Source organism: Psychrobacter sp. CoH-33_TS_01, assembly GCF_058189395.1.
The window spans coordinates 57,672-115,342 of the sequence record NZ_JBVGQI010000008.1; the positions used below are offsets into that span (position 1 = coordinate 57,672).

Consider the following 57,671-nt stretch of genomic DNA (forward strand, 5'->3'; position numbering starts at 1 on the left):
TCGATGGCCCTAAGATAGCGGCGATGATGATAGCTAACAACAAGCTAGGATAAGACATCAAAATGTCATTCACCAGCATCACGGCTTTGCCCCAAACTTTCGGCCAAAATGCAGCGCTAAGCCCTAAGCTCACGCCTGTAATCATAGCCAGTGAGGTGGCACTGAGACCAATAAATAAAGAGTAGCGAGAGCCGTACATGACCCGCGATAACGTATCGCGACCGGCATCATCTGTGCCCAAAAAGAACATAGAATCGCCACCGCTAAAGAAAGCTGGGGGCAGCTGCTCTTTGCCGGTAAACAGCTCGTATGGGTCATAAGGAGCAATGGTAGGGGCTAGAATGGCCACGATGACCATCAACAGTAAAACGATAAACCCCAGCACCGCGCCTTTATTGCGGCAAAAGGTGGATAAAAATAGCTGCCAAGACGACGGTGGCTTGGGGGCTACCAGCGCGGCATCAGTAGGAAGGACAGAAGGCTTCATGGAATATTCCTGTAGTGAATTAGACCTTGTTTTACGCCGCTAGTTTGAGGGGCTACAAGGTCATCACAAGCACTATGGCTAATTATGAAAAACGCTAAGTAGGTATTGCAGATACACGTATCATGTATCCGAGGGGCGCAGTGCCCCAACATTAAGCTAGGCGGAATGACGAATTCTAGGATTAATAAGCCCATATAAAATGTCGATCATTAGGCTGACTAAAATCAAAGCAGTCGCTACTAATAAAATTCCATTTTGGACAATGGGGTAATCCCGAGTAAAGAAGCCGTCCAGTAGCCAGTTGCCAACACCAGGCCAACTAAAGATCGTCTCGGTAATGATTGCGCCGGCCAGCAAGGTAGCCATCTGTAGCCCGACTACCGTCACGACAGTAATCAAAGCGTTGCGCATCACGTGAATGAGAATCACGCGTTTCGGCGATAGACCTTTAGCTCTTGCCGTCCGCACATAATCCTCATCCAACACTTCCAGCATAGCCGAGCGGGTCATACGCGCAATCATAGCTAGTGGAATAGTGGAGAGGGCTATTGAGGGCAGGATAAAGTGCTTCACGACGTTCCAGAAGGCACCGGGCTCACCCGAACTTAACGACCCCAACAGCCAAGACCCATATAAGGGTTTGACGTCTAGAAACTGAGCGACAGAAATGACGCCAGAGACCGGCAATAGGCCTAAGTAATGGGCAAAGATACCGGTAAGGATAGGGCCTAGCAGATAGATAGGCATTGAGTAGCCGGCGAGGGCACCTGACATGAGGGTATAGTCAAGCCAAGTCCCGCGGCGTAGGGCCGCTAAAATACCTAGGCTGATGCCAACGATGCTGGCGATGGTAATCGCACACAATGCCAACTCTAAAGTCGGCACAAAATGCGCAAAAAAGTCTTGTAGAATAGGGGTTCGGGTGCGGAAAGACTCACCAAAATTCCCTTGTAGTATGCCAGTTAGATAATCCCAGTATTGCACAGGTAGCGGCTTGTCTAAGCCTAGACGGGCTAGGGCTTGGGCATGCAGTTCAGGGTCGACCATACGCTCACCCATCATAATCTCCACCACATCACCAGGTACTAAGCGAATGAGGATAAAGGTCGATAGGGTTAAGCCAATATAGACGGGAACTAAGATTAAAATCCGGCGTAAAATATAAAGTAGCATGGCTCGGCTCGATTTTATAAAAGTGGCTTTGACGGGGTATAGTGACGTTTTGTCTGCTGTTGCTGAACAAACAAGCCAGACAAAAACGGCTGGGACAGAATCTCTGTACCAGCCGCAAACGTATATAAAGTAATGACTATAGCCTAAACTTCGTCACTAGGGTTTGAAGTACCGGTATTGATACTAATACCAATATTTATTGCATGACTGATATTAGTTAAGGTTAGTAAGTAGCCTTATTCAATATCAACACCATCAAAGCGAATCGAGCCAAGTGGGCTAATTTTATAGTCTTTAACATTTGGCGTGGTCAATACTGTCACGACTGAGTTGGCCACTGTGGTCCAAGGCAGCTGATCTTTAAAGATAACCTGCGCTTGCTCATAGTTAGCAATACGCTCATCTTGGTTGGTATTTGCACGCGCGTCCATGACCAACTTATCAAACTCTGGGTTACACCAGCGTGAGTAGTTATTACCGCCAACGGCATCACAAGATAACAATGCGCCTAACCAGTTGTCAGGGTCCCCATTGTCACCAGTCCAACCGGCTAAGATAGCCTCTGGCTCGCCTTTACCAGCACGTTTTAGATACTCGCCCCACTCATAAGTGACCAGCTTGGCTTTCACGCCCACTTTCGCCCAATCCGCCTGAATCATCTCAGCCATAAGCTTGGCATTCGGGTTATAAGGGCGTTGAACCGGCATATACCATAGGTCGATTTCTAAATCTTTGGCACCCGCTTCAGCCAATAGTGCTTTGGCTTTTTCGATATCGTAAGGCGCATCTTTAATGTCTTTGTTATAGCCCCACTGGGTTGGTGGCATTGGGTTGACCGCTTTGATACCTGAGCCCTGATAAACGGCATCAATGAGCGCGTCTTTATTAATAGCCATATCTAGAGCGCGGCGCACTTTCACATCTTTAAGGTCTGGTTTTTCAGTGTTATAGCCTAAGTAACCTACGTTAAAGCCAGCATCGTCCAAGACATTAGCTTTGCCTGATTTCTTCGCAGACTCAACTTCAGAAGGGTTGGCATAAGCAGAGACATTACACTCACCGGCTTGTACTTTTTGCGCGCGCACCGCAGAGTCTTTAGTGATAACGAAGACTAGATTGTCGATATGGATGTCGTCTTTATTCCAATAGTCTGGGTTTTTGGTATAGCGAATCTGCGCATCTTTTTGATACGAAGTAAAGACGAAAGGTCCGGTACCAACAGGTTTGGTATTCAAGTCAGCCGCTTTACCTGCGTCTTGTAACTGCTTAGCATATTCTGCTGAATGCACATAAGCGAATGGCATAGCTAGGTTTTGTAAGAATGGCGCGTTGGTCTCATTTAGGGTGATTTTCACCGTATAGTCATCGACTTTTTCAACGTCGGCTATGATGTCAGGCAGGCCCATGCCGATTGAGTATGGGAACTCAGCAGGGTAGTCTTTGTTAAAGGCAAAGTCGGTATCGGTTAGACGGTCGAGGGTAAAGATAATGTCGTCAGCATTGAAGTCACGCGTTGGGGTGAAGTAATCTGTCTTGCCGAATTTGACGCCTTTACGCAGATGCAAGGTATAAGTCTTGCCGTCTTCGCTGATTTCCCAGCTTTCTGCTAGGCCAGGCTCAATCTCAGTCTCACCACGTTTGAACTGCACGATACCGTTATAAATAGGATAGGCGCTGGCATCAAAGTCAGTACCGGCCGTATATTGGGCAGGGTCAAAACCGGCTGGGCTACCTTCTGAACAGTAAATTAAGGTCTTAGCACCTTTGGCAGCACTACCGGCATCCGCGGTCTTATCGGCGGTTTTATTGTCGCCACTACAGGCCATTACGCCTAGAGTCATAGTGGCTAATAAAGTGAGTTTGAACAGTGGGCTTTTTAGCGTGGCTTTTTGCATGGTTACATCCTGTAATTATGAAGAATTAAATAACGGTTAAATACCCAGAAATTAAGCTGGGTATCAGTAGGTTGTTATTTAAAAAGATATCCGTATCTTATTGGGATACTAAAGTTGCTGATCGTAAATAAAGAAACGTAGGGTCACTCTATAATTTATAGCCTAACTTCAGTTTTCATTTTATACGCTAACTGCCATCTATAGCCAAACAGTTATAGTAAAATGACGGTCTAGCCTAACTAATAGCTTATATTAGCGAGTCCGTAATTTATAAAAAATAGACTTATAAAAATAAGCCGTAGTATAAAATTAAGGTGAAAACTAAAGTTAAACGACAAATATACTATGTAAAGTTAATGTAACGCAAGGTTTCTATGCAATCATTTGCATAAAATTTACATTACTGCCGGGCAAGTAGTAAAGCTAGGGCTATAAAAAGCCTAGAATAGTACCTATATCACTTTATTTATTAAGCCTTATTTCGGCTATATTATATTTCACAGAGCTCGGAGCGCACGATAAAGCGCTTGCCTTCAGGTATTTCTAAAGAAAAGCTGGCGCCGCGACCTGCGACTACATCAATAGTTAAGTCGGTATGCTGCCACAGCTTATGCTGAGCTTTACCCATATAAAAAGGACAGCCTACCAGCTCGCCAACCAACACGTCTTGGCCGCCCACCTTAAACTCACCTAAGGGATAGCACATAGGGGAGCTGCCATCACAGCAGCCGCCAGATTGATGAAACATTAACTCGCCATGCTTGGATTTTAATAATTCAATAAGCTCGATACAAGCTTGGGTAGGGGAGACTTTCATAAGATACTCCTGGTTACTATTTAAGTTGCGATATGAATTTTTTATACAAAAAAACGGCTCGCAATTATATAAAGTCAATAATTTTATTAAACTAAGAGAATATAAATAATCATTGAAATATTAAATTTTCTATTGTGCAAGACACTTGTAAGTTAAAACCATTAGCTATAGCAACATAGCCTGCATAATAAGCGCTAACTCACAACAATATTAGAGTGATTATTAAAAAATAATACTATATATAATAATGGTTAACAGCCATCAAATAAAAAATGCAACCTACCTAGCGATAGATTGCATTTTTAACGACTGATTAACGCGGGTCAGTGATGACTGGGTTAATTTAGAAGAAGCCCATCGCTTTAGGGCTATACGATACCAGCATGTTTTTGGTCTGCTGATAATGGTCTAGCATCATGAGATGGTTTTCGCGGCCAATACCCGATTGCTTGTAACCACCAAAGGCAGCGTGGGCAGGGTAGAGGTGATAACAGTTGGTCCAAACGCGACCCGCTTGGATACCACGGCCAAAGCGATAAGCTTTATGGACGCTACGAGTCCATACCCCAGCACCTAGGCCATATAGGGTGTCGTTGGCGATGCGCATAGCTTCGTCGTCGTCTTTGAAAGTAGTGACTGATAATACGGGGCCAAAGATTTCCTCTTGGAACACGCGCATGTCGTTGGTGCCTTCAAAAATCGTAGGCTTAACATAGTAACCGCCTGCCAATTCGCCTTCGTGCTGCATCTGCTCACCGCCGACGAGGACTTTCGCGCCTTCTTTTTTACCGATATCTAAGTAAGATAGGATTTTCTCTAGCTGATCTGAGCTAGCTTGGGCACCAACCATAGTATCGGTATCTAGTGGGTTGCCAAGTTTGATAGCATTGACACGCTCGACACAACGCTTGATGAATTCGTCATAGATGCTTTCATGCACTAGCGCACGCGATGGACAGGTACAGACTTCGCCTTGGTTTAGTGCAAACATGACCAAGCCTTCGATGGCTTTGTCTAGGAAATCATCGTCTTCGTCCATGACATCGGCAAAGAAGATGTTCGGGCTCTTGCCACCCAGCTCTAGCGTAACCGGAATGATGTTTTCGCTAGCGTACTGCATGATGAGACGGCCAGTAGTGGTTTCACCTGTAAAGGCCACTTTATTGATACGTGGGTTTGAAGCCAATGGTTTGCCAGCTTCCACACCAAAACCGTTGACGACGTTGAGCACGCCTTTTGGCAATAGGTCAGCGATACCGATGGTGTCTAGCATATATAGGATAGAGGCAGGGGTTTGCTCAGCAGGCTTTAGGACGATACAGTTACCGGCCGCTAGCGCAGGAGCAATTTTCCAAATCGCCATTAGGATAGGGAAGTTCCACGGAATGATCTGACCGACGACACCTAGAGGCTCATGGAAATGATAGGCCACGGTGTCTTCGTCGATTTGGCTGATGCCGCCTTCTTGGGCACGAATGGCGCCAGCGAAATAGCGCATTTGATCGATAGCAAGGGGGATATCGGCCATGAGACATTCACGTACTGGCTTACCGTTTTCATAAGTCTCAGCGATAGCGATGTTTTCTAGATTTGCTTCCATAGCGTCTGCTATTTTGAGCAAGTAGCCCGCACGTTCGGCAACGCTAGTTTTGCCCCAAGCGTCTTTGGCAGCATGAGCCGCGTCTAGCGCCATTTCGATATCGGCTTCTTTTGAGCGCGCCACTTGGCAAATCACTTTACCATTGATAGGGCTAGTATTTTCGAAGTACTCACCATCGGCAGGAGCTACCCATTCGCCACCAATGAAGTTATCGTATTTTTCGCGGAATTTGACAGGACTATTTTCTGTATTAGGATAATCGTATTGCATGTAACGCTCCTTGTTGTATGCGGATTTGATATTTTACAGGGACTAATCATTGCTTTTATATTAGTATTTTTATAAAAGCCGCCATGATTAACAGGATGACAGATTAACCAATGCTTTCAATGACATTGTTATAATCAGAACCTAAGTCAGACATCCTTAATCTTGACCGTTTTACAGTAATAACTTTGCATAACTGCAGCTATTAGCTAAACAAATTTTAGCCAACAATCCAGTTGTTGAAGCCTTATCCTACTGCTTTTATAATGAGACTAATAGTTCCATTTTAGCATGAATTAAAGGCATTTCATAAATCAAAGTTATGGAAAGTATAACCTATAATTTACGTTAGTTTCTAGTCCTTGCTAGCAATAGCGCCACGCCGTATTTCAAGGTGGAAAATACCAGTTAAGCCCTTAGTAATATGACTTAAATTAAAACTTTAACGACGGGTTTGTGGGTCAACCTAGGCTTATGCTACTCTCACTCACACTAAAGGCCCGTTTTCGGGTCGTAATTTTGCGGCTTTCCCCTGTATAATGTGCTTGGTTTTTTATACTTTGTTAGCGGTAACGGGCTGTCCTTTATGGTATTTATTCATACCTTTGGCGTTTTCTATAATTCTGTTACTTTTTAACACAGCTGCTTTATAGGCTGTTCTATAAATAGCCGCATATTCATCAATTGCTATCTCGCTTCCTTTTCTTTTTTTATTGTCGGTCTAAACCTATGCGCCAATCTACTGCCCTTGATATTCTAAAGACAGGTCAAAATGTCTTTTTGACGGGCTCTGCCGGGTCGGGTAAGACCTATACGCTGAATCAATATATTCACTATCTGCGTGCGCGCCGGATTGCAGTGGCTGTGACCGCGAGTACCGGGATTGCCGCGACTCATATGAATGGCACGACGATTCACAGCTGGTCGGGTATTGGTATTAAGGATGAGTTGACCGAGCGCGATCTCAAAAATATTAGCGGCAAACGCTACTTGCTAGAGCGACTAAAAGAGACCGCCGTGCTTATCATTGACGAAGTCTCGATGCTGCATGCCAAACAGCTCGATCTGGTCAACCAAGTGCTCAAACATGCGCGTAAAAGTGAAGCGGCATTTGGGGGCGTGCAAGTCGTCGTCGCCGGTGATTTCTTTCAGTTACCGCCTATAGGGTCGCGTGGCGAGACCAATCGCGAGAAGTTTGCCTTTATGTCAGCCGCTTGGCTGGAGGCCAACTTTCATATTTGCTATCTGACCGAGCAGCATCGCCAAGTTGAACAGCAGGAAAACGAGCAGATTAGCCTCGATACTATCCTGAACCAAATCCGTAAGCAGGAAGTCACCTTTGAGGCCATCGATGCCTTGCAAGCGACCTATGATCAAGCGGTCGATGTCAGTCGCACGCGGTTATATACGCACAATCTCAACGTCAATAAAATCAATGAAAAAGAGCTCAATGAGCTGGCGGGCAAACCTATTGTTTTTAACGCCAGCGATACTGGGGATAGCAAACTGGTCGAGACCCTGAAGAAAAACGTGCGTACTAGCGATGAGCTGATTCTCAAAGTCGGCGCTAAGGTCATGTTTATTAAGAATAATAATGAACTAGCCGTCTCTAATGGCACCATGGGCGAAATCGTCGCTTTTGAGCCTATTAAAGCTGAAGATAAAGACGGCGATAAGCTACCGGTCGTTAAGCTGAACGATGGTCGCCGGGTCAAAGCAGAAATCGAAGAGTGGGTTATCGAAGATGAGAATGGCGAAATTTTAGCCAGTTATAACCAAGTGCCTTTATGTCTGGCCTGGGCGATTACCATTCATAAATCGCAAGGGATGACCCTAGATGCTGCTGAGATTGATCTATCAAAGACTTTTGAGCTCGGTCAAGGCTACGTGGCCTTATCGCGCTTAAAGTCATTAGAGGGCTTGCAATTGCTCGGTATGAACGAAATGAGCCTGCAACTTGATCCGCTGGCACGTGGTGCAGATAGACGCTTTCAAGCGCTGTCTGAAGAAGTCGCCGATGCTTACTCCATGCTTGATGAGGCCAGTCTGACTAAGACCCATGATGAATTTGTCTTGAAATCAGGTGGGACCACGAATAAGGCTATAATCGAGGCCTATGAGGCCATGCGGCAGAGACGGGCGGAGAAGAATAAGACTAAGCAAGAGACTCGAGCTAAATTAGGCAACCAAGTCACGGATGAGTCGGACAGCACTCTGATGGCGACCAAAGTGTTGCTAGAGGAGAGTCTTAGTATCGCTGAAATCTCACAAGAGCGTGGTCTGGCCCAGTCTACGATTATGCGCCATATTAGCGAATTAAAAGCGCAAGACCCCACTTTAAAATGCGATCATCTACGCCCTGACGATGAGACTATGTTAGCCGTAGGCAATGCTTATATAGCGATTAAGGTGGCCAATGACCCTAACGACTTTAATGATGATGGGCAAATGAAGCTCAAGCCTATCTACGATTATCTCAAAGAGAAGGTCGAATACAATACTATTCGCCTAGCGCTAATTTTCATTAATCCTTAACTCCTTGGGTCTTATCGCATTTGCAGGAGCTAGGATTATGCGAATTTATTTAAACGTGCCTATATATAGTGTTGCCTTTATATAGCTTTCCTTTTATATAGTTTTCCCCTTATAGCGGCTTAGGTGTTTATTACCCTCAGCTGGCCGCTAGCCATTCCTTTGTAATCATAGTGAGTTTGCCTTGTCTAACATCACCCCTCAGTTTAATGACGCTACTATGACTGATCATAATGACTCGGGTTCTGTTCATACCCGTCCGTCTTGGCATCCTACGGTGACTAGTGGTCAGGAGCCTTTGCTGCGGGTAGCGATTAATGGCTTTGGACGTATTGGCCGCAATGTCCTGCGCGCGCTAATCGAGCGTTTTGATGTGTTGGGTCACTCGTTGCATATCGTGGCGATTAATGACCTTGCTGATGCTGAGACGTTGCTGCACCTATTAAAGTTCGACACTACCCATGGTCGCTTAAGCCAATTGGGGGTCGAAGCGACTATCGATACGGCGAATCATGAGCTCTGCTTGACCAAGGGCCATAAGACCTACTGTATCTCCCTGTTGTCCGAGCCTGAGCCGAGTCGATTACCTTGGGCGGCACTCAAAGTTGACCTAGTTTTAGAGTGTACCGGCCACTTTCGCTCGTATGAGCAAGCCTATGCCCATATTGACAGTGGCGCGCAGCAGGTCATCGTAGGAGCTGCGCCTTTTGATCGCGTCGATGCGTGCGTGGTGATGGGGGTCAATGACGAGCTATTGACACGGCAGCTGCCGATCATCTCTTCGGTGTCCTGTACCACGCAGGCTTTAGTGCCGTTAATCGATACTTTAGACCGAGCCTTTGGCATTACTTCGGTGATGATGACCGAAATCCATGCGGTGACCGCCGACCAAAATGTGCTCGACCAAGCCCACCGCGATTTGCGCCGCGCCCGTGCTTCGGGTCATAACATCATCCCGACGACGTCTAGTAGTATCGCTGCGACGGAGCAAGTCCTGCCGAATATACTCGGGCGTATTAATGGTCATTCTATCCGTGTACCGACTATTGATGTGGCAGCTATTGACGTCACGGTAGTGTTTGATAATGGCGTTGGCTTAGACGAGTTACGCCAGACGCTTATCGCAGCTTGTAGCGGCCGCTTACAAGGTATCATGGCGTATACGGATGAGCCTTTAGTGTCTAGCGACTTTATCCATCAGCCTGAGTCGCTCATTATCGATGGCCAGCAACTCATGCAAGTGGGCACCCAGTTCAAAATCTTTGCTTGGTACGATAACGAGTGGGGTTATGCCAACCGTCTCTTGGATATGTGCTTATACTTATCAAAATCAAGATAATGGCTTTTTTACGTGGTCACAAACTCTGTGAATTTAAGAGTTTTTAACTTATTTCAATAAAATGACTTTTAGTGCTTGCATTATAAATTTATCTAGCTATAATAAGCCACCTAAAGGAAGCGTGGCAGAGCGGTTGAATGCACCAGTCTTGAAAACTGGCGTGGGTTCATAGCCCACCGTGAGTTCGAATCTCACCGCTTCCGCCAAATTCAAAAATCCAGTTTATCTCATGATAGACTGGATTTTTTTTGTGCTTAAATTTAGTAACGACTTGTTTTTTTAATATTATCCTAATGATATACAAGTAATTTTTCTTAAAACTTGTTACTATCACATATTGTTGATTATTAAACTTTAGTTCATTAAGGGATAGTATTATGTATAAAATATTTTCTATAACATTAGCTACAATTGTAATGACAGGGTGTGCTACTTCGTTAACTAACTATCAACCTCAAACGCAACAAATAAGCGAGCCACCTGTTAATAGCATTAATACGGCGAGTGTCGGTGATAGAATGTTAAGTCAGGGTAAGATGACTATGAGAGACGCCCTCTATTTTCCTAGAACACAAAAAACTAGTTTTCAGCATACTATTCAGCAGGGCTACTATCCTAAACAGGGTGAGTCTGAAGAGTTTATTCAGTACGGAATTTCTAACGAGAGTGGGGCTGGCAAAGTTATCGATGGGCCACTCTCAGATCCAACTTATGCGTTGACTCTACGTAAGAAAGATAATGCGATTTGCATGTTTACAACATTTAATATGAATGTAGATTGTAAAACAAACTTAGAATTTGAGAAACGTAATTGGACTACTGCAGATGCAAATAGCTTTCAGCAGACATTGTTATACAATGGAAAAGTTGGGACTAAGATAAATATTGGATATCGTGAGTTCTCAGGTGATATGGCGAGATCTGCTTTCAGTAATGAAGTGGAGTATGACTTAGATGATTCAAAGCAAATTGGTTATAAAGGAGCATTATTAGATATTATCGAAGCTAACAACCAAATGATTAAGTATAAAGTTATCAAGAACTTTAATACTCAGTAAGATATTTAGTAGTTATTAAAAATAATAATTAATTTTTTAAAAGAACCTCCATTTTAGGAGGTTTTTTATTGGAAAAATAAAACGATTTTATACCCCTATAGCTTTTTATTCATTTTTCTCTCTAGTAGTAGAGCTCTGCCAGTTGCAGTGATTTATATACAATGTATATGTCAGCTAGCCTATCTACATTAAATAACCCTATCCACCAACTCAAACTTTCCTGTGAACCGGACGAGACTCCAAATAATAGCAATATAAATATATCACAGCCCCTACACCTAAAGTCATCAGCTTATATTCAGCTTCACCCGACATCGTGAGAGCAGACATCACTAAAAATATAATCCCATACTGCCATATTGGTGTCGCACTAGGCGGGTTTTTGCTGAGTTTTCTGACTACCAGTAACACTAAAGGTGGTGCAATAAAAAATATTAAGCTGCTTAAAAATTGTGGATAGTCCATGTCGTGCCCTTACATTGATTGGTATAACTAAGTTCTAGGTTACTTTCATTAATACTGCCAAATATCTATTTAACAGAGGTGGCTTTAAGGGCCGCTAGCGTCACACTCTCACCATCCGCCAATTCAATTACACCACTATCAATCTCTAGCGCAATACTCTGCGGCTCAGCCAATTGGGTAGGGGTAAAGTTTGCCACGATCACGGGCGGCACATCTACGATAAATAGACCTGCCTTACCTCTAGCAATAGGGGGCACAAACTGAGTGGGGGCAATCTCGATAATAGGGTTGGTGACAGACTCAGGGCCGAGGGTCGTTGACGACGGTAGCGGCAAAGATAAGGTGCCGGTAAAGGTGGTGACCGACTCTGGACCTAAATTCCTGAACACCACTTGCCAACGCTGCGGTAAGCTCGTTGTAGCCAGCTCTTCATTAAGGGAGATTGGGGTGGCTATCACTTGAAGTGGATATTGCTCCTGCAGCGTCAAGGGCTTACCAGTAGGATTAAACGGGTGCTGATGCTCGTAAGCACGCTGCTCTACCAAGGCGGTAGCGACCAATACGCTTATAGGGTGCTTAGTAAGGGTGGGGGCAGACGGATTAGTTTTACTTTGGGTAGCGGGGGGAGCTGTAGTATCTAAAATGTCTGAAGCAATAGAATTATCAAAGGGGTTATGGGTATAGGCAAAGCGATACTGCATGCGTTCGATATAATTAGCGAGCAGTTGCTGTTCTTCTGGCGTTAATTGCTGTGCACTATCCCCCAGTTGCTGCTGCCAAGAAGGAGTGGCGCTGCTATCGGCACTGATAGTTACCCGTTGTTGGCGCGGGTCATTGGGGGCGTTATTACAGCTGGCGAGAGAAAAAAGGCTCAAGGAAATGAGCAGGGCGGGCATAATTTTTGGCACACGCATCACACCTATCTTAGAGGGGTTACACGCTAGCATCACATCACTATAGTGATATTGGCTATAGTTTTATTCTACTGCGCATCCTTGCTGAGTAGAGAGGATTAAAAACGCTGGATTGTTAATCACTGAATTCGAGCTACTAATCACTTAATGATAGTGTCGTTAGGGCATTCGCTGCTGATATCAGCAATAGCTTCTTCGATGATCTTTTGGCTGACGCCTTTTTTGCGTAAGCTTTCGATGAACACTTCATCATGGGCTAGCGTGTATTCGGCATTATCACGGTCTAGACCTTGGCGCACATACAGGCGAATCAGTCCTTGGATACGCTTAAAGCCCAGCTCTTGTGAGGTGGTCTGTAGCATACGAATCATGTCTTCTGTCAAGCGTAGGCTGACAGGGCGGCTGACCTTTTGGGGATGATCAGAAAATCTATTTTTAATTCTAGGATGTATCATAACAAGTCACAGTTTGATGAAAAAGAGTGGTCAAGCACTAGGCTCGGCTCGAGTATATTTCGCAGTCCTACGATACAACAAAATGCAGTAAATGAACACCGACCTAGCGTACTGACAAGGTCGTACTGCTTTATTATTAGCAGCAGGCACCGCAAAATAAAAATGGCATCTTTATAGCACACGCCCATAAAAAAAACCCTCATCAAATAAGATGAAGGTTTTTAGTGCTATATCATAGCAGTATATGGCTCCCTAACCTGGGCTCGAACCAGGGACACACGGATTAACAGTCCGATGCTCTACCAACTGAGCTATTAGGGAATAATTGGTATTAACACTAATGATCTTGTATCATTGTTTGCGCTAAGTGGGGCGTATTTTAGCCAAGCTGTTGAGGTCTGTCAACCTTAATACGCTATATATTCTAAGAAAATTCATTTTTAGCGGATAAATTCGATATTTAAGGCATAAAGGCAGTATTAGCCTAGGGGGCGTCCTAAATTATAAGTGCGAAAAATTAGAAATACAAAAAAGTCTCAGAGTGTCCCTGTATTAATCGTAAAGACTGTAGCAATCGTAAATATAGCGGATTATGAGGTTGGACGGCCTGCCCTTGGTTATTGTATTAAGGTCTCGTTTAATTTGGCATCGGTTAACTTTGTTTCAATGATAAATAGAGTATTACAATTTATTTACGGCTAGACGGTTATTTTCTTGACTTAAACGGTTAGCTAAATTATCGTTATGGTGGGCTATTAATTCATAACAAATATTCAGTAAATAGGCTGATTTCAGCGAATTAAGGGCTAATTCAGCGGAGTAGACGTCCAAAATACATTACTAATGTCCTGCTATAGCCATAAAAAAGTAAATAATAAGACTATGACTTAGCAAAAGGTAGTGCTGCTAACGATTTTATGGAAAACGAAACGGGGCACAAGCAGCGTTTAGAGCATAGTCTCATTTTAGCTAAAGGGTCATCCAAGCCAACTTTTAAGGGAAGTATATCATGAAGCTTTTTAAGCGCAACTCTGCTACAGATACCAATACCATCATTATTGGCGCTGGCCCTGCTGGACTGGCCATGGCCGCTTGCCTCGCCAAAAAAGGGGTGGATTATATTCTGCTAGAAAAAACCAATGAAGTGGCGCCCGCTTGGAAGAGTCATTACGATAGATTGCATCTGCATACCGCCAAAGAATACTCGGCGTTGCCTTATTATCCTTTTCCAAAGCTATTTGATCGCTATCCGGCGCGTCAGCAAGTCGTGCGCTATCTAGAGGATTATGCACAGAAATTTAAGATTCAGCCTAAATTTAATCATAGTGTCGTGAATATCACGTCTAGGGGTACTGGTAAAAAACGCACGTGGCAGGTGACCGCACAAATTAATCCAAATCAGGATACCAAGGTGTTCAATGAGGCAGGAGAGCGCCAAGCCACTAATGGCAGCGAGACCAAAAAGTATACGGCGAAGAATCTAGTTATTGCTACCGGCTATAATCGCGTACCACAGATGCCCTCTTGGGAAGGTCTAGACGGCTTTACCGGTACCGTAATACACAGCCATGACTATAAAAATGGTCAGGCGTTTAAAGGTAAAAAAGTACTGGTCGTGGGTTTCGGTAACTCCGGCGCGGAGATATCCCTAGATTTATGGGAGCATGGGGCTCATCCTATTCAGTCGGTGCGCTCGGCGGTCAACGTATTGCCGCGTGAAGTCTTGGGTCAGCCGACACTCGCTATGGGTATCTGGCAGCAGCATCTGCCGCCTAAACTGATTGACTCTATTAATACCACAACCAGTAAAATATTGATGGGTGACTTGAGTAAATATGGTCTAAAGCAGTTGGATAAAGGCCCGATGCAGACGCTAAAAGAGAAGGCGCAGGTGCCTATGCTGGATGTGGGGACTATTGACCTGATTAAGCGGGGGGAGATTATCGTCTATCCAGGTATCGAAAAATTCGAGGGTAATGACGTCGTGTTTAGCGATGGTCGCCGCGAAACCATCGATGCGTTGGTGTTAGCGACTGGGTATCGCCCTTGTGTCGATGAGTTCTTAGCTGAGCATAAGGTACTCGATGATCATGGCACGCCGCAATCGAGTGGCACTGAGAGTAAACTTGACGGATTATTCTTCTGCGGTTTTTATATCTCGCCAGCCGGGATGTTCCGTGAGATGGCCAGAGAAGCCAAGCAAATTGCGAAATGTATTAAGAAGTAGCGCATCCTTTAACCCTGTAATTGTCCAATTCTGCAGTTAAGCTAGCGGTAAGTTAGCCCTAAGCTCTTTAAAGAAGGGCAAACAAAAACCCCACTTACGCTAGGTCAGTGGGGTTTTTTAATAACGAGTTATTATACTAGTTCGTTATATGACTTAAGCACAGCTACTCGTCTGTTTTATGGGCAGGTTGAATCACTGTACGAGTGGTCGGGCCCGGCTGGGGCGCATTAGACTGCTGCGTAGGCTGCTGATATTTTATATGATTCACCGTAGCTTCCGTACTCTCTTCCGCCTTATCAATAGCTTTATTCACACGCTTACTTACGGGGTCAGGGAGTTCTAAGCTATGAATACTGGCTCCTGCATCGCCAACATTCCCAGAGGTATTGGCAGCGCTATCATGAGTCGCTTGTCTTGCTTGCGCTCGTTTGCTAGTGCCTTTATTCCCTACCGGACTAAATTGTGAGTCTACCAAGGCGCCTGTCAGCGCATTGATGTCACCACCACCGGCTAGGCCTAACTCACCGAGTAAATGGTCGATAAGGGGTGCTTGGCTGCGATAGCGTAGGGCAGAGTTGACCATATCGTCGGCTAGTGAGCCTTTTGCGCCGCCATTGCTACTCTCATGGCTAGAGCCGCCACCATTGCCTTGACCGAGCATACCTGCACCATTGCCCCCAATCTGCAGTATTTTAATACCATCGATGTTCTCAATCGGTTTGACCGATTCAGCAATGATGGCAGGAAGACGCTCAAGTAAGGCCATACGAATCTGCATATCGATTTGATCAGGCGATAGCATGTTGGCGGCAGTATTGATTGCTTCTTGACCTTCCGCTTCAACCCGGTATTGCTCAGCTTGGGCTTGCGCAATGAGCAGCTGGGCATCGGCCTCACCTTGGGCCGTCAGACGTTTCTTATCCGCTTGACCTTGGGCTTCGATACGCACGGCTTCTGCTCTATCGGCAGCGGCTTGTTTCTCCGCTTGCGCCGCGACTTTGATGTCGATAGCATCTTTCTCAGCTTCTTCCGTCGCTTTAATCAACTGAACGGCTTTAGCACGTTCCGCAATTTCACGTTCTCGTACCGTGATGACGTTTTCCGCCTGTTGCACGGCGAGGGCACGGGCTTTATCCGCTTCTGCTTTCGCCACAGACTCAGCACGTGACTTCTCAGCGACCGCAATTTGGCGTTCTTGTTCGGCCAGCTCGAGAGCTTTTTGTCGTTCGATATTGGCCTGCTCAAGCGCCTGTTCTTTGATGATATCTTGGTTTCTAGTATCGCGTTCCGCATTGATGCGCTGCATGTCGATTTCACGTTGTGCTGCGATTTTCGCCTCTTCAGCGATACGCTGCTTCATGCTCTCTTCGGTGGCGATGTTGGACATCTGCTCGGCACGGCGAATAGAGATTTCACGCTCTTGCTCGAGCTTGGCATACTCTTCTTCACGCACGATATCGATACGGCTACGCTCGGCTTCTAGGTTTTTAGTCCTAATGGCTAGATCTGTTTCCTGCTCGATGTCGTTACGCAGCTTACGACGCTCTTCAATCGTTTGCGTTAGGCGAGTTAAACCTTCAGCATCAAAAGCATTTTGTGGATTAAAGTATTCAAAGCGGGTCTGATCGAGACCCGTTAATGAGACGGTCTCGAGTTCAAGGCCGTTTTTTGCGAGGTCTTCTGATACTGCACGTTGTACGCGTTGCACGAAATCCACCCGTTTTTCATGCAACTCTTCCATATCCATTTCGGCGGCTACAGCCCGTAGCGCATCGACAAACTTACCTTCGACCAGCTCTTTAAGCTCGCCTGGCGCCATGGTCTTCATACCTAGCGTTTGCGCAGCGGTAGCAATCGACTCTTTAAGTGGGCGCACTCGCACGTAAAACTCAGCTTTGACATCGACACGCATACGGTCTTTGGTAATCAAAGCTTCGTTATCCGCACGGCGCACTTCTAAGCGCAAGGTGTTCATATTAACGGGGATGACTTCATGCAATACCGGTAGCACGAAGGCGCCGCCATTGAGAATGACGCTTTCGCCGCCCATACCCGTCCGCACGAAGGACACTTCTTTGCTGGCACGGGTATACAGCCTAGTGAGGATAAAGCCAATAATCAGCAAAGCAACGACGATGACGCCGGCAATAATGGCCCAAGAGATCAATGTAGTCATAAAGTTCCTTGTTATTTGTTTTCTTTATTAAGTCAGCTTGGCAAAAAGAGGGGGTATCTTCCATAGTTTCTATGACGTTTTATACTTTTTTAACTAAATAGCGCTCACCAATCTTTTGGGTAATGACTAGCGCATCCTCAGCAGAGATAACGGTAGCGGGTGGCTCAATAGGGGCAGAAACGGTGATGGTGGCAGTAGTCTCTTTAGGGTGATGACGATAATCAGGATCGGGTTCCACCATAATGTAGTGGGTCTGACCGTGCTTATCAGTGAGTTTCGCTTGGGCAGGGCTGCCTATGCTGGCGTGACCTATGAGAATACGCGCTGAACTGCCCACTAGCGAGTCGCCACTAATGGCAGTAGTTTCATCTTTAGGAATAATGGGATAAATCAGTGCCGCCACCAGTTTGAGTAGCGGAAAGCTAATCACTAAGGCATCAAGGCTAGCGAGCCAAGGGGAGAGATAACGACCTAGGACAGAGAAGGACAGCTGTTGCAGGACATAGCCCGCAATACAAAAACTGGCAATAAATAGGATGAGTAGAATCATGGTAGGAATGCGACCGACATACAGCCAATCTAAGGCCTTGAGCCCTAAGCTTAAATCGGTATCCGCATCGACACTAAGGTCGGCATCAAAGTCGGCGTCCACTAAAGCATCAGGTAGCAGGTTGTCTAAAAACCCGCTCATACCGCCAAAGAAGAACCCAAGCATTTCTACGGCCAGTAATATCAGCAAAACTAAACCGGCAATGGCAAAAGGAGCAAACGCTGGCGTGTCAAATAGTTCCCACATGAGGTTGTCTAATCAGTATGGTTTATTAAAATTATCTTGAGTGTAGCTTAATTACACGATAAATGTCACCACAATTAGTATGTAGGGTTAGTGGTAGGACTAGTAGAGAGCAGCGGTCGCTGTCAGTGACAGACTTAACGCTAGAACAGATGAGGGTAGAGTGGCAGTGCTAATAAAATTTAAGCAAAAAAAAGCCCTTATCCGAAGATAAGGGCTTTGGCATTAGCCAATAATCAATTTGATTATTAAAGTCTTACTGAATATGGCTCCCTAACCTGGGCTCGAACCAGGGACACACGGATTAACAGTCCGATGCTCTACCAACTGAGCTATTAGGGAATAACTGGTTTAACACTACTTGGTGTCGAACACCGTTTGCGCTAAGTGGGGCGTATTCTAGCAAAGTTAAAAAAAACGTCAAGCCTTTTTTTAATTTAAAAGTGAATATTTTATTTTAAGAGGGCTAATTCACCAGAAAATACCGTAAATTGCTGGGTTTCCATTGCAGTCTGGGTATTAATCAGTTTGTGGCTGTGAGTCAATTGACGGGTGTTGATCGAGTGATAGTTACACCATGAGTAAGCTCTTAAATTTTGCTAGAGGCCAGCAAGCAGTTCTTAGTAAATGCTCGGCTATTTTGCCCCATTAATATAGATTATCTAATAGGTAAGTTATTATTAATAATAGATTTACAATATTAAATAATTTTAATAAATAATGTTCACTAATGCACTAGAAAAATAATAATAACGAGTTATACTAAAATTTTGCACCTATTATTTATAGGAATATATGTAAAGCAATTAGCAAGCTAAATCTATCGTATACGCCAGTGAATTCGGCAGTCTGAATAGGATGGTAGCTATCTGGTATTTGTTAACTACTAAAGGTTTGCTAACCACTATTTTGCTAGCCACTATAGGAGCCATCATGAGCGACGCTAACACAAAACAAGCTATCTTAATTACCGGTGCTACTTCGGGTATCGGCCAACAACTGGCCAAAGATTATCTGCAGGCAGGCCAACAAGTATATGCCGTGGGTCGTGATGAAGAGGCATTAGCAACCCTGAAAGGCTTAGGGGCTAATAGTATTTCATTGGACCTAATGGATCGCGAAGCCGTCATCGCAGAGTTGGGTAAGATTCAGCATATTGATGTGGCTATTTGCTGTGCCGGCATGTGCGAATATCTAGATATGCCAGACTTCGATAGCGAAAGCTTTATGAAGGTCATGAGTGTCAACTTGGGCACTCTATCGCATGCTATCGAAGCGGTATTACCGCAATTGATTGCTTCAAAAGGTCGTTTGGTAGGGGTGGGTTCAGCTTCGGCGTTTGTGCCGTTCCCGCGCGCAGAAGCTTATGGCAGCTCTAAAGCCGCGATTCATTACTTAATGAAAACTTTACAGATTAGTCTAAAGCCGCAAGGCGTGACCGTGAGTCTGGTGATTCCAGGGTTTGTAGAGACGCCAATGACTGAGCAGAATGATTTCCCTATGCCATTTTTGCAGTCACAAGAGCAGGCCAGTCAAGCTATTCGCAGCGGTATTGCCGATGGTGATGAGGTGATTGAATTTCCAAAGAAACTAACTTTACCGTTAAAGACGCTAGGGGCGCTGCCGGACGCTATATGGCAACAAGTAAGCCTTCGGCTCAATAAGCAAAAAGACTAATAACAGCTAGATAACTAAACAGTTCTATTATGACCATGGTTGCGATACCGACATTTTTTAAGCTAAGAGTTGAGAGAGTACTATGCCGTTAAGCCTACCCAAACCCATTCGTCGTTTATTGCCCAAGACTGCAAATTCTGCGAAGTCTAAATTAAAGCATGAGCAGAATGAAACGGCGCAGCCTAAGGGTAAGTCGATTGCCATTATTGGCTCTGGGGTGTCGGGCTTAACCTGTGCGCACTATTTGGTCGGCGCTCCTAATATGGCGGAGGTAACTATCTTTGAGGCCAATGATTATATTGGCGGTCATGTGAATACCATTGAAGTGGCCCTGGCGGAAAAAGGCCGTCGTAAACGCCGCAAGCATACGGAATACTCAGCGATTGATACCGGTTTTATTGTATTTAATGAACGCACTTATCCTAATTTTTTCCGTTTATTACACGAGCTGCAAGTGCCTTTTCAAGCGACAGAGATGAGCTTTTCGGTTAAAAACATCGCAGCAGGCTTTGAATATAACGGTCATACGATTAATAGTTTGCTATCACAGCGCCGCAATGTACTGCGCCCTAAGTTTTGGCGCTTTGTGCAAGATATCGTGAGCTTTAATAAACAGGTCAAAGCCTTGCGCCAAGAGTTTGAGAAGGCTAAAGCCTTGGATGAGGGCGCGGCTAGTAAAAAAATTACGGACCGTTTAACAGAGCAAACCTTGGGCGATTATCTTGATGCGCAGAACTATGGCGAGCTGTTTACCGATAATTATCTATTGCCTATGGTGTCGGCGATTTGGTCGATGGGGTTGGCTGATGCACGCCAGTTTCCTTTAGTGTTCTTTGCGCAATTCTTTGATAACCATGGCCTACTTGATGTGGTCAATCGCCCGCGTTGGTTTACGATAATTGGCGGCTCCAAGCAGTATGTGTCCAAGCTGGTGACGCGCTTTTTAGCGAAAGAGGGCAAGGTATTGGTAAACAGTCCGGTACAGTCGGTAATTCGTCATGAGAAGGGCGTTACTATTGAGTATAAGCAAGAAGGTAAGAGATTGAGCACTGAATTTGATGAAGTGATTTTTGCTTGTCATGCGGATACTGCGTTACGTTTGCTAAGCGATGCAACGTCTGTTGAAACCGAGGTATTAGATAAGTTTCGCTTTACTGCAAATGAGGCTATTTTGCATACGGATACCAGTATTTTGCCAGAAAAGCCGTTGGCTTGGGCCAGTTGGAACTATCTATTACCAGACGCTGATGCCTCAGCAAAATCTGCAGTAGCGGAGCACTCAACTAGCAGCGAAGCTATGGATCAGGCGCTCACCCAAGTCAAACCCGTATTGACCTACCATATGAATATTTTGCAGCGTCTGAATAAACGCCACAATTATCTCGTCACGCTCAATCAGGACATCAATCCGGCGCACGTAATTAAGCAAATCGATTATGAACATCCGGTCTATGACAAAGCGATGCTCCAGGCGCAGACGCGCTGGCAAGAGATTTCTACTATGCAGTCGCACACGCATTTTTGCGGAGCCTATTGGTTTAATGGCTTTCATGAAGATGGCGTCAAAAGTGGCTTGCGAGTCTGTCAGAGCTTAGGTATTGATGTAAATATCGAAACGACAGTAGACCCTAAACATCTGGATAAAAAGATGTTAGCGGCAGCGGAAGCAGACAGTTATAAGCTGCCGGTGCAAGCGGATAAAAAGCAACGCAAACTAAAAAAACGTCACGTTATCTCGGCGACTACCAACCAAACGCTATAAGTGTCATGAGCAATGGGCTAGCGGATAGCCTTTAAACCGTTGCCGTCACTGGCAACTTAGCCCGCGCTACTGTTAGTAACTTACGGGTTAGTTTTTGGACTCTTCAGTCTTTGATTGGCCATAAGCTTAATGTTAAGTCTGTAGGCAGTGGTTGTCTCAGGGACAAGATAGTCAGTTTGACTTCATCGATATGGAAATGAAATAGCCTAAGCACTATGCCAAATATTCTGCCCAACACTCCACTAAAAAACTCTGCTAGCCAGTCGCAACATCCTGAACCAGCGGCAAGCTGCCCGCATCAGATATTTTCAGGCACCACTTGGCATCTGCGCAAACAACCTGCACGGCATAAATTCGCCTATCCCTATCGCTATTGGGGCGTCAATATCACGGCGCTAGCAGCGGGGGAGGCATTGCCCGAAGTTAAAGGGTTATTTTCTGTCCATCATAAAGCGGTACAGCAGTTTCGCGCTGATGATTATATTGCACAAGCTGCCTCAGGCAGTGACTCAGATAGTGATAGTGAGGTAGAGACAGCCGAGACGGGAACAGAATCAGCAGCCTCTCTGACTGAGATCCCTTTAGATGGTTCAGCAAAGTCATTGCTGGCGCGCCTTAATCAGCAGTTCACAACCCTCACTGGCAGTGCTCCAGAAGGGGAAGTTATAGGCCTAGTCGTTTGCCGTAATTTAGGGGTTTATTTTAGTCCGGTGAATTTCTATATCGGTTTTGATACTGAGCAGACTGCCACACATTTACTTGCCGAAGTGTCAAATACGCCTTGGGATAAACGCCATTACTATGCGTTTTTACTCGATGGAGCACAGACTGAATTTAGTCACGATAAAAACTTCCATGTCTCCCCCTTTAATCCTATTGATCAACAGTATCGTTGGGTCGTTAACATTAAGCCTAATACTGGCAAACCCAATACTAGTAAGCATAATACTGCCAAAACCTTTGACGTGAGTATTGCTATTCATATTAGCGATGAGCGTGGTGAGGTATTCGCTGCCGGAGTTAAGTTGGCTGGCGAGTCGATGTCAGCACAGGCTATTAAGACGGCGCTAAAAGCCAACCCTATTATGAATTTCACTTCGGTCGCGCAAATTTACTGGCATGCCCTCAAGCTGTTCGCCATAAAGCGGGTGCCCTATGTCGATTATGCCGTGACACTCAGAGCCAGCAAACAGAATCCCGATTCAGATGACCAATTACCTAAACAGCCCGATAAATCATCAGATCAGCAATTAAGACAGCAACAAGGACAGAGTATGTCAGTGCTAAGCCAACCCGAATCTAGTTCGACCCCTACGAGCAAAGTTACCAGTACCACCGCTGCCCCTACAGACCGCAGTGCCAGTAGTAAACTTGCCAAAATTAGTAATAAATTCAGCCAGTCATTGCGTCACAGTAAAGTGCTAAAACCTATTGATAGCGGTCTCAATAAAGCCGCCCGTAAAGCGGTGCGCCAAGCTTTAAGTAAGCTACAGTTTGGCCAGCTCACCATCATTGAGGACTTTGGTAGCCGTACGGCTGAAGCACAGTTCGGTGAGCTAAGCCACGAGCCGACTAAAACCAGCTCAGAAGTCGGTGATCACCCGCTAAAAGTGTCTATTACTATCCATGACATGAGTGTGTATCGTCAGCTGTTGTTCGGCGGCTCAATTGCGCTAGCAGACAGCTATATTAATGGTGAGTGGGATACCGATGACCTCACCGGATTGATTCGCCTAGCTGCGCGGAATATGAAGGTCGTGAATAATTTAGATGGTCGCCTAGCCAAGGTAAGTAATGCCTTTGAGCGCGCTAAGCATCGCCTGCGCAGTAACGATCAGGTCACGGCGAAGTCTAATATCATGGCGCATTATGACTTGGGCAATGCCATGTACGAGCGCTTTTTGGACCCGACGATGATGTACTCGTCAGCGGTTTATCCTACGTTAGATAGCACCCTCGCGGAGGCGCAACAGCATAAGTTAAAGCTCATCTGCGAGCAGCTAGCATTAAGCGCAGACGATCAGGTTATCGAGATTGGTACAGGCTGGGGTGGCTTTGCTATTTATGCCGCCAGTCATTATGGCTGTCATGTCACGACGACTACGATATCAGATGCCCAATATCTAGAAGCCGAGCAACGCGTCAAAGCCGCTGGGCTTAGCGATAAAATTACTTTGCTGAAACAAGACTATCGCGAGCTAGAAGGTGAGTTTGATAAGCTGGTCAGCATTGAGATGATTGAGGCGGTCGGTCATGAGTATCTGCCGACTTTCTTCGCAAAATGTAATAGCCTGCTTAAACCTACTGGTCGGATGGTGATACAAGCCATTACCTTTAATGACCAAGGCTATGAGGATTACGTGGAGTCCGTCGACTTTATTCAGACTCATATCTTCCCAGGAGGGTGTCTCCTGTCCAACCAAGAGATTCTTAAAGGGTTTACCGCGCAGACGGATATGGTGGTTAAACAATTAATCGATTATGGCTATGATTATGCTTATACCTTGCGAGATTGGCGCGAAGCTTTTTTTGCTGATGAAGAGGCTATCCGTGAGCTGGGTTACGATGAGAGCTTTATGCGCCTGTGGCGTTTCTACTTCTGCTATTGTGAAGGGGGCTTTTTAGAGCGCAGTATTGGAGTAGTGCAAGTTAGCGCCGCCAAGCCAGAAGCACGCTAGCCACTAAGTTTACCTATTGAACAACAACTATAAACGAGTCAAGGAGAGTCACTATGGGTTATGTATGGACGTATTTAACCGCGGTCGTCCTGTTTTTAGGGATAGATAGCATCTGGTTAACCTCAATGAAAGGCCCGTTTTATGAGCCAAGAATTGGCCATCTATTGGCAGAGCAGACGAATATGGCCGCTGCTGGGGCTTTTTATTTATTCTATTTATTCGTCCTATGTATCATTGTGCTCTATCCACAAATTAAAGCAGGCGCGTCGCTAGGGCATATCTTCTTATTGGGCGCTCTTATTGGTTTGATGGCTTACGGGACTTATGACTTTACTTGTTTGGCCTTATTTAAAGATTATCCGCTTAGCGCCGCTTTAGTAGACTTTGCGTGGGGTGGCATCCTTACGGGCACTGTGAGTGTTGCGGTAGCTTGGATTGCCCAACACTTTAATTGGTTGCCCTATACGGGCTAACTGGTATCAGGGTATAAGTTACGTTAAACTGGCTTGCTAATTCTAGCTAGTACTTACTGCCTTAAGGATCTCTATGTCTCAGCGCAACACCTCTTCGACAGCCAAAAAAGCACCTGTTAAGCACGAATTGTACATGTCTATCTTAATGACGCCCGATATGGCCAATTTTATTGGCAACGTTCATGGCGGTGACTTGCTAAAGATGCTCGATCAGGTCGCTTATGCTTGTGCCAGTCGTTATAGCGGCAGCTATGTGGTGACATTATCGGTTGACCAAGTGATGTTCCGTGAGCCTATCTATGTCGGTGAGCTCGTGACCTTTGCAGCCAGTATCAACCATGTGGGCCGTACTTCTATGGAAGTGGGCATCCGTGTTGAGTCAGAAAATGTGCAGCAACGCACGATTCGTCATACCAATAGCTGCTATTTTACTATGGTGGCTATCGATGAAAATGGTAAGCCGACCCCAGTGCCGCCGCTAGAAATCAAAAATCCTTTGCAGCAATGTCGTTATGATGCTGCCGTGGCGCGTAAAAAGATGCTGATGCAAGCCTCGCAGCGTCCTAGCTGTGATATCAGCAACTTTGTGGGTGAACTAGAAGGCAGTGAAGAAGACAGCTAAACGCTTATCAGATAGGGTAGACGTTAACGACATTGGGTCATAATCTCTAAGATAAAAAGTAGGTACTATGATAATAAGGTTTAAAAAGACTGCTTGCGCCTTAATGCTCGGGTGTAGTCTAAGTATGCTGGCGGTACCAGCGCTGGCCGCTAAGCCTAGCGAAAAGTCATTGATTGAGTTGATGCAAGTTACCAAGGCCAATGAGCAATTAAAGCAACTGTCTGACCCTAATAACACTATGATGGCGCAAATGGTAGCCAGCTCTCTCGAAGGTATTCCAGAGTCTGAGATTAGTGAAAAACAGCGTCGTGAGTTGAGTAAAATCATCACTAAGTACAATCAAAAAATCTTTAATCAAGACTACGTTGCTACGCTCAGTCAGCAAGTAACCCAGCAGTATATCAAGGCAGCGCAACAGCATTTTACTCAGCAGGAAGTAGACGCACAAATAGCTTTCTATAGCAGTGAAGTGGGTAAAAGTATCATTAATAAGCAACCGGCTATGATGCAAGATTTCATGCTGACAGCGATGCCAATAATTAATAAGACGACTATGGAACAAGTGCAAAAAGTGATGCCGCAGATGGAAGCGGAGATTGCGGCGCTAAATATTAAGTAGCTGGTAGGGAAAGACTAGTTGGAAGGGAAAGATTTACCACTAAGTCTTAGACTCCAAACTCTCAATACTGTAGGTGATGATAAAGATAAAGCCGTAAAGACCAGTAAATTATTCAATTGATAAACATTGCACAACATAATGATAATCAAGCCAGTGAATTTTTTACGCATAATAGGGATAACGTATGCCGACTGCGCTTGCCATTACAGCTAGCCAGTTAGCCCATCAACCCTTATTCACCTGTACTATTTTGAGAACCTTATGTCGTTAAAACCTTCTATCGCCAATCCCGATCTGCATATAAAACGTCCGGGTGTGACCGTGACCTCGCAGGGCGTAGGGGGAGATAGGGGTCAAAATAACGGCAATGATGAGGGTGGCGACAAGCCTACCTCTAACTCTTTATTGACGGTACTCATTGCCGTTGGCGCGAATCTTATTATTGCTATTGCCAAGACCGTAGCCGCCTTTATGACCGGCTCTGCTTCTATGATTGCTGAAGCCGCGCATTCTTGGGCGGATGCGGGCAATGGTACGCTACTGATTGTCGCAGAAAAGAAATCGGCCAAGCCCGCCGATAAAAGCCATCCTTTAGGCTATGGTAAAGAGTCGTATGTTTGGTCGATGATTGCCGCCTTTGGGGTTTTTACAGCAGGCTCTATTGTCTCTATTTATACCGGTATTAAAGAGTGGAATGCAGCAGAGTCGGAAACCAACTATACCATTGGCTTTGTGGTTTTAGCCGTGGCTTTCGTATTGGAAGGGACTTCATTATTACAGGCTTATCGTGAGAGTAAAAAGCACGGTGAGGCTCTGAATATTAGCGCGCTAGGCTATGTCATTGATACCTCAAATCCAACGTTACGCGGGGTGTTTTTTGAAGATTTAGCCGCAGTAATTGGACTGGTAATTGCGGCCATTAGTATGGGTCTACATGCTTATACGGGCGAGCCGTTTTGGGATGCTCTAGGCTCCATTATCGTCGGTTTACTATTGGGTGCCGTGGCCATATTCTTAATCAGTCGCAATCGCGACTTTTTGGTGGGTTATAAAGTCTCTGGTCCCATGCACCAATATGTCTTAAGCCAATTAAATGAGCATCCTGATATCGATAGCGTTTCTTACTTACACCTTGAGTGGGTCGGCCCCAAAAAAATCTTTATGGTGGCGGCTGTAGATATAGCAGACAATCAAAAAGAAGAGCAAATTGCGCAGAAGTTTGAAGATATCGAAACCCAGTTTCGCGCTAACTCCCTCTTTCAAGAGGCGGTATTGACCTTATCTATCCCTGGTGCGAAACCGCTATAGCGTGATGCTGTGCGTGGCTTTATCCAGGGCTCTATACCTAATCAGGATTATTCATTGCTGGGCTTAATTTCCTACTAAAACGGTGCTAAGCGATTTTCTTTTTCTCAAATCAATCATTACCTGACTTAATGAGGGCGCTATGATGTTGACTACTCAAACCCATAACCTAAATTTGCTGCCACATTCAATACGGTTAACCTTGCTTATAGCGCTTGCCACCACGATGGGCATGTCTGCAGCCCATGCTGACTTAGTGATTCATAATGAGCCAACCGCCAAGATAGTAGAGGTCGGTCCAGTGACGGCAATGTCGACAACCACGACAGCCACGCCTATCAATACCGCAACCATACCGACCGAAGCTTCTATTATGAAATTAATGGCCGTCATGCGGATTGATGAGCAGATCGACGCCATTGTGAATGGGCAGCAAGCCGCTATTGCAGTGATTAATGAGCGCAGTAACACCGGTGAGCTAGCCAAAGACGATGATGAGCTTAATGAGCGTCAGCAGGCAATACGTGAGCAGATACAAGGCCTACTTGGGCAATATGCTAAGATTATGACGGGCAGTATTAGTGAGGCTACAGACAGCGAGATCTTAACTCAGTCCTATATCACAGCCGCTAAGACTTACTATACGCAGCAAGAAGTAGATGCGCAGATTAAATTCTATGATACGCCTGTGGGTCAAAGTATATTGGACAAACAGCCCCAAGTTACTGCAGCTTTCTTGAAACAATCTTTGCCTACAGACATGAGCGGTACTGAAGAGCAATTAGGTCAGATGCTGCCACAAATAAAGAAGATTTTTAAAGATATCTTTTAGAGCTTAACCAGGTAGTAGTTAGTCTAGTACTTATAGAAAAGTATAGTTGATTCGATTTAAAACCAATACAGTGCGACTGGGAGAAACTTTTTGCAGCCATGATGTTAATAAAGCTAAAGCTCTTGGCATACAACCAGCCATAAAAATTTCACCAGTTGCACTGCCTATTATGACTCGAATTTATTTAAACTTGCCTATAATCAGCAATAAATCTCATCCATAAAAAAAGTCACCCCTCGAGGTGACTTTTTTATGTTGCTTAATATGAGTTCAAAACCTAACAGTTATTTAACAACTAGCAATTATTTTTGCTTAGGGTTGTTTGCACCGATAAACCAAGCGTCTTTGTCGACTACACGGCTGATTTCAGTGAATAAGTCGGCAGTATCTTCATCGCCTGCATCACCCGCTTTTTCGATAGCGTCACGTAGCGTCTCAGCGACCGTTTTATAGCGGCTAGTAAGCTCACGGACATGCTCGTCCACTTCAGTGATATCAGTAGGGTAATCTTTTAAGACTGAATCTTTAGCGACACGTGTAGCTAGACCGTTGGGTGAGCCACCTAAGATTACAATACGCTCAGCGACGGCATCCGAAGCTTCATGTAGACGCTCTGTCGTGTCATCTAGTAACTGATGCACACCGATAAAGCCGGTACCTTGTAGGTTCCAGTGGCACTGTTTGCCATCTAAAGTTAGGTCAATTAGGTTAGCCAAATTAGCGTTTAATAGCTCAATCATGGCTTTGGCAGTTTTGTCGTCTAAACCGCTTGCGTAACGTTCTCTCATAGAAAATCCTTATTTATTAGTCATTAATTATTAGTGATAAAGCAAAAAAGAAGAGTTGTTAATGGTTTGCTACTTTTAAAAGTCTTTACTCAGAGGTCTTGAGCCTCCTTTGAATTAACAAAATAGCAATCAACAAAATAACGTATTTATTGTTATATGTATTCGATTAACTCGAGCTCTATAGTAGCAATAATAATTGCCAGAGGTAAGCAACTTAAGTTGGTGTTTTACCTTGTTGTTGTAACCAGCTGTTAGGAGAAGTTATCAGTCGTTGTTTATAGTTAACTTTTTGGGAGTCGGCTTCCGAATTGCGGTGGTAAATAGAGCAGAAAGTAGCAGCGTCAACTGAGTGGGTCAATAGTAGAATGTTGAGCTTTTCATAAGAGAGCTTTTTATGAGAGAGCTTTGCAGCCTTACTATTAAGTCTCTCTTATATGACCCCATAAATGTTGCCCCTATAAGCCTAAGCCGTCCCATGACGATGCTAGATGCTCAACATGGCCTTTAAAAAGCAAAGTAACCATGAATACTGGGTTTAAATATTGAGACCGTAGCTTTCAAATACTTGTTGTTCAGTCAGCTCTTGGGTGACATCGGCAAATTGATAATAGTGTGGTTTACTATCAATGAAAATCTGACTTTTAAAGACAAAATCGCTTTTATTTTGGAATAGACCTATCGATAAAAAGTACTCGTTGGCTGCGACCAAATAATAGAATAGGTGCGTACCACAGCTACGACAAAAGCCTCTTTGTGCAATCTCTGAAGATTGATACTTCGCAATAAAGGCTTCTCCTGTGATGGTTACATTTTTGCCACCATGGATAGCTAAAAAAGGGCCTCCCGTCCAGCGCCGGCATTTAGTGCAATGACAGGCATCAAACTCATGGGTTTCATCTACTTCAATCGTTACTTGCTTACAAAGACATGTGCCTTTCATAAAGCGCTCCTTGTCTATTAATCGACAGGCCAAATACGATTAATGTTTATTATTGTTAATAATACTAACACAATTTAAAACATATTTTATGAAGTTTTGTTTAAAAATAAAAAATTATTTAACTTGTTGTTATGCCTATATATTGCATAGTTTTAAGCCAAGTAAATAATAAAAATATATAAAATATACTAATAAATTAATACTTTTTTCTATTAAGATTAATTCAATAAAATGGCGATTCTTTGTGCTGTACTGTAAGAGGTTAATGCTAGCCTTAAAGTTGCTTTAAAAGCGGCTTGCTCCTTTAAATACTCGTAAAAACCCCCATGTATTGCCTAAGATTTAGTTATATAAATTAAGTATCTTACGATAAAAAAGAAGACTCTAAATATGCGCATGCCTGAACCCCGCTCCTCTCGTCAACTTAATCAACTAGCCACCCAACTCCAAGGCGAAGCCGAAATTTCCGGCGTCAATGCTTCGGGTACGCAAATCTCCAGTCGGGCCTTTGACATGGTCACCGAATTTGAACCTGCCGGGGATCAGCCGCAAGCGATTGCTAAGCTCGTCAAGGGTATCGAGTCGGGTATGGATGCGCAGTTATTACTCGGCGTCACCGGCTCGGGTAAGACTTATACGATGGCTAAGGTAATCGCTGAGTGCCAGCGCCCGACCATCATTATGGCGCACAATAAAACCTTGGCAGCCCAGCTGTATGGGGAATTTAAATCGTTTTTCCCGAATAATGCGGTCGAGTATTTTGTCAGTTATTACGACTATTATCAGCCCGAAGCTTACGTGGCGGCTAGCGATACTTTTATCGAGAAAGACAGCGCTATCAACGACCACATTGACCAGATGCGGCTATCAGCTACCCGAGCTTTACTTGAGCGCCGTGATGCTATTATTGTCTCGTCAGTCTCCTCTATCTATGGTCTAGGCGATCCCGAGAGTTATCTCAAAATGCTGCTGCATATCGTAGTAGGGGATTTAGTAGATAGAACCGCACTGATTAAGCGTCTTGTAGAGCTGCAATATACTCGTAACGAGCTCGATTTCGATCGTGGTACTTATCGTCTGCGTGGTGAGTTGCTCGATATCTATCCGGCAGAATCTGAGCAGTTAGCCGTGCGTATCAGCATGTTCGATGACGAGATTGAAAAGATTACTTGGTTTGATCCGCTCACTGGTAAAAACGTGCGTAGCGTTCCGCGCATCACCATCTATCCGAAGTCGCATTATGTGACACCGCGTAATAAGCTTGAGGCGGCCAGCCACACCATTCGTGCGGAGTTAGAGGAGCGTCTAGAGTATTTTCGCGCTAACGATAAGCTAATCGAAGCACAGCGTATCAAAGAGCGCACCCAGTATGACCTTGAGATGATTCAACAACTGGGTTACTGTAACGGGATCGAAAACTACTCGCAGCACCTGTCAGGGCGACCCAGTGGCGAGGCGCCACCAACCTTGTTTGACTATATCCCGTCCGATGCTTTGCTATTCATCGACGAGTCCCACGTCACGGTCTCGCAGATTGGTGCGATGTATAAAGGCGATAGATCGCGTAAAGAGAACTTGGTCAATTACGGGTTCCGTCTCCCTAGTGCGATGGACAATCGTCCGATGAAGTTTGAAGAGTGGGAGCGTATTAAGCCCTCGACGATTTTTGTGACGGCGACCCCTGCGCAGTACGAGTTAGAGCACAGCCAACAAGTGGTCGAGCAGCTGGTACGTCCTACGGGTCTGATTGACCCTGAGATTGAGATTCGTCCTGTACTAACACAAGTAGATGATGTGCTTTCAGAAATTACTAAGCGACGTGAGTTGGATGAGCGCGTATTAATCACGACTTTGACCAAGCGTATGTCAGAAGACTTAACCAGTTATCTCAAAGAGTATGATGTTAAGGTTGCCTATTTGCACTCGGATATCGATACAGTAGAGCGTATGCAGATTATCCATGAGCTGCGGACTGGGGTACATGATGTGCTGGTCGGCATTAACCTGCTGCGAGAAGGTCTGGATATGCCTGAAGTATCGTTGGTGGCGATTTTTGATGCGGATAAAGAGGGGTTCTTACGCTCAGAGCGCGCCTTGATTCAGACGATTGGCCGGGCTGCCCGTCACGTTAATGGTAAAGCAATTCTCTATGCGGATCGTATTACCCCGAGTATGGAAAAGGCCATTGAAGAGACCGATCGTCGCCGTGAAAAGCAGGTAGCGTTTAACTTAGAGCATGGCATTATCCCGCGCTCAGCGCGCCGCAGCATCACGGATAAGATCGATACCGGTGAAGTGGAAGACCTCAGCGACAATCAAGCTATTCCAAGCTCAAGCGGCTTACCCGATGTGGATATTGAGATTTTACGCAGTCCTGATTTGCTGGCTAAAGAAATTGGCCGTTTAGAAAAAGAGATGAAGCAACTCTCGCGAGAGCTGAAGTTTGAAGAGGCGGCAAAACTACGCGATAAGGTGTTAGACCTAAAAGCTTATATTGTAGGTTAATTTCCTATACTGCTAATGTTATTGCACAAAGGTGGGTTGCCAAACGGGTAGCCTGCCTTTTTTATGCCTTCTTGTTTAGGTACTAGGTTATTAAGATATTAAGTTATCAGGTTTATGTATTGAGGCGAGCTAGTGTGAAAATAAAAACCTAACAATCTTGCGTAGTTATCATCTATAACTTATATTAATACTCTTGGTTATATAGCTAAAAACTATTAGTAATAAATAGTCTGCTGCCCCCTTGTATTTGGCGGGTTTGCGTCATACCATAAAAGCCATCGTATTCATTATCAGACCCCATTAGGAGTGCTATCGTGCAAAATGCGTCACCCATAGAGCTAAACGCCAACGAAAACTCCTTAGGGATGTCAGAGGCCGCTAAACAGGCTATCGTCGATTCTTTGGGGGTCGCTTTTCGCTATCCTGATGGCCCACGCGCTGCGCTCATCAGTAAGGTTGCGCAGATTAATGGCGTGAGCGAGGATCAGGTATCTTTGGGTAATGGCTCTAGTGAAAATATTCGTACGGTGGTACAGATGCTGCTAGATAAATCCTTGGCTTCCGGTCAACCACTACAAGTGGTCGTCCCCGATCCTACCTTTGCTTATGGTGAGATGTATGCCACTTTTTCTGGCGTGCCGGTGGTTAAAGTACCACTGATTCCTGAGACCTATGATTTAGATGTACCTGCGCTACAAAAAGCCGCTGATGACTTTGAAGGGATGACCTTATTTTATCTGTGCAATCCCAATAATCCTACAGGCACTATTACCGCAGCGGCTGCCTTTAAAGCTTGGGTAACTGGAGCGCCCGATCAGCATTATTTCATATTGGATGAGGCTTACTCAGAATACGTCACGGACCCTAGCTTTGAGAGTGGTATCGAGTGGATTAAGCAAGGGTTAGCTGAGAATATTGTTGTGGTGCGCACCTTTTCTAAGCTATGTGCGCTGGCTGGTATGCGCGTAGGTTATGCGATTGCTAGTAAAGAGATGATAGCCACGCTGGAGTCGTTTGCTTCGATGGACAATACCAACTTATCAGGTGCTGTGGCGGCGCTCGCCACTTTGAATGATGAGGCTTATTTAAAGCTAAGTCTACGCACTACCAATGAGTCGCGGCAGATGGTCGAGTCGGTATTAGAAGAATTAGGATTGCGTTATCTGCCCTCGCAAACCAACTTTATTTTTCATGAAATTCAAGGCGATGTGCAGACTTATATAGATAGAATGCGCGAGAATGGCATTCTAGTAGGTCGAGTATTTCCGCCGGTTACCAGTGGGTTTAATCGCGTGACTTTAGGCACCCCAGAAGAAATGAAAAAATTTGTCGAAGTCTTAAGGTTATTCCGTGAAAAGGGTTGGGTCTAAGCCACGGCTTAACAATATTGTCTGCTTAGACTATTACTTTTAGTATTAGCCCTGCTAGTGCCTAGTGCCTAGTGCCTAGTGGCTTAGTACTTGGAGCCTATATCTGGATAATATATACTTACTTAATAGCATCATTTTTTCAACTAAACCTGTCCTTTAATAGGGTACAGTAAGGTCATAATAAATCTCAAAAATACGTAACTCAGGAGTGCATCTATGTTTGATATTAAGTCGTTGTTAAAAAGAGGAGTAGAAAAAGAGCTACTCGATGTGGATGATTATATTTTCATGCCTGAGCGGGTTGAGCTAGAGATTGATAATGGCAATCTCATTTGTATCTTAAACAGTGATGGCCGGGTCGATATCTTTTATACCAAACATAATGTGACCGATGTACGCTCAGCTGCGCGTAAGCATCCTTATACGGCTTTTGAGATGGAGCTGAGTCACGGGCTTTATGATGATGTAATTGAAGAGCTAGTGGAAGACGTCAACAAGGTGATTCACGGTAAATCTAGATACTTCCGCGATATGGTTTTACCAGCTACTGCTCCTTTATCGCTAACGCCGCCACTATCCTCTACGCCAACGCATAATACTTTTTAATGCTTTAGCTGTACTTATGCTGTGACTATAATAATAAAAAGGTGAGTCACCGATTGGGTACCTCACCTTTTTTTGTGGATAAAGACAATTGTCATAATATGCTAGGCTAAAGCTGCATCCTACGCGCAAAATCTAAGAATTGAGCGTAGCGTGTGGTTAGCGCTAGCATAGCCCACGCAATTTATATAACAAATGACTTATTTAATCATACTGCTGTAGCAGCTCTGCAGAGATTTAGTGACCACTTGAGCGACCAACTGGTTACGATATTTTGAATCGATAGCAGCGTTAGTCATCTCAACGATACCCACTTGCTGTGGGGCTTGCTCACTCACACAACCACAAACTTTAGTTTTGGCGGCTTCTTGTTGCTCAGCAGTCATCGCTACTTTGGCTAGGCGCCAAGCGTTCTGCTTTTCAATTTCGGTGCGGCAGGTGGTATCCACTGCGACTTTGAAGACGTTCATGCCAATGTTGGTAGCCGTACCTACGGTATTAACCGCAGTGTTACTTGCATCTGGCGTGGCCGCGCAGCCTGCAAGTGCAAAGGTAGCTAGCATAGCGGCAGCGGTGGACAGTGTTAAGCGTGTTTTCATGAAGAATTCCTTTCAAAGTGGGGCGTATTAGCAATCAATACCTAGTCATAAATACATAAATATAAGTAAGGTTTTAATGCTATAGAGGGGCAATAATCTATGATTATGGGGCATTTTATAACGATGACTCATAGAATGTATAGTGCTGACTCTGAATAATAGAGGGGTTGGTGTTTATTAATTCATAAAAATCAAATAATTATATTTGTCTACACTGGTACCAGAAAAAATAAGTATGCAGCGTCAGTCAAATGGCTTGAACCAAATGTGAATCTAAGTTAGTTTGAAAGGGTAGTTGTTATGTAATTATTTGCAACCTAACTTATTCAAAACTATTTCAAGGAAGAAAGTATGCTCGGTAAAATGATGCACCGCCCATTGTTAATTAGCCACCTTATTCAACATGCTGCCAACTATCATGGCGATACCCCAATTATCTCGCGCGAGACTGATGGCACGACTACCCATTCTGACTGGTCAACCCTGCATAGCAACAGTAAGCGTTTAGCCAATGCGCTAGGAAAATTGGGCATAGTTGAAGGTGATCGCTTAGCCACTATCGCTTGGAACAACCGCCGCCACTTAGAAATCTGGTATGGCGTGTCGGGTAGCGGTATGGTTTGTCACACAATCAACCCACGTTTATTCCCGCAGCAAATCATCTACGTCATTAATGATGCTGAAGACCAAGTTCTATTCTTTGAAAAGACCTTTTTACCGCTAGTAATGGGGGTAAAAGACCATCTGAAAACCGTTAAGCACTTTGTCTGCATGACCCCGCCTGACGAAGAAGTTAGAGCGCAACTGCCAAACGTTATCTTCTATGATGATATCGTTGATGAGCAATCAGATGAGTTTGAATGGCCAGAATTAGACGAAAACGCGCCTTGCTCGCTATGCTATACCTCAGGCACTACTGGCAACCCTAAAGGCGTACTCTATACCAACCGTACCACTGTGCTACACAGCTTCGCTATTAGCTTGCCAGACTCTATCAACCTGTCTGCCAACGATATCGTCTTACCCGTAGTGCCTATGTTCCATGCCAACGCTTGGGGTCTACCGTACGCAGCGGCTATGGTCGGCGCTGCTGTGGTACTACCGGGTCCGAATCTAGACGGTCATAGCCTAGCGAATATCATTGACGATTATAAAGTGACCTTGGCAGTTGGCGTACCGACTATCTGGTCGACCTTGTTAGCGGCCGCTAAAGAAACCGGTACGAAATTAACTACGCTAAAACGTAATGTCATCGGCGGTTCAGCGTGTCCTTCGTCTATGATGAGAACCTTCCGTGATGATTTCGATTGTCAGACCCTACACGCTTGGGGCATGACTGAGACCAGTCCATTAGGCTCAGCCAACCAGCTGAAAGCTAAGCATGCCGATTTATCAGATGAAGAAAAACTCAAAGTACGCTTGTCGCAAGGCCGCCCACCATTCGGTGTAGAGCTGCGTATTGTTGATGCTGATAAAGGCAATAAACTGCTACCAAACGATGGCAAGACACCTGGTAACGTACAGATTAGAGGTTATTGGATCGTCGATACTTACTATAATAAAAATGAGTCGGCGCTTGAGTCTGATGGCTGGTTTGATACCGGTGACATCGCTACTTTGGACGAAGACGGCTATCTAATGATTCGTGACCGTGCCAAAGATTTGATTAAATCAGGTGGTGAGTGGATTTCTTCAGTAGAATTAGAAGATATCGCCACGTCGCATCCTGCTGTGGCTATGGCGGCCGCTATTGGCGCTACTCATCCTAAGTGGGATGAGCGTCCGGTCATCATTGCTCAGTTAGCGCCAGGCGCTGAAGTTAGCGAAGCTGAGCTCATTGCGCATTTTGAAGGCAAACTTGCCAAGTGGCAGCTGCCTAATGCGGTAGTCTTTGTAGAGGCCATTCCGCTAAATGGTACGGGTAAGATGATGAAAAAAGACCTGCGTGAGCAATATGCTGACTTACTGATTGAGCGTGGCTTAGTAGACTAAGAGCCCGCCCAATACCGTCTAAATATTTTTATTGCTACAATAAGAAAGTCACTAGGCTCATCGCTAAGATGGGCCTTTTTGTTGGTTGCAAAAGACCTATAATTTTTATATTTATGAGTGCTATGCTCTAGATATTACTTATAAAATTTAATCACTACTCACGTAATAAAGGAGCGGCAATGTTTTTTATTGAACTGGATGAGGGTCAAGCTAGCCTAGCTGATATCCAACGTATCTCACAACATATTACTGAGCATCGCCAGTTAGTGTCGCTAATGACGCCCAACCAAGCAGAAGACTTGTCCACTATCTTAGCGCCCACCTTACGTGCAGACCATGATGAAGCTAATAAACGCGAACATTGGCAGCGATTACTAAAGGAATTTGTCATTCACGATGCTAAGGGGGAGCCGATACGCTTCTATCGTGAGCCCAGAACGGGGCGCTTATACTTTGCCAATCAGCAAGGGATCGACGCTGTCATTCAACAGACTGATGCTGAGCTTGACCCTAATACTTCTCGGTAAGTGCGGACGAGTAGTCTATGCGGCAAGTAAAGGTCTAGAAAACAACTTACTATAATAAGGATAACAGCTATGAAAAATATTCAACGCAATTTACTTATGGTCTCGTCGTTGTTAATCATGGCCATGCCTGCTTATGCCGATGACTATCACTGCAGCTATAGCGCGCGTATTTCAGACGCTGATAAATACAACTCGAAAGGCGTCTTGATAGCCCAAAACTATAGCAATAACACGGTAGCTGCGATACTCAGACAGGACAGAGCCAATTACTATGTCTACGGGAAGGCCAGCCGTGAGGATGAGGGGGATTGTGTCTTTAATGATAAAGAGGCTCGCGCCAAAATGCAGAGCTTTTTAGCTTCAGGTAGCATCCCGCAATACGCTAGGCACATTATCATTGATAACAACCCATTGATAGAAGTGGATATCTACAGCAAGCATATCGAAGTGCGCATTATAGAAGAGGATGAAGGCGAAAAGACTAGCAGTATTCGTTAATTGCGCCTGTGCCTAGATTAAAATAACTACAAGCATAGGGCTAGATATAAAATAAGTATAAATATAAATACAGGGAGCACGGCATGAAACCTTATTCGCTGATATTGTCGGCCCTATTAATAGGCGCTTATCCTGGAGCGCTGATAAGTCAGGCTCATGCTGCTGATAAAACCATGCCTAAACCACTCGTCATTGCCATTATTGAAAGTCGCTGTAGCAACCCCGATCCCAATCCACGCTTAGGCTCCTTATCCAAGCCTGTATTAGAATACGATTGCTCAGAAAAATATGAGGATGTAGACGGCGACGAACAGAGTATGGATTACAGTCTACGCCTACACCCCTTATTTACCGCGGATTTTAACCAAGATGGCAGTCAAGACTTAGCGGTTGAAGTGGAGTCTATGGGGCCTTTGGGGGGTAGTGTGTTTAGCAATAGCTCGGTAGAGTATCTATTGCTAGATAAGAAAAAACAGATTATCGGCAGTCATGAGATACTGCTTTACGCCCCTTTTAGCGAGCATATTGTGACCTATGAAATGGCAGGTAAGCAGATTCATTATAGCGCTGTCCCGAATTTTCGCAGTCATCCAGAAGCTTACGATGATAATGGAGAGTTACTAGAGGACACGATTGAGTTTACGGTCGACTGGAAAAACGGCAGCCCGGTTAGCAGCTATTATCGCGATAATTGCCAGCTAGCTCGTAATAAAAACAAGACCTTATTAAACTTAGATAACGGTGGCGCACGACACGAAGATATCGATATCCATGATTACACCCAAGTCATTACGGAGTCGGTGCAGACCCATGGACTTAAAATTGAGGCCACCTTATCGGGCTGTGATTTGACTACGGTTTACTACGATATTGCTCCCCAAGATGGTCAGACCTTGCCGGTATTTTCAGAAGTCTTAGCCACCCTAATACCAGTAGCGCAACATGCTCAGCAGTTAAAGGCACTACAGACCTTGGAGCAACGCTCAGAGCTAAAATTTGGTGAGGACTTGCCCTTATCTCAGCACTGGCAAGCTCTCGTCCATGTCGAGAGAAAAGAAAAGCCACCCACCATGCGAATTATTTTAGAGCAGACTGAATAGGGTAGGGTTAACCAACTTATATCAGTGAGTCTATGCCAAATTTTGAGTGACTGTCTATATAAATGGCTGCCTATATATAGCTATTAAGTTTGCCTTCTTCTGTAAGTATAAAACCAAAAAAATCAGCTAAGCGATTGCCTAGCTGATTTTTAGTATGGATCTCTAGCTCTATTAAAATTATTGCAGCGAATTACACGTTTTTACCATGTTGTTTTTGCTGAATATTTTTAGCCAACTTGTAGCACTCTTCAATGTGGTCAAAAGCAATCTTTTTGAAGATCATATAGCCCATAGTCGCTGCCACCATTTGGCCACCTAGAGGGATAAATTTAGTGACTTGCTTAGCGACAATACGACCACCAAAGCCTTGTACAGTCTTCTTAACCACCCCACGAGTAGCCATTAAACCGGCAAAATCTACCGCACGATTCTTTAGCTCATTCCAATGCACGTCACGTGACTCTAGGTCAATGGCAGACTCACGACCTTCGATGAGACCAAAGCGCTCACTGATTTCAGGAAGCAAGCTGGTCAAGAGACCGGCATCAATCGCCACGTCTAAAAATGGTACGGGCACAATAGCTGCACCGGCTGAGTATCTAGCGCGTTTTTTGACCAACTCTTGGCATTGTTGTTTCACTTTTTCAAGGTTCAAGGTAGGGTCAATAGTATTCGGTAATTTTTCGGCAGAAGGCGTGGTTTGCATTCATATCTCCTAATTGGGTTAAAGGGGTAAATTCAGCATCAATAAGCTGACTTAAATAGCATAACGGCTAGCCATAGTGTGGGTAGCTAACCAGTATAAAAGGGTATAAGAATATAGTAGCTGTGATAATAATAGCTCTAATAACAATAGTGTTGATAGTAGCATCAACCCAGCGCTTTCTAGGACTAAAATCTTTATACACACGAGTTTATTATAGTTTTGGATAAGAGTATTTTAAGGTTTAATCCGGCATATTGTAGCGTCACTTTGTATCGAGATAGCCTTTTTTATGCTGTTAATTCAGGGTTATGTAAATAAAATAGGGTTTATTTTGGGGTCGTGTCTAAGTTAGGTATCTAAGAACAGAAATTGGGTGCAATAGTAGAGAAAAATAGCCTGCGCAAAAAATAAAATAACCATGATTGAGTGCGGCCAGTAAAGCCAGTAGAATAGCGCCATGCTAAATTTAACCCCCCGCTTTACAGGCACTGTGCCTGACGACCTGCCTGCCAGTCTACAACCACTAGCCGCCCAAGCGCCGACGCTCGCTAGGCTTTATGCTGGGCGCGGTATCACCGCTATAGAGGATATGGGCACCGAGCTGGCCAAGCTGTTGCCTGCAGATGGCTTGTTAGGCCTAGACCGTGCCGCCGCTATCTTGGATGAGGCCATCGATACAGGTCAACGCATCCTAATCGTTGGTGACTTCGATTGTGATGGTGCGACCAGTACTGCCTTGATGATTCGTGTGCTCAGAGAAATGGGTGCGAATGTCGAATTTATCGTGCCGGACCGCTTTAAATATGGTTATGGCCTGACCCCAGAGATTGTAGAATTAGGTATTGAACTGTATCACCCTGAAGTGATTGTCACCGTCGATAATGGCATCTCTAGCCATGAAGGCGTGGCGCGCGCCAAAGCGGATGGCATCACCGTCGTCATTACCGACCATCATCTCACGACTAAAGAGACGCCACCTGCCGATGCGGTAGTCAATCCCAATCAATTGGGCTGTGACTTTGTTAGTAAATCGCTCGTTGGGGTAGGCGTGGCCTTTTATTTACTGGGGCGGCTAGCGAAACTGCGCCGTACAGCGGGTAAATCCACAGTGCAGGTCAGTCGGCATTTAGACCTAGTCGCTTTAGGCACTATCGCGGACGTAGGCGTACTTGATCAAAATAACCGTACCTTGGTCTATCATGGCTTACAAGCGATTCGTCAAGGGCGCTGCTGTCAGGGCATCTTAGCTTTACTAGAGCAAGCCGGCCGTGATCCCAAAAAGCTCACTGCGCAAGACTTTGGCTTTGTCTTAGGACCCCGTATCAATGCGGCGGGTCGCATGGACAATATGCGTATCGGTATCGATTGCTTACTGGCTGATGACCGCAGTGAAGCACAGCGATTAGCTCACGAGCTGGACAGTCTGAACCAAGAGCGTCGTTTGGTCGAAGGTAAGATGCGCGATCAAGCGGATGAGATATTAGCGCAGCTGCAAGGTAATAAAGAGAAGGATTCGGGAGAGGGTGAGGCTAGCGGCTATGCTAACGACAATGGGCTAATTACTATCGAGCCTGTCAAATCCTCTAAGGTCGCTTCAACAGATCCAACCCCTGAAGGTGCGCGCAGTATCATCCTCTATCAAGACGACTGGCATCAGGGTGTCATTGGCATAGTTGCGGGTAGGCTTAAAGAGAGCTATTACCGTCCTGCTATTGTTTTTGCCCCTGCCAATACCGATAAGACGGGACCGGACGATGCTATCAAAGGCTCTGCGCGCTCGATTCCAGGCATTCATATTCGCGATGCCATTGAGCTGGTGGCTGAGACCTATCCAGAGCTGATTAGTCATTTCGGTGGTCATGCCATGGCAGCAGGGTTAACGCTAAAACGCAGCAATTTTGAAAAATTCGTCGCTGCATTTGAAGAAGTGATGGCGAGTATAGAGGCGTCTGTATTTGCAGAGGAAGCCTTTACCGATGGTCAGCTGCAGGCCGCAGACTTTAGCTTAAGCTTTGCCGATATGCTGAAAAATGCCAGTATCTGGGGCCATGGGTTCGTACCGCCGGTCTTTGATGGGGTCTTTACCGTGGTCAGTTTCCGCGTGCTCAAAGACAAGCACTTAAAACTATCACTGCAATATCCTGGCGTGCAGTATCCCATTGATGCGATTTGGTTTAATTTTGACGCAGCCGCTTGGGATTATAAGGCGCAGCAAGTCCACGTCTTATTTGAGCTAGATATTAATGAGTGGAATGGCAATCAAAGCGTGCAGTTGATGGTGAAAGACTTAGCGATTATTAATTAACCCCTTATCCTACAATCGCTTGTTCATAACAAGAGCAAGCGAGGTTTCTTGCCATTTCAGGCTAAGGTTGAGTGGGGTATATCAGTGCCGCACCCATTCAATCTTCGGAAATTGCCAATCATAACGAATCGCTAACATCCGCAAAGTGAAAATCGTACTCATGGTGGCAATCTCAGTAACCCAATCCGTCACGCCCAAGCCGCGTAGTACAAAGAATAGCCCACCACCTGTCAGTGCAGCCGTGATATAAATTTCCTGCTGTAATACCAGCGGGATTTCATTACAGATCATATCGCGAATGATGCCACCGACGATGATGGTAATTACCCCCAATAGTAAAGCCACCGGAATATTTGCCCCCATACTGGTCGCCACCTTAATCCCAATTAAGGTAAAGGCGGATAGGCCAATAGTGTCGGATAATTTAAGAAATTTATCGACGCCCTTCGAGCTAGGATTAAAAAATATCTGCATGGTGAGCGATGAAATGGTGATGACCGTCAGATAGCTCATATCGACCATCCAAAATAGCGGATGTCGATCTAAGATGACGTCGCGCACTGTTCCGCCGCCGATAGCCGTCACCATCGAGACCAGCAAGCAGCCGAAGACATCAAAGTTTTTATGTTTCGCGAGGATAGTCCCAGAGACACTACAGGCCACAATGCCAATCATATCGAATAGGAACAATAGCGAACGGGGGTCAAAAGTAGTGATTAGCGTTGAGTCGAGGGCAGCGGTAAACATAGGCAGGTCTCAGCAGGATAAGCTGTTGTTGCATCACGGCAAGCTTAATCTACCAAACGGATAGAAGGCAAATGCCAGTCAAAGCGTAGCGCCAACATACGCGTAGCAAAGATGGCAATCAGCATAATGAATTCGCTAATGCCTGTGCTGACCCCTATATTGGTGAGTATTAGATATAGGCAAGAGCCAAATACGCTAGCGGTAATATAAATCTCACGCTGCAATACTAGCGGAATCTCATTACAGATAATATCGCGAATCATCCCCCCAATAATAGCGGTCCATACCGCCATCATCACGGCAATCACCGGCGATACCCCTTGACCTAGCGCTACTTTAAAGCCAATGACACTAAAAGCTGCCAGACCAATGGCGTCGAACAGCTTGAGCGCGCGATCGATTTTATGATAGAGGTGGAAGAAAATCTGTAGCACTAGCGAGGTCAGCGTAATTACTATCACATAGGTCAGGTCAGTCATCCAAAAAAGGGGGTGACGGTCTAAAGCCATATCACGGAAAGTACCGCCACCGATAGCGTTGGCCATCGAGACTAAGATACAGCCCCAGATATCGAAACCTTTGTGCTGCGCGAGCAAAGTCCCTGCGATGGCACAGGCAATGATGCCTACCATGTCCAGCATATATAGCAAGATATCAGGAAAAATGAAATAACTGGTCATGGTGGCATAGTGTCGGTCAGAAAATGGGGGCTATGGTAGCAAATACCACAGAATAGTCTCGTCATAAATCTATCTGAGTGGTCAGGTCGGCGTGCAAAGCGCGCTAACCACTGCGCGCGAAGAGCACTAAGCCGAGAATAATCAACACGATACCTATGACACCGACTAGAGAAGGTAGCGGTGTGCCTAACAGTAGAATACCGCCAATTAAGGCAAAGATAACCTCACTAGCTTGGGTAGCATCGACGCTCGCGACTTCTTTTGAGCTGTGCGCATGTTCGCGGGCATATAAAAATAGACTGGTCGCAATCACGCCGGATAACAAGGCCACTAAGAAGGTGTTAAAGGTTTGCGAGGTGCTGGGCAGCTCCGGCCGTAAAATCACGCCTAATACTAGCCAAAAGGGCGCACTGCCCAAGGTCATTAGCCAGACCTTATTAAAGGCGTCGTTTAATAGCGAAGTTTTAATCGTGGGGATATGACGCATCCATGCTAAAGGCTGAACGCTAGTACTGGACTTAGTTGCCATATGGTCTAGAGACGGATTTTGCAAATGGCTCTCTAGCTGAGTGGCTAACTGATTCTGAGATTTAGCATTATGCGATGCTTGCCAGACCAACTGGTTGCCAATCGGATAGCTAAAGGCGGCAATTAGAGCAGGTAGAGCGCCAAACAGTAACGTCTCTACCATGGGTTGCGCGGCTACCGTCTGCGTAGCGGCATGTAGCGCCTCACTAATATTAACCATAATGACGCCGAAGAAAATCATCAGCGCATAGATAATCACTTGCTTATCAAAGCGCTGATTGAAGGCGCGTAAGACAAACAAACTAGCGACCACGGTAAACATGAAGGTCGAGGCGACGACCCAACCGCTGGCATGATCAGCGGCAAAACAAATACCGGCATAGAATAGCCCGAAGCCGATACCGCCCGTCACACACCAAAACCCCCAATGCCGCGCGAAAATTTGGCTTAGCTCAACCAATCTGCCCACGCCATGTTTGGCGGCAATAATGATTGAGAGCATGAGTAGCATAAAGAGATAGCGTAGGCTAGCGGACCAATACCAATGTCCGCCGGCGACGCTCATTAACTCGTTTAAGACAAAGGTGGAGCTAAAAAAGGCGCCCGCCAATAAGCCTAATAATATCAATCTAATCAAAGTAACTCGCCTTTATTTTACGGACTCAATAAGCCCCCTAAACGCGATGCCCATAGGGCGTCATAAAGCTTAGAGGGTAGGGTCGCTATTATTTGAGGTATTTGGGAATTTTTATAACTATAACTATAAGCAATCGAGAATTATAAGCTGCCAATGCATCATAATAGGTTTGGCCATCCTAGCCGTTGTAAGAGTCGTTATTTTCCTTTGGCATCCGCCCAGATGATTTTATGCAGTTGTAATTGAAAGCGTACGGGCAGGGCATCGCTTATAATCCACTCGGCAAGTTCCCGTGCTAGATTGGGCACTGGCGGCACATAGCCTTCCGCTACTTGCGATTCATCGACATTAAACATGGGAGAAAACCAAACAGCGCTGACTTTTTTATCGAGATTATATTCCGCCACTTTAGCTTTAGACCACTCATAGTCCTCGCGGTTCATAATGACAAATTTTAGCTGATCGTGCGGGGTTAGATAGTCCAGATTTGACCATAAGTTTTTATCTGACTCACCGCTGCTAGGGGTCTTTAAATCCATCACTTTACTGACCGCTGGCGGCACATTATGCACCGATAGTGCGCCTGCCGTCTCTAACGATATTTCGTAACCGTCTGCCAATAGTCTTTTAATCAATTCGATAGCATTGGGCTGGGCCAGTGGTTCGCCACCCGTGATACACACACGCTTGCACGGATACTGACCAATGTTGGCCAAGATAGTATCCAACGATAAACGCTCGCCGCCCGTGAAAGAGTAGGTCGTATCACAATAAACACAACGTAACGGACACCCCGTCAAACGCACAAAGATGGTGGGCAAGCCTGCCGTTAATGCCTCTCCCTGTAAGGAGTAAAATATCTCAGTCATCCGCAATCCGGCTTCAGGATCAGTGACAGGGATAGCTTGGCTGCGCAATGGCGTAAGGGTGGCGTTCAAAAGAGGGTGTCCTATAGCTAAACATGAAAAGGATTAAGCGTAAAAATTATTAAGCATAAAAAGGGTTAAGCGTAAAAAATCTAAGCTAACAGTATAAAGTATCACTAGCAATACAAAGGCCAAGATTATTATAACCTTGGCCTTTTTTAGTCACTGTATTTTAGTAATGATGGTTTGCAGATAATGCTGAATAAGCCATTATTGCAAACATTCAGCATAAAGCGTTACGCCAAACGTAGCAGCTCATTAATGCTAGTTTTCGCGCGGGTCTTGGCATCGACTTTTTTGACGATAACTGCACAGTATAAGCTATGAGAGCCGTCTTTTGCAGGCAAACTACCTGATACTACTACAGAGCCGGCTGGTACACGACCGTAATGAACTTCACCGGTTTCGCGGTCATAAATCTTAGTCGATTGACCGATATAGACGCCCATAGAAATCACTGAGCCTTCTTCTACAATGACGCCTTCAACGATCTCAGAGCGGGCACCGATAAAGCAGTTGTCTTCGATGATAGTTGGGTTGGCTTGTAAGGGCTCAAGCACACCGCCGATACCCACACCGCCAGAAAGATGCACATTTTTACCGATTTGGGCACATGAACCCACGGTCGCCCAAGTATCTACCATAGCCCCTTCATCTACATAGGCACCGATGTTGGTATAGCTTGGCATAAGTACTACGCCTTTCGCGATAAATGCACCGCGACGCGCTACAGCAGGCGGGACGACACGGATACCAGACGCTTTAAATTGGGCATCTGTCCAGTCGGCAAATTTAGTCGGTACTTTGTCATAAAACTGCAAATCAGCGCCAGAGGGCATAGGCACATTGTCATTCAGACGGAACGATAGCAATACCGCTTTTTTCGCCCACTGATTGACGACCCACTCACCATCCTTTTTTTCTGCTACGCGCAAGCTGCCGTTGTCTAACTGCTCTAATACAGAGTTGACCGCGTCTTTGACGTCTTGTGGCATCGTCTCAGGGCTATAGTCTGCACGGTTTTCAAAAGCTTGTTCAATAGTTTGTTGCAATGACATAAAAATCCTTAAAAATATTAGCAGCACTTATTAGGCTGTAATATCAGCCTGTAAGCAAGAAGGTAGTGCCGTCGTATTGTCGCTAATTTAAGGCGTTTTCGCAAATAAGGTTTATCAATAATGATATTCACCTATGCTTATCTGCTAAAGACTATTGGTGATTTAATTAATAAAAATTGTTTTAAATCAGGATATTAAATATTTAAGCACAGCCTTTTTTAGGTAAATTACTGTGCTTAAAAAAATACTTCATTTTTTGACTTATGCTACGACTGCGCTATAGGCCTCTAACCAAATTAACAAATCAGCATAGACTTGCTTGCGCTCAGTCTCATGCAAGGGCTCATGGCGCATGCCACTATATAGACGTTGGTCTATTTGCGTAAAACCTTGCTCTTGTAGGCGCTTGGTCAGTGTTTCAATGCCCTTACTCATATTACCAATCGGATCCTCTTCACCGCTTACAAACAGCATAGGGAAGTCAGTATCGATATTTTTTGCCCAGTCTTTCGCTAAGCCTTTGACCATTAAGCTGAATAGACCCAAAAAGCCATTATTGGTAAATTCAAAACCGCATAACGGATCGTCTTCATAAGCCTGACGACTGGTGGCGTTTTTACAAACCCAAGCGTATTTCGAGTCTGATTCTTTGTCTTTCAATTTGCTATTAAGGATGACATTAGTGGTTTTAGCGAATACTGAATTTCTATGTTTTGGTTTAACCTTATTGAGCACTTTAGTAATAGGTAAGAAGACCGGTGCCAATGGGTCAGTATCGCTAGTTCCCATCAAAATTGCACCTGCAAACTCAGTGCTATGATGCTGTAGCATAGTGCGCACGATAAAGGAGCCCATTGAATGACCCATGACAAAATGCGGTACGTTAGGGTGTTTTTCTTTAAGCTCATTGGCCATCAAGATAACGTCTCTAAGTAGCGTTTGCATCGGATGGTTGCGTTGAAAATAGCCCAGTTCCGCTGTGTCATTAGCGGTAAGACCGTGACCAAGCTGATCATAAGTTAAGACCGCCACGCCATGATCGGCTAAATACTGCGCCAATAGGGCGTAACGACCGCTATGCTCGGCCATACCGTGGACAATAAGCAGGGTGGCAGTAGGCTCGCTACTGGGCTCAAAAAACTGATGGTGCAAAGTATGGATACGGTCAGAAGAGAGGATAGGTGCGGTCATAAGGGTCTTACTTCCTTCAATTAAGCGAGATTAAGCAAAGCGATAAATGCGATAAGCATACTAGAAGTCAAAAGGGGCACTCAAGCGTTATTCGGTTACGCTCAGTTTTTGGCGAGATAATTCATCAATCTAAGGCAGCTAATATGCTAGGGTAAGCATTATTAAATTAATAGCCGCTGCTTATTAATAATTACTTAATAATATTTAAGGATGAAAATTAAAATTAGTCTTAAAAATTAACCTTCTATACCGTGAAACAAGCCCTTTGTAGGTAAATAACATCGTTATGTGTTTAAAATGAATGTAACAGTATCATTTTAATTCGATTGAATTTAAGTTATCATTCTAAACTATTAGTAAAGAAGAGCAGTGCTTGTGTTAAACAACAGCAGTGTGTGACCATAACTAGATTTACTCTTTCAAGGATGAATTCAATGAAGTTTTCTCACAAATCCCCTCTTTTGTTAGCGATGATTGCCGCCAGTTTAGCCATGACCGCTTGTTCAAATTCGGCCAATGATACCGCCAAGACCGATGACGCTACTGTCACTACTGACTCAGATACTACAGCAGCTGCAGCCGATAACAAGCTTGATACCAAGTTTGCTACGCTAGCTACCGGTGGCGCGTCGGGCCCTTACAACATTATTGGGACTTCGCTGACTGAAGCCTATAACCAGACTTATGGGGTGAACTCTAAAACGCAAACTACAGGTGCTTCTGTTGAGAATATGAATCTCCTCAACCAAGAAAAAGTTGAGTTGGCTTTCGTCATGAGTGACGTTTTAAGCGATGCTATCAAAGGCGAAAATAACTTTTCAGCGCCTATTACGAACGTGCAGCAGATTGCCACACTGTATCCAAACTACGTACAAATCGTGACCTCTAAAAAGACGGGTATTACCAACTTTGAAGACTTAAAAGGTAAGCGTATTGCTGTGGGTGCACAAAATTCTGGCGTAGAAGTGAATGCCCGTAACTTGTTAAAAGGTTTTGGCATGACTTATGACGATGTCAAAGTCGATTATTTAGGTTATGCCGAAGCCGCAGATGCTTTGAAGTCTGGCAAAATCGATGCCGCATTCTTGACCAGTGGTCTACCAAACTCATCTTTAATGGAGCTACAGCAAGGCTTTGATTTACAGCTAGTAGGTATTGACCCTGCTAAAGTCGCTGAAATTGCCAAAGACCAAGCTTATTTCGTTGCTATGGACATTCCAGCGGGTACTTACGGTAACGAAGCGGCTATTCCCACTGCAGCGATTATGAACGCTTTTGTCGTGCGTTCAGACTTATCAGAAGCAGATGGTTATAAACTGACTAAGACTTTCTTTGAAAGCCAAGATAAGCTAAAAACGGCTCACCAAGCTGCAGCTGGTATCAGCTTAGAGACTGCCCAGCAAGGTATGGTAGCCCCTGTGCATCCTGGTGCTAAGAAATACTATGATGAGCAAGCTGCTAAGTAGCTACCATAGTGAATAGCTATGTGAATTAGTAACTATATTAATTAGTAACTATAGAAGTAAATAACTTAGTGAGCAGCCAAAAGATGCTTCGTAACCGCATTGACCGTGATAACGATGACCAGTACAGCATGAGTGGCTGTACTGGTTTTTTTGCGTTAATGGGTCTCACATTGTTAGGGGGGTTAGTGATAGCGGGATTGTTATTGCTGCCGGGTCATCAAGGGGTACAGGTTAGCTTTGCCGAGCAGACTTGCTACCTAGACCGAGATAAGTTTGAGCTAAAGTGGCTGCATTCGGTTGAAAAGCAGTGGTGGGTTGAGTCTTATCAAGCTAAGAGCGATAACCTCCTATTGACGGATACTTACCTGCAGACCTTTGGGGCAGGGACGCCTTCCACTGAAAAGGCGCTCAAGAATACTCGCCCTGAATACGAAGATTACGTGCATTATCAAATTAATACGACCCTCCCTTATCTCGATTGGATGGTGTCCTCTAATATCCAAGCCAGCCTCATTCTCCCCAATGATGGCAGTGCCACTACCACTACCACTCAAGGACAACCGTTGCCCGTCTATCAATGGGTCGACGACTACACCAATATTCATATCGCGCCTCAAAAGATTTCTCTATGGACGCGACTGACACAGGAACCTTGCCATGAGCACCTTGCCCGTTGAGCCCTTAGCAGCCGCTACTGTTCCGGACGCTCCTACTGCCGCCCAGCAGCAGGAAATACTGGAAAAATTCGACCGAGAGTCAATCACCCGTAAAGTTAGTAATAAATATGTTAAATGGTTTATCGCAGCAATTTGTATTCTCTATGCATTATTTCACCTATATATTACTTTTAACCCTATGCCTGCCTTATTACAGCGCGCAGTACACGTCGGGGTAGGTTTTGCCTTAATTTTCTTAATTTATCCTGCGACTAAAAGAGGTAGCCGCGACCGAGTAGCTTGGTACGATTGGCTATGGTTTTTAATGTCTTTAGCGGGCGCGGGGTACTTGATTTTTGAGTATCAAAATATTGTGACTGTACGTGGGGGTATTCCCAATCAGCTCGATATTATATTTTCTATCATCACTGTACTGTGTGTATTAGAAGGGACGCGGCGGATTACAGGTATTATCCTACCGATATTTGCATTAGTATTTTTAGCATATCCTTTCTTTAGTCATTTGGATTTTATGCCCGATAGACTGCTGACTCGTCCTTACGATATGGGCGATATCTTCGGTCAGCTGTATCTAAAAACGGAAGGTTTGTATTCCACTGCAATCGGTGCTTCTGTAACCTTTATTTTTCTCTTTATCCTATTTGGCGCCTTCTTATCGCGCTCAGGAATGGGACAGTTATTTAATGATTTAGCCTTGGCATTGGCGGGACATAAGCAGGGTGGACCGGCCAAGGTTGCGGTTATCTCTAGTGGTTTTATGGGCAGTATTAACGGTGCTGCGGTGGCCAACGTGGTCGGTACAGGTGCCTTTACTATTCCTTTAATGAAGAAGGTGGGTTATCACCGTAACTTTGCTGGGGCGGTGGAAGCCAGTGCTTCAGTCGGGGGTCAGGTGTTACCGCCTATTATGGGCGCCAGTGCTTTTATCATGGCAGAAACGACAGGTGTGAAATACAGTACGATTGCCCTAGCGGCGGTACTGCCTGCACTCTTATACTATTTAGGCGTCATCGCTCAAGTACACTTTCGGGCAGGGCGCCGAGATTTAAAAGGGATTGCCAAAGAGAGTCTACCGAGACTGAAAGACGTCATGAAAGCTCGCGGTCATATGCTGTTACCGATTGTGTTTTTGGTGGTGTTATTGGCCAAGTCTATCCCAGTAGGTTTCGCGGCCGCCTATACGATTGGCTTTACAGTGCTAATGAGTATGTTGCGTAAAGAGACGCGCATGAGCTTTATGGATGTGCTTGGGGCATTAGAGGATGGGGCGCGATTGTCGCTTGCCGTTATGGCCGCTTGTGCTGTCGTCGGTATTATTATTGGTGTGGTTAGTCTGACCAGCTTTGGTACCGTTATGACCTCTTCAATCGTAACGCTAGGAGCAGGGTCGTTATTACTCACCCTCATTTTAACCATGCTAGCTTCCATGGTACTAGGGATGGGCTTGCCATCGATTCCCGCTTATATTATTACGGCAACTATGGCCGCCCCCGCACTGGCAGGATTTGATATTCCTATTCTATCCGCGCATATGTTTGTCTTCTATTTTGGTATCTTTGCTAATATTACCCCACCGGTTTGCTTAGCTGCCTTTGCCGGAGCAGGTATCGCTGGCGGGGATCCGATGAAGACCGGCTTCCAATCGTTAAAACTAGCGCTTGCCGGTTTTATCGTGCCATTTATGTTTATCTATAACCCAACCATGCTGATGATTGACCCAGCAGGTTTAGCCGTTACCGCGAAAGAATTCCCACTACCACCGGTTATGGAAATCGTAATGGTAGTCATCACTTCCGTTATGGGCGTTATCGGTCTTAGTGCCGCTGTTGAAGGCTACTTTAAAGGCGTTATGAACCCATTGATGCGAGTAGCCTTGGCAGTCGGAGCTCTATTGCTCATCTATCCTGAGCTTATGACCGATGTGGCAGGGGCTATTATTGTTATCGGCATTGCGGCTTGGAACGTAAAAACGAATAAGTCGGTGATTACCCCGTCAGCTGTTTAGTAGAGGCAGTCTGCTCTGAGCGTTATTAATAAAAAAGAGGTCCTAGCGGGCCTCTTTTTTTATGAGCAGTTTGTTAAGACTTAGTTATTTTAGCTTAGGTATTTTATCGTAGCTATTTCATCTCAGTTATTTTATAAAGATTCAGCAGTTTTTAGGTCGCACTAGGAGCGCTTCGCCAGTCGCTTTACTAAACCCTCAGCTAGCACTTTTACCATCATCGCCTGACTCTGCACAAAGCCATTATATTTGGGCAAGTCATCGTCCATATCTTCGACGCGGCGGTTATAGAACAGATGCATGGTAGGTTTAGGTAGAGCCGACACATCAGGATAATTGCTGGTAGGAACTAAGACTAGTTTGTCTCCTACAGCCATTTCAATACTGGGCTTATTGCAACGGGTGCACAGACCACGGCTGATATTGGGCGGCAGTTTCCAACGGCGAAATTTGGTTCTAACAAGGTTTAAATCGCTCACATCGGGCTTGAGCAATACGGTAACATCGTTAAAGGCAGCGCCAGTGAACTCTTGGCAAATGGTGCAGTGACAGATAAAGCGGCCAATAGGCTTTGCATTAATTGTATAAGTGTTGCTATAACAGGAGCAAGAGCCTTCCTGTGGGGTGAATTCGCTGCTCATGGTCAGTCCTTAATCAGAGGGAGGAAAAGGGCGGTTGTCTCCCTCATTTTCTAAAAGAGGGGTTAGGTTAGGCTTTAGAATATAGCATTATCTAAGCTCGTGCGGTAATGGCTTTTGGCCGTCATCATTGTTATCCCTATAAAAAAAGAGACCTACTAGTGGTCTCTTTTTTATTGCTAGTCAACTTTATTAAGCCGGTATTAACAACCCAACTTACCTTCCGCTTCCAGCGCTTTTTTGCTGCGAATCGGTGCAGGGCAGTCTTCACCGTAGTACTGACGGTCGGCAAAGTAGCTTGAGCGCACCATGGGGCCCGCCCAAATGCTAAAGAAGCCTATCTTTTTGCCATAGTCCATATAACGTTGGAACTCGTCAGGATGGACATAGCGATCCACAGGCGCATGGCTCTTACTTGGGGCTAAATACTGACCGACGGTAATCATATCCACATCATGGGCACGCAAGTCATCAAGTAGCGCGTAGATTTCTTCTTCAGTTTCGCCAAGGCCCACCATAAAGCCACACTTGGTCGCGATATCAGGGCGACGCGCTTTATAGTGCTTGAGCAAATCGAGTGAATGCTGATAATCCGAACCGGGACGGAACGCCTTATAGAGGCGGGGCACGGTTTCGATATTATGGTTAAAAACATCAGGAGCCGTCTCGGTCAAGAGGTCTAGCGCGATGTCCATACGCCCGCGGAAATCAGGGACTAGGATTTCGATTAAGCAATTTGGGCTTAGCGCTCGCGACTCATTAATCACATCCACGAAATGCTGCGCACCACCATCTTTAAGATCGTCGCGATCCACCGAAGTGATAACTGCGTATTTCAACCCAAGACCTTCGATGGTCTCAGCAGTATGGCGCGGCTCATCTGGGTCTAGATTATTTGGGCGACCGTGTGCCACATCACAGAATGGGCAGCGACGGGTACAGATATCGCCCATAATCATAAAAGTGGCAGTACCATCGGCAAAGCACTGCGGCAAGTTGGGGCAAGCCGCCTCTTCACAAACGGTATAAAGCTTCTGTTTACGCAAAGTCGATTTAATCCGAGCCACTTCCGCTGGGGAAGACATTTTGACGCGAATCCAGTCGGGTTTCTTGGGCGCTTCAACCCCCGACAGTACTTTAATTGGGATACGCGCAACCTTATCGTAACCGCGCAGTTTTTCTCCCTGCACTGCTTTTTTAGGTTTTGGTTTGGCAGCTGGCGTGTAAGTTTGTACCGCCGTTTGCTCAACCGTTTTTCCAATAAGGGTGTCGCGCTGAATAGCAAGGTCGCTCATAAAGGTATCCTAACCGTTTATAGCCTATCGTCGCTGACCGTCATGCCTGCACAGCTTGGCTTATAGTTATAGCACTCGCTGCTTAGAGTAATCGCAAGCTTTATTTAGAGTCATGATTTGCAATCAGGGGCAAAAGATATCTGCGTGAAACGGTAATGTAGTAGAGGATGGTCTAAAATCCATGAAGTATTGGCAGAATTTTGATGCGCTTAGTATAACAAATTTGCTCGCGTCTAGCACCCGCCGTGATTAGGTAATGTGCTCAAAAACCCTCTATAAGCTAAGGGTTATAAGCCAGCCAGCAGGGTATAGCCAACATTTTTCTATGAGTAATTATGTAGGTGATAACCTCTAGTAAATGAGATTATAACTGTAGTAAACGAACTAATAAGGAGCTAATAGGCGGAAAGCTAGGCATGTACTTGGCTGATAATATTAACCAGCACTGTGATAGCCAACTCTGAGAGTATGAAAGTGAGATTACGCAAATTTTTACTGGCAATAATGATTGTATTACGAAACCCATTAAGCGTTTTACGACTAAGCTAATGCGGTCATGAGCTACACCTTAATTGGCCCGACGTTATCAAGCAAAAGTAGCAGTAGTATTTCACAAATAAATAGTGAATATGGGCACGTAGGTCATGGGTTTTACAGATTCGGCATTAACTTTTTGACCGATTTAAGCTATCCTATACAGATAATCCATATCCTTATCGCACACTTAACGCAGGTCGTCATCCCGACTGCCCACGCGGTGTGCAACCGCCAACCTACGAGGACGACAAACGTGTTAGAAGCTTATCGTAAACATGTCCAAGAACGCGCTGAACTAGGGACAGTTCCGCTACCATTGACAGAATTCCAAGTCGCTGACTTAACTGAATTATTGAAAGCCCCTCCTGCCGGCGAAGAAGAGTTCTTATTGGACCTATTGGTCAACCGTGTACCTGCCGGTGTTGACCAAGCGGCTTACGTTAAAGCTGCATTTTTGGCCGCTATCGTAAAAGGCGAAACCACTTCTCCGCTAATCGACAAAATCAAAGCCATCGAAATCCTAGGCACTATGCAAGGCGGCTATAACGTCATGCCTATGGTTGATGCCTTAGATGAGCCAGAGTTGGCTGCTGCCGCTGCTGAAGCACTAAAGAAAACTTTGCTAGTCTTTGACGCATTTAACGACGTGACTGAAAAAGCGGAAGCCGGTAACGAACACGCGAAAGCGGTTATCCAGTCTTGGGCCGATGCAGAATGGTTTACTAACCGTCCTGAAGTGCCACAAAAAATGACTTACACGGCCTTTAAAGTTACCGGTGAGACCAACACTGATGACTTGTCGCCAGCACAGGATGCTTGGAGTCGTCCAGACATCCCATTGCATTCACTAGCGATGCATAAAAACTCTCGTGACGGCATTGTTGCTGACGAAGAGGGCGTTCGTGGTCCAATGACTATGATCGAACAGCTCAAGCAAAAAGGCCATCAATTGGCTTATGTTGGTGACGTTGTTGGTACTGGTTCTAGCCGTAAGTCTGCGACCAACTCAGTACTATGGCTCATGGGTGATGATATTCCTAACGTCCCGAACAAGCGTGGCGGCGGTCTAGTTCTAGGTAGCAAAATCGCTCCTATCTTCTTTAACACTATGGAAGACTCTGGCGCCTTGCCAATCGAAGACGTCAATGTCGACAACATCGAAATGGGTGACGTGTTTGATATCTACCCACACGATGGCAAAATTACTAAGCACGACTCTGACGAAGTATTGTCTACGTTTGAGCTAAACTCACCAACGTTACTTGATGAAGTGCGTGCCGGTGGCCGTATTCCATTAATCGTAGGTCGTGGTCTAACCAACCGTGCTCGTGAGTATATGGGCCTTGCTCATTCAGACGTATTCGCGAAGCCAGATCAGCCTGCTGATACCGGTAAAGGCTATACGCTAGCACAGAAAATGGTCGGTAAAGCTTGTGGTCTAGAGGGCGTACGTCCTGGTATGTACTGTGAGCCTAAGATGACTACTGTCGGCAGCCAGGATACTACGGGTCCAATGACCCGTGATGAGCTAAAAGACATGGCTTGCCTAGGTTTCCAAGCCGACCTAGTGATGCAGTCTTTCTGTCACACTGCTGCTTATCCAAAGCCAGTTGACGTTGAAACTCAACACACGCTCCCTGATTTTATCATGAACCGTGGCGGCGTAAGCTTACGTCCTGGTGATGGTATCATCCACAGCTGGTTGAACCGTATGCTACTTCCAGATACCGTAGGTACTGGTGGTGACTCGCACACGCGTTTCCCAATGGGTATCTCTTTCCCTGCCGGTTCTGGTCTAGTGGCTTTCGCAGCGGCTACTGGTGTTATGCCACTAGATATGCCTGAGTCTGTGCGCGTCCGTTTCGTCGGTGAGCGTCAGCAAGGTATCACGTTACGTGACTTGGTCCATGCTATCCCGCTACAAGCCATCAAAGAGGGTTATTTGACGGTTGAGAAAAAAGGTAAAGTTAACGAATTCAACGGTCGTATCTTAGAGATCGAAGGCCTAGAAGACTTAACGGTCGAGCAAGCATTCGAATTATCAGATGCTTCTGCTGAGCGTAGTGCTGCTGGTTGTACCATCACGCTATCTGAAGAGTCAGTGACTGAGTACCTAAACTCAAACATCACCCTACTTAAGTGGATGATCTCTGAAGGTTATGGCGATGCCCGTACTATCAGCCGTCGTATCGAAGCTATGCAAGCTTGGTTAGAAAAACCAAGCCTAATGCGTGCTGATGCCGATGCTGAATACGCTATCGACATGACTATCGATATGTCTGAGATCAAAGAGCCAGTTCTATGCTGCCCGAACGATCCAGATGATGCTAAGACACTAGCTGACGTTGCTGGCGACACTATTGATGAAGTCTTCATTGGCTCTTGCATGACCAACATCGGTCACTTCCGTGCGGCAGGTAAACTGCTACAAGAAGTCCCTGCAGGCAGCTTGAAAACTCGTCTATGGATTGCGCCACCAACTAAGATGGATGCTCGTCAGTTGATGGAAGAAGGTTATTACAACATCTATGCACAGGCCGGCGCTCGTACTGAAATGCCAGGTTGTTCACTATGTATGGGTAACCAAGCGCGTATCGCACCGAAATCTACTGCGGTATCGACTTCTACGCGTAACTTCCCGAACCGTCTAGGCCAAGGCGCAAACGTCTACCTAGCATCCGCTGAACTGGCTTCAGTCGCTGCGGTATTGGGCAGATTGCCTACGAACGAAGAGTATCAGCAGTATGCTGGTATGCTAGACAGCATGGGTGGCGAAGTTTATCGCTATCTAAACTTCGACAAAATGACTGATTACACCGAAGAAGCTGACAAAATTAACGTCGCTCAATTGTCGTAAATCATTTAGTTAAATCGTTCTAACTGGCTTAGATTGTTAAGCCAGTTAGGACACAAAAACCCCGCATCATTATTGGTGCGGGGTTTTTTTATGGGCTATGGGTTAGTAATAGAGTCATGAACAAGACCTAAGACTAAAAGCTAATAGCCAAAAGCTTGGCCTTAACATTGGGGCTCTTTAGAAGTGGAGAAATATGCCTATCAACAGTAGTCACTCTTTCAGGACTATGGCCGTGCCTCTTCCAGAGGCAAAAGCCAAAGCCAAAAGCTCACAATCCATCCCCAGCCCTTCCTTTTCAAAGGAAGGGGACAAACCCTTTTGATAACTAAAAAG

The 57,671-nt window shown here is 45.2% G+C and carries 45 protein-coding genes and 3 tRNA genes (1 of these 48 only partly in view); 25 read left to right on the forward strand and 23 right to left on the reverse strand.

What is annotated here, in order from left to right; all coding sequences use genetic code 11:
- The 5 genes from ACZ2XM_RS12135 to exaC all read right to left on the reverse strand — a co-directional run.
- Window positions 1–487, reverse strand: the 5' portion of a protein-coding gene (locus tag ACZ2XM_RS12135) for an ABC transporter permease (protein WP_490589039.1). The gene continues 428 nt to the left of window position 1, outside the view; only the first 487 of its 915 coding nucleotides appear in the window; the start codon lies at window positions 485–487; its stop codon lies off the left edge, out of view.
- Between the two features lie 156 nt (window positions 488–643).
- Window positions 644–1,660: an ABC transporter permease gene (locus tag ACZ2XM_RS12140; RefSeq protein WP_201499134.1), complete on the reverse strand. Its 1,017-nt coding sequence runs from the start codon at window positions 1,658–1,660 to the stop codon at window positions 644–646.
- Between the two features lie 236 nt (window positions 1,661–1,896).
- Window positions 1,897–3,555 carry an ABC transporter substrate-binding protein gene (locus ACZ2XM_RS12145; RefSeq protein WP_490589038.1) on the reverse strand — a complete coding sequence of 553 codons (1,659 nt, stop codon included), beginning with the start codon at window positions 3,553–3,555 and terminating at the stop codon, window positions 1,897–1,899.
- A 490-nt stretch (window positions 3,556–4,045) separates the two neighbouring features.
- On the reverse strand, window positions 4,046–4,372 hold the full coding sequence (locus tag ACZ2XM_RS12150; RefSeq protein ID WP_490589037.1) for a DUF779 domain-containing protein: 327 nt from the start codon (window positions 4,370–4,372) through the stop codon (window positions 4,046–4,048).
- Between the two features lie 343 nt (window positions 4,373–4,715).
- Window positions 4,716–6,242: an acetaldehyde dehydrogenase ExaC gene (gene exaC, locus ACZ2XM_RS12155; protein ID WP_490589036.1), complete on the reverse strand. Its 1,527-nt coding sequence runs from the start codon at window positions 6,240–6,242 to the stop codon at window positions 4,716–4,718.
- A 726-nt stretch (window positions 6,243–6,968) separates the two neighbouring features.
- Here exaC and ACZ2XM_RS12160 point away from each other — a divergent pair.
- From ACZ2XM_RS12160 to ACZ2XM_RS12175, 4 genes are all read left to right on the forward strand, one after another.
- Window positions 6,969–8,774, forward strand: a complete 1,806-nt coding sequence (locus tag ACZ2XM_RS12160; RefSeq protein ID WP_490589035.1) for an AAA family ATPase — start codon at window positions 6,969–6,971, stop codon at window positions 8,772–8,774.
- 217 nt (window positions 8,775–8,991) lie between these two features.
- Entirely contained in the window at window positions 8,992–10,110 is a 1,119-nt protein-coding gene (locus ACZ2XM_RS12165) for a type I glyceraldehyde-3-phosphate dehydrogenase (protein WP_490589034.1), read from the forward strand.
- Between the two features lie 115 nt (window positions 10,111–10,225).
- Window positions 10,226–10,316: transfer RNA gene (locus ACZ2XM_RS12170), tRNA-Ser, on the forward strand.
- Window positions 10,317–10,487: 171 nt separating this feature from the next.
- Window positions 10,488–11,168 carry a hypothetical protein gene (locus tag ACZ2XM_RS12175; protein WP_490589033.1) on the forward strand — a complete coding sequence of 227 codons (681 nt, stop codon included), beginning with the start codon at window positions 10,488–10,490 and terminating at the stop codon, window positions 11,166–11,168.
- A 530-nt stretch (window positions 11,169–11,698) separates the two neighbouring features.
- Here the strand turns inward: ACZ2XM_RS12175 and ACZ2XM_RS12180 are convergent.
- From ACZ2XM_RS12180 to ACZ2XM_RS12190, 3 genes are all read right to left on the reverse strand, one after another.
- Window positions 11,699–12,547, reverse strand: a complete 849-nt coding sequence (locus tag ACZ2XM_RS12180) for a hypothetical protein (RefSeq protein ID WP_490589032.1) — start codon at window positions 12,545–12,547, stop codon at window positions 11,699–11,701.
- A 140-nt stretch (window positions 12,548–12,687) separates the two neighbouring features.
- Window positions 12,688–13,002, reverse strand: coding sequence for a CopG family transcriptional regulator (locus ACZ2XM_RS12185; protein ID WP_490589031.1), 315 nt, complete (start codon window positions 13,000–13,002; stop codon window positions 12,688–12,690).
- 245 nt (window positions 13,003–13,247) lie between these two features.
- Window positions 13,248–13,323 (reverse strand) — tRNA-Asn (locus ACZ2XM_RS12190).
- A 688-nt stretch (window positions 13,324–14,011) separates the two neighbouring features.
- On the opposite strand from ACZ2XM_RS12190, the gene ACZ2XM_RS12195 reads away from it, so the two are divergent.
- A complete protein-coding gene (locus ACZ2XM_RS12195; RefSeq protein ID WP_490589030.1) occupies window positions 14,012–15,229 on the forward strand; it encodes a flavin-containing monooxygenase in 1,218 nt (405 codons plus the stop codon).
- Window positions 15,230–15,392: 163 nt separating this feature from the next.
- On the opposite strand, the gene ACZ2XM_RS12200 is transcribed toward ACZ2XM_RS12195, so the two are convergent.
- From ACZ2XM_RS12200 to ACZ2XM_RS12210, 3 genes are all read right to left on the reverse strand, one after another.
- Window positions 15,393–17,405, reverse strand: a complete 2,013-nt coding sequence (locus ACZ2XM_RS12200; protein WP_490589029.1) for a flotillin family protein — start codon at window positions 17,403–17,405, stop codon at window positions 15,393–15,395.
- Window positions 17,406–17,484: 79 nt separating this feature from the next.
- Window positions 17,485–18,201 (reverse strand): OB-fold-containig protein, encoded by a 717-nt coding sequence (locus tag ACZ2XM_RS12205; RefSeq protein WP_490589028.1) that lies wholly within the window; start codon window positions 18,199–18,201, stop codon window positions 17,485–17,487.
- 263 nt (window positions 18,202–18,464) lie between these two features.
- Window positions 18,465–18,540 (reverse strand) — tRNA-Asn (locus tag ACZ2XM_RS12210).
- A gap of 591 nt (window positions 18,541–19,131) precedes the next feature.
- Here ACZ2XM_RS12210 and ACZ2XM_RS12215 point away from each other — a divergent pair.
- From ACZ2XM_RS12215 to ACZ2XM_RS12250, 8 genes are all read left to right on the forward strand, one after another.
- The gene (locus tag ACZ2XM_RS12215; protein WP_490589027.1) at window positions 19,132–19,875 is read left to right on the forward strand and encodes an SDR family NAD(P)-dependent oxidoreductase; all 744 of its coding nucleotides are present in this window, start codon (window positions 19,132–19,134) and stop codon (window positions 19,873–19,875) included.
- A gap of 82 nt (window positions 19,876–19,957) precedes the next feature.
- Window positions 19,958–21,637: an NAD(P)/FAD-dependent oxidoreductase gene (locus tag ACZ2XM_RS12220; RefSeq protein ID WP_490589026.1), complete on the forward strand. Its 1,680-nt coding sequence runs from the start codon at window positions 19,958–19,960 to the stop codon at window positions 21,635–21,637.
- Window positions 21,638–21,852: 215 nt separating this feature from the next.
- Window positions 21,853–24,315 carry a DUF1365 family protein gene (locus ACZ2XM_RS12225; protein ID WP_490589025.1) on the forward strand — a complete coding sequence of 821 codons (2,463 nt, stop codon included), beginning with the start codon at window positions 21,853–21,855 and terminating at the stop codon, window positions 24,313–24,315.
- 53 nt (window positions 24,316–24,368) lie between these two features.
- A complete protein-coding gene (locus ACZ2XM_RS12230; protein WP_490589024.1) occupies window positions 24,369–24,788 on the forward strand; it encodes a DUF2177 family protein in 420 nt (139 codons plus the stop codon).
- Between the two features lie 73 nt (window positions 24,789–24,861).
- Window positions 24,862–25,410, forward strand: coding sequence for an acyl-CoA thioesterase (locus ACZ2XM_RS12235; RefSeq protein WP_490589023.1), 549 nt, complete (start codon window positions 24,862–24,864; stop codon window positions 25,408–25,410).
- Window positions 25,411–25,534: 124 nt separating this feature from the next.
- The gene (locus ACZ2XM_RS12240) at window positions 25,535–26,029 is read left to right on the forward strand and encodes a DUF2059 domain-containing protein (RefSeq protein ID WP_490589022.1); all 495 of its coding nucleotides are present in this window, start codon (window positions 25,535–25,537) and stop codon (window positions 26,027–26,029) included.
- A 261-nt stretch (window positions 26,030–26,290) separates the two neighbouring features.
- On the forward strand, window positions 26,291–27,337 hold the full coding sequence (locus tag ACZ2XM_RS12245; protein ID WP_490589021.1) for a cation diffusion facilitator family transporter: 1,047 nt from the start codon (window positions 26,291–26,293) through the stop codon (window positions 27,335–27,337).
- A gap of 139 nt (window positions 27,338–27,476) precedes the next feature.
- Window positions 27,477–28,166, forward strand: a complete 690-nt coding sequence (locus tag ACZ2XM_RS12250; RefSeq protein WP_490589020.1) for a DUF2059 domain-containing protein — start codon at window positions 27,477–27,479, stop codon at window positions 28,164–28,166.
- A 302-nt stretch (window positions 28,167–28,468) separates the two neighbouring features.
- Here the strand turns inward: ACZ2XM_RS12250 and dps are convergent, their stop codons facing one another.
- Window positions 28,469–28,954 (reverse strand): DNA starvation/stationary phase protection protein Dps, encoded by a 486-nt coding sequence (gene dps / locus ACZ2XM_RS12255; protein WP_490589019.1) that lies wholly within the window; start codon window positions 28,952–28,954, stop codon window positions 28,469–28,471.
- A 535-nt stretch (window positions 28,955–29,489) separates the two neighbouring features.
- The gene (locus tag ACZ2XM_RS12260) at window positions 29,490–29,894 is read right to left on the reverse strand and encodes a GFA family protein (RefSeq protein ID WP_490589018.1); all 405 of its coding nucleotides are present in this window, start codon (window positions 29,892–29,894) and stop codon (window positions 29,490–29,492) included.
- 390 nt (window positions 29,895–30,284) lie between these two features.
- Between ACZ2XM_RS12260 and uvrB the strand changes: the two genes are divergently transcribed.
- The 3 genes from uvrB to ACZ2XM_RS12275 all read left to right on the forward strand — a co-directional run bounded on the left by uvrB (window position 30,285) and on the right by ACZ2XM_RS12275 (window position 34,375).
- Entirely contained in the window at window positions 30,285–32,399 is a 2,115-nt protein-coding gene (gene uvrB, locus ACZ2XM_RS12265) for an excinuclease ABC subunit UvrB (protein ID WP_490589017.1), read from the forward strand.
- A gap of 314 nt (window positions 32,400–32,713) precedes the next feature.
- Window positions 32,714–33,769, forward strand: a complete 1,056-nt coding sequence (locus tag ACZ2XM_RS12270) for a pyridoxal phosphate-dependent aminotransferase (RefSeq protein ID WP_490589016.1) — start codon at window positions 32,714–32,716, stop codon at window positions 33,767–33,769.
- A gap of 216 nt (window positions 33,770–33,985) precedes the next feature.
- On the forward strand, window positions 33,986–34,375 hold the full coding sequence (locus ACZ2XM_RS12275; protein ID WP_490589015.1) for a hypothetical protein: 390 nt from the start codon (window positions 33,986–33,988) through the stop codon (window positions 34,373–34,375).
- A 197-nt stretch (window positions 34,376–34,572) separates the two neighbouring features.
- Here ACZ2XM_RS12275 and ACZ2XM_RS12280 read toward each other — a convergent pair whose 3' ends face one another.
- Entirely contained in the window at window positions 34,573–34,971 is a 399-nt protein-coding gene (locus ACZ2XM_RS12280; RefSeq protein ID WP_490589014.1) for a hypothetical protein, read from the reverse strand.
- Window positions 34,972–35,322: 351 nt separating this feature from the next.
- Between ACZ2XM_RS12280 and ACZ2XM_RS12285 the strand changes: the two genes are divergently transcribed.
- The 4 genes from ACZ2XM_RS12285 to ACZ2XM_RS12300 all read left to right on the forward strand — a co-directional run bounded on the left by ACZ2XM_RS12285 (window position 35,323) and on the right by ACZ2XM_RS12300 (window position 39,088).
- Window positions 35,323–36,963 (forward strand): long-chain-fatty-acid--CoA ligase, encoded by a 1,641-nt coding sequence (locus tag ACZ2XM_RS12285; protein ID WP_490589013.1) that lies wholly within the window; start codon window positions 35,323–35,325, stop codon window positions 36,961–36,963.
- Window positions 36,964–37,142: 179 nt separating this feature from the next.
- Window positions 37,143–37,490 carry a hypothetical protein gene (locus ACZ2XM_RS12290; RefSeq protein WP_490589012.1) on the forward strand — a complete coding sequence of 116 codons (348 nt, stop codon included), beginning with the start codon at window positions 37,143–37,145 and terminating at the stop codon, window positions 37,488–37,490.
- A gap of 69 nt (window positions 37,491–37,559) precedes the next feature.
- The gene (locus ACZ2XM_RS12295) at window positions 37,560–37,988 is read left to right on the forward strand and encodes a hypothetical protein (RefSeq protein ID WP_490589011.1); all 429 of its coding nucleotides are present in this window, start codon (window positions 37,560–37,562) and stop codon (window positions 37,986–37,988) included.
- An 83-nt stretch (window positions 37,989–38,071) separates the two neighbouring features.
- Window positions 38,072–39,088 (forward strand): hypothetical protein, encoded by a 1,017-nt coding sequence (locus ACZ2XM_RS12300; RefSeq protein ID WP_490589010.1) that lies wholly within the window; start codon window positions 38,072–38,074, stop codon window positions 39,086–39,088.
- Window positions 39,089–39,278: 190 nt separating this feature from the next.
- Here ACZ2XM_RS12300 and ACZ2XM_RS12305 read toward each other — a convergent pair whose 3' ends face one another.
- Window positions 39,279–39,794, reverse strand: coding sequence for a hypothetical protein (locus ACZ2XM_RS12305; RefSeq protein WP_490589009.1), 516 nt, complete (start codon window positions 39,792–39,794; stop codon window positions 39,279–39,281).
- Window positions 39,795–40,251: 457 nt separating this feature from the next.
- Between ACZ2XM_RS12305 and recJ the strand changes: the two genes are divergently transcribed.
- On the forward strand, window positions 40,252–42,099 hold the full coding sequence (gene recJ / locus ACZ2XM_RS12310) for a single-stranded-DNA-specific exonuclease RecJ (protein ID WP_490589008.1): 1,848 nt from the start codon (window positions 40,252–40,254) through the stop codon (window positions 42,097–42,099).
- A gap of 81 nt (window positions 42,100–42,180) precedes the next feature.
- Here recJ and ACZ2XM_RS12315 read toward each other — a convergent pair whose 3' ends face one another.
- The 6 genes from ACZ2XM_RS12315 to ACZ2XM_RS12340 form a co-directional block, all read right to left on the reverse strand.
- A complete protein-coding gene (locus tag ACZ2XM_RS12315) occupies window positions 42,181–42,846 on the reverse strand; it encodes a trimeric intracellular cation channel family protein (protein ID WP_490589007.1) in 666 nt (221 codons plus the stop codon).
- 44 nt (window positions 42,847–42,890) lie between these two features.
- Window positions 42,891–43,526: a trimeric intracellular cation channel family protein gene (locus ACZ2XM_RS12320; protein ID WP_490589006.1), complete on the reverse strand. Its 636-nt coding sequence runs from the start codon at window positions 43,524–43,526 to the stop codon at window positions 42,891–42,893.
- Window positions 43,527–43,629: 103 nt separating this feature from the next.
- Complete coding sequence (locus tag ACZ2XM_RS12325) at window positions 43,630–44,691, reverse strand: multidrug resistance efflux transporter family protein (protein WP_490589005.1); 1,062 nt, start codon at window positions 44,689–44,691, stop codon at window positions 43,630–43,632.
- Window positions 44,692–44,888: 197 nt separating this feature from the next.
- A complete protein-coding gene (gene queE / locus ACZ2XM_RS12330) occupies window positions 44,889–45,560 on the reverse strand; it encodes a 7-carboxy-7-deazaguanine synthase QueE (protein WP_490589084.1) in 672 nt (223 codons plus the stop codon).
- A 293-nt stretch (window positions 45,561–45,853) separates the two neighbouring features.
- On the reverse strand, window positions 45,854–46,675 hold the full coding sequence (gene dapD, locus ACZ2XM_RS12335; protein ID WP_201499221.1) for a 2,3,4,5-tetrahydropyridine-2,6-dicarboxylate N-succinyltransferase: 822 nt from the start codon (window positions 46,673–46,675) through the stop codon (window positions 45,854–45,856).
- A 261-nt stretch (window positions 46,676–46,936) separates the two neighbouring features.
- On the reverse strand, window positions 46,937–47,866 hold the full coding sequence (locus tag ACZ2XM_RS12340; RefSeq protein WP_490589004.1) for an alpha/beta fold hydrolase: 930 nt from the start codon (window positions 47,864–47,866) through the stop codon (window positions 46,937–46,939).
- A gap of 434 nt (window positions 47,867–48,300) precedes the next feature.
- Here ACZ2XM_RS12340 and ACZ2XM_RS12345 point away from each other — a divergent pair, with 434 nt between their 5' ends.
- From ACZ2XM_RS12345 to ACZ2XM_RS12355, 3 genes are all read left to right on the forward strand, one after another.
- Window positions 48,301–49,332 carry a TAXI family TRAP transporter solute-binding subunit gene (locus ACZ2XM_RS12345; RefSeq protein ID WP_490589003.1) on the forward strand — a complete coding sequence of 344 codons (1,032 nt, stop codon included), beginning with the start codon at window positions 48,301–48,303 and terminating at the stop codon, window positions 49,330–49,332.
- 83 nt (window positions 49,333–49,415) lie between these two features.
- Complete coding sequence (locus ACZ2XM_RS12350; RefSeq protein ID WP_490589002.1) at window positions 49,416–50,009, forward strand: DUF1850 domain-containing protein; 594 nt, start codon at window positions 49,416–49,418, stop codon at window positions 50,007–50,009.
- Entirely contained in the window at window positions 49,990–52,014 is a 2,025-nt protein-coding gene (locus tag ACZ2XM_RS12355) for a TRAP transporter permease (protein WP_490589001.1), read from the forward strand. Before ACZ2XM_RS12350 ends, ACZ2XM_RS12355 begins: the two co-directional genes overlap by 20 nt.
- Before the next feature lie 161 nt (window positions 52,015–52,175).
- On the opposite strand, the gene ACZ2XM_RS12360 is transcribed toward ACZ2XM_RS12355, so the two are convergent.
- Window positions 52,176–52,652, reverse strand: coding sequence for a GFA family protein (locus tag ACZ2XM_RS12360; RefSeq protein ID WP_490589000.1), 477 nt, complete (start codon window positions 52,650–52,652; stop codon window positions 52,176–52,178).
- A gap of 200 nt (window positions 52,653–52,852) precedes the next feature.
- Window positions 52,853–53,944 (reverse strand): lipoyl synthase, encoded by a 1,092-nt coding sequence (lipA, locus tag ACZ2XM_RS12365; protein WP_490588999.1) that lies wholly within the window; start codon window positions 53,942–53,944, stop codon window positions 52,853–52,855.
- A 790-nt stretch (window positions 53,945–54,734) separates the two neighbouring features.
- Here lipA and acnB point away from each other — a divergent pair.
- Window positions 54,735–57,338, forward strand: a complete 2,604-nt coding sequence (gene acnB / locus ACZ2XM_RS12370) for a bifunctional aconitate hydratase 2/2-methylisocitrate dehydratase (RefSeq protein ID WP_490589083.1) — start codon at window positions 54,735–54,737, stop codon at window positions 57,336–57,338.
- Window positions 57,339–57,671: the final 333 nt, after the last annotated feature.

What these genes read in the sequence shown, in the direction of transcription:
- ACZ2XM_RS12140 (WP_201499134.1), bottom strand. Translation starts at nt 1,660, where the DNA reads ATGCTACTTTATATTTTACGCCGGATTTTAATCTTAGTTCCCGTCTAT.
- ACZ2XM_RS12145 (WP_490589038.1), bottom strand. Translation starts at nt 3,555, where the DNA reads ATGCAAAAAGCCACGCTAAAAAGCCCACTGTTCAAACTCACTTTATTA.
- ACZ2XM_RS12150 (WP_490589037.1), bottom strand. Translation starts at nt 4,372, where the DNA reads ATGAAAGTCTCCCCTACCCAAGCTTGTATCGAGCTTATTGAATTATTA.
- exaC (WP_490589036.1), bottom strand. Translation starts at nt 6,242, where the DNA reads ATGCAATACGATTATCCTAATACAGAAAATAGTCCTGTCAAATTCCGC.
- ACZ2XM_RS12160 (WP_490589035.1), top strand. Translation starts at nt 6,969, where the DNA reads ATGCGCCAATCTACTGCCCTTGATATTCTAAAGACAGGTCAAAATGTC.
- ACZ2XM_RS12165 (WP_490589034.1), top strand. Translation starts at nt 8,992, where the DNA reads ATGACTGATCATAATGACTCGGGTTCTGTTCATACCCGTCCGTCTTGG.
- ACZ2XM_RS12175 (WP_490589033.1), top strand. Translation starts at nt 10,488, where the DNA reads ATGTATAAAATATTTTCTATAACATTAGCTACAATTGTAATGACAGGG.
- ACZ2XM_RS12180 (WP_490589032.1), bottom strand. Translation starts at nt 12,547, where the DNA reads ATGCGTGTGCCAAAAATTATGCCCGCCCTGCTCATTTCCTTGAGCCTT.
- ACZ2XM_RS12185 (WP_490589031.1), bottom strand. Translation starts at nt 13,002, where the DNA reads ATGATACATCCTAGAATTAAAAATAGATTTTCTGATCATCCCCAAAAG.
- ACZ2XM_RS12195 (WP_490589030.1), top strand. Translation starts at nt 14,012, where the DNA reads ATGAAGCTTTTTAAGCGCAACTCTGCTACAGATACCAATACCATCATT.
- ACZ2XM_RS12200 (WP_490589029.1), bottom strand. Translation starts at nt 17,405, where the DNA reads ATGACTACATTGATCTCTTGGGCCATTATTGCCGGCGTCATCGTCGTT.
- ACZ2XM_RS12205 (WP_490589028.1), bottom strand. Translation starts at nt 18,201, where the DNA reads ATGTGGGAACTATTTGACACGCCAGCGTTTGCTCCTTTTGCCATTGCC.
- ACZ2XM_RS12215 (WP_490589027.1), top strand. Translation starts at nt 19,132, where the DNA reads ATGAGCGACGCTAACACAAAACAAGCTATCTTAATTACCGGTGCTACT.
- ACZ2XM_RS12220 (WP_490589026.1), top strand. Translation starts at nt 19,958, where the DNA reads ATGCCGTTAAGCCTACCCAAACCCATTCGTCGTTTATTGCCCAAGACT.
- ACZ2XM_RS12225 (WP_490589025.1), top strand. Translation starts at nt 21,853, where the DNA reads ATGCCAAATATTCTGCCCAACACTCCACTAAAAAACTCTGCTAGCCAG.
- ACZ2XM_RS12230 (WP_490589024.1), top strand. Translation starts at nt 24,369, where the DNA reads ATGGGTTATGTATGGACGTATTTAACCGCGGTCGTCCTGTTTTTAGGG.
- ACZ2XM_RS12235 (WP_490589023.1), top strand. Translation starts at nt 24,862, where the DNA reads ATGTCTCAGCGCAACACCTCTTCGACAGCCAAAAAAGCACCTGTTAAG.
- ACZ2XM_RS12240 (WP_490589022.1), top strand. Translation starts at nt 25,535, where the DNA reads ATGCTGGCGGTACCAGCGCTGGCCGCTAAGCCTAGCGAAAAGTCATTG.
- ACZ2XM_RS12245 (WP_490589021.1), top strand. Translation starts at nt 26,291, where the DNA reads ATGTCGTTAAAACCTTCTATCGCCAATCCCGATCTGCATATAAAACGT.
- ACZ2XM_RS12250 (WP_490589020.1), top strand. Translation starts at nt 27,477, where the DNA reads ATGATGTTGACTACTCAAACCCATAACCTAAATTTGCTGCCACATTCA.
- dps (WP_490589019.1), bottom strand. Translation starts at nt 28,954, where the DNA reads ATGAGAGAACGTTACGCAAGCGGTTTAGACGACAAAACTGCCAAAGCC.
- ACZ2XM_RS12260 (WP_490589018.1), bottom strand. Translation starts at nt 29,894, where the DNA reads ATGAAAGGCACATGTCTTTGTAAGCAAGTAACGATTGAAGTAGATGAA.
- uvrB (WP_490589017.1), top strand. Translation starts at nt 30,285, where the DNA reads ATGCGCATGCCTGAACCCCGCTCCTCTCGTCAACTTAATCAACTAGCC.
- ACZ2XM_RS12275 (WP_490589015.1), top strand. Translation starts at nt 33,986, where the DNA reads ATGTTTGATATTAAGTCGTTGTTAAAAAGAGGAGTAGAAAAAGAGCTA.
- ACZ2XM_RS12280 (WP_490589014.1), bottom strand. Translation starts at nt 34,971, where the DNA reads ATGAAAACACGCTTAACACTGTCCACCGCTGCCGCTATGCTAGCTACC.
- ACZ2XM_RS12285 (WP_490589013.1), top strand. Translation starts at nt 35,323, where the DNA reads ATGCTCGGTAAAATGATGCACCGCCCATTGTTAATTAGCCACCTTATT.
- ACZ2XM_RS12290 (WP_490589012.1), top strand. Translation starts at nt 37,143, where the DNA reads ATGTTTTTTATTGAACTGGATGAGGGTCAAGCTAGCCTAGCTGATATC.
- ACZ2XM_RS12295 (WP_490589011.1), top strand. Translation starts at nt 37,560, where the DNA reads ATGAAAAATATTCAACGCAATTTACTTATGGTCTCGTCGTTGTTAATC.
- ACZ2XM_RS12300 (WP_490589010.1), top strand. Translation starts at nt 38,072, where the DNA reads ATGAAACCTTATTCGCTGATATTGTCGGCCCTATTAATAGGCGCTTAT.
- ACZ2XM_RS12305 (WP_490589009.1), bottom strand. Translation starts at nt 39,794, where the DNA reads ATGCAAACCACGCCTTCTGCCGAAAAATTACCGAATACTATTGACCCT.
- recJ (WP_490589008.1), top strand. Translation starts at nt 40,252, where the DNA reads ATGCTAAATTTAACCCCCCGCTTTACAGGCACTGTGCCTGACGACCTG.
- ACZ2XM_RS12315 (WP_490589007.1), bottom strand. Translation starts at nt 42,846, where the DNA reads ATGTTTACCGCTGCCCTCGACTCAACGCTAATCACTACTTTTGACCCC.
- ACZ2XM_RS12320 (WP_490589006.1), bottom strand. Translation starts at nt 43,526, where the DNA reads ATGACCAGTTATTTCATTTTTCCTGATATCTTGCTATATATGCTGGAC.
- queE (WP_490589084.1), bottom strand. Translation starts at nt 45,560, where the DNA reads ATGACTGAGATATTTTACTCCTTACAGGGAGAGGCATTAACGGCAGGC.
- dapD (WP_201499221.1), bottom strand. Translation starts at nt 46,675, where the DNA reads ATGTCATTGCAACAAACTATTGAACAAGCTTTTGAAAACCGTGCAGAC.
- ACZ2XM_RS12340 (WP_490589004.1), bottom strand. Translation starts at nt 47,866, where the DNA reads ATGACCGCACCTATCCTCTCTTCTGACCGTATCCATACTTTGCACCAT.
- ACZ2XM_RS12345 (WP_490589003.1), top strand. Translation starts at nt 48,301, where the DNA reads ATGAAGTTTTCTCACAAATCCCCTCTTTTGTTAGCGATGATTGCCGCC.
- ACZ2XM_RS12350 (WP_490589002.1), top strand. Translation starts at nt 49,416, where the DNA reads ATGCTTCGTAACCGCATTGACCGTGATAACGATGACCAGTACAGCATG.
- ACZ2XM_RS12355 (WP_490589001.1), top strand. Translation starts at nt 49,990, where the DNA reads ATGAGCACCTTGCCCGTTGAGCCCTTAGCAGCCGCTACTGTTCCGGAC.
- ACZ2XM_RS12360 (WP_490589000.1), bottom strand. Translation starts at nt 52,652, where the DNA reads ATGAGCAGCGAATTCACCCCACAGGAAGGCTCTTGCTCCTGTTATAGC.
- lipA (WP_490588999.1), bottom strand. Translation starts at nt 53,944, where the DNA reads ATGAGCGACCTTGCTATTCAGCGCGACACCCTTATTGGAAAAACGGTT.